The sequence below is a fragment of the Streptomyces sp. NPDC002671 genome (assembly GCF_053592475.1).
This window is the reverse complement of record NZ_JBSFVU010000019.1, coordinates 1-57106: the sequence shown is the minus strand read 5'-3', so window position 1 is coordinate 57106 and position 57106 is coordinate 1. Positions and strand designations below refer to the sequence as shown.

The following is a 57106-nucleotide window of genomic DNA, read 5'->3' as shown; positions in this document are numbered from 1 at the left end:
TTATCGCTAATGCCCCGGACGGGCCGGCCACCGAGGAGCGCCTCCAGGCGCTGACCGTGGACCGCGTCGGCCAGCTGCTGGGCCTGGACGGGGTGCCCACCCGGCCCGGGCCGGTGTGCGTGATCTCCTCGCCCACCCACCGCTACGACATCGCTGTCGTCAGCGCGCTCGCGGACGGCCTCCTGTCGGACCGGGTTGAGGAGGGCCGAGCCAAGCTCGCCGAACAACCGACCGGTCGGGGCCGGCTCGTGGTCTACGGCGGGCCCCGGGTGCTCGGGCCGGAGCTGATCCGTGACACCTGCTACCTGCACGTCGAAGAGCTCGCCGAGATCCTCGCCGATGCGGAAGGCGATCCGGCCCTGCTGGCCCTGTTCGTCCTGGAGCTCACCGAGCATCCCGGCGTCGACGCCGTCTTCCACCATGAACCGCTCGACGCGTGGAGCGCCTGGTCGCGCGCGGGCACGCTGCTGCTCCCCGGCCCGCCGCGCAACGAAGTCGCCGTCGTTCCGGCGGCCGGGGTCGACCTCACCTGGCAACGGGCCGCAGCCTGGGCCCGCCTGGACGACGTCCTCGCCACTGCCGCACTTCCGCCGGCTCTGCACTGGCGCTTCGCCCACCTCGTTGATCCCGACCTCGGCGTGCCCGGCACCCACGCCGACCTTCTCCAACCGGGCCCCGGCGAACTGCTGGTGCGGGTCAGCACCGATCCGCCGATGGCCATCATCGCCCGGCCCGGCCGCGGCCACGACGCCGTGCTCGACCTGGCCGCGATGACGGGGCTCGCCGACAGCATCCGCACCACCGTCACCGGATGCCCCTTGGTCGCCGAGCACTTCACCCTGCCTGACGGCGCCCCCGTCGTGATGCAGCTGACCGGGACCGCCCGCTCCTACCAGCCCCCGGCCACCGGCCCCGGCCCCGGTGGGGATGGGCCGGACGCAGGGGAGTGGCTGCCACTGCACGCCGGCGCGGATCCCGACCGGGCCTGGATCGGCATCGACTTCGACCCGCCGCTGCTGGCCGCCTTCACCGGCGACGGCCACCAGGGCCACCGGGTGCTCGGCCGGCTCCTGCACCACCTGGTCGAGCAGCTCCGCCGCGGCCGCAGCGCCGGAGACGGCACCGACCCGGAGGCGTTCGCCGAAGCCTGGAACACCGCACACCCGGTACTCCGCCTCACCGGCACCGCCACCTTCTGGCCCGCGACCGCCCCCCACTACACCCTGCCGCGCTCGCGCCACCTCCACGCCCGGGCCCTGCGCGGCGCGGCCACCGCCGTCCGCCATGCAGGCGTGCCGGTCGGAGCCTGGCGCGGTGCCGACGCCTACGCCCGGGGCGGCCCCGCCGAGCAGCTACTGCGCGCCCTTGAAGACGAGCTCACCCGGCAGATCCGATCCCACCAGCCCGATCTGGTCGACGAGCTGGCGCGGCAGCTGAACGCGGCCTGGAGCACCCGCACCCGCGGCCACCACGAGGTGACCGTGAACCTCGCCGCACCCTGGGCACAGAACTGGGCCCCGGAAGCCGGCCGCCGCCAGGCGGATGCCGCCACCGCCACCTCCGCCCTGCAACTGCTCCTCCAACAGGCGGTCACCGCCCCGCCCACCGGCCGCCGGCCCGTCGACGTCCTGGCCGTCGCCGAACTGGTCGCCTTGGCCGAGCTCGTACTGCACTGCGGCACCACCGCGGTCGCCGCCGCCCGCCGACTGCACGACCTCCACCTCGAGATCCACGCCAACGGCGTGTTCACCCTCACCGACACCGACACCGACCAGGCCCGCACGGCCGACCCAGACGCCGAACTGCTCCACCTCGGCTTCGACGCACAGGCGTACCAGCACGCCCGGCAGCAGCACTTCATCACCCAAGCCGCCACCGCCGCACCCGAACACCTCGACTCGGCCGCCGTGTTCGCCACAGTAGGGACCCGGGTCCGCGTCGACTTCACCGCGCCGCGCCTACCCGCTGGCAGCCAGCTCGCGGCGGCCGACCAGCTCCTCCAGCAGCACTGGGGCTTCGGATTCGCGGCGCTGGGGGCCGTGCTGGCAACCGCCGCCGACTGGCCGACCGGAACGGACGGCATCGCCGCCGTCACCACCGAGGACCTGGTCCACGAGACCGCCACTTGGGCGGCGCTGCCCGAACGCGAGCTGGCAGCCGCTGTTGACCGGCTGCGCCTGCACTCGGCCAATGCCGCACCTGCCGGAGCGCACGCCTACACCGAGGTCGAGCGCCGCATCCGGCCCGCCACCCATCCGCTGATCGAACACGGCGGCCGCCTGCTCCTGCTGCCCTGGCTCCTCCACACCTCCCAAGAGCTCTACGCCGCATACCTCCACGAGGGCCGCCTCCCGCACCCCGACCTGCCCCGGCCTGTCAGGGACTCCCTTCGTCGCCACCGACAGCAGCTCGACGAACGCCTGGAAGCCGACATCAGGGCCGTCGCTCGCGCAGCCGGCCTGCCCCACCGCTTCCGCCTCCTGGAGAAGACAGCCGCTCAACTCGGCATCCCCGGCCTCATCGGGGAGATCGACCTGCTCGTCGCCGACCCGGCCACCCGGCGCCTGTGGGTGATCGAGGCGAAGAACCCCGAAGGTGCGGTCGCCTCGCACGCCCTGCTCCAGCACGTGCAGCGCTTCACGGCCCGCTACCGTGACAAGCTCCTCGCCAAGGCCGCCACCATCACCACCCATGCCGCCGAGGCCGCCCTCGCCTGCCAGGCGCCCGGCGACCTGGACTGGGACGTCATCCCGCTGATGGTCACCCGCACCATCGAACCGGCCGGCTTTGTCGCCGACCCGAAGGTCGCCTTCACCACCGCCGACCACCTCGCCCAGGTCCTGACTTCTCCGGCGAGCCCACGTCCGGGGTGGAACAGCCCCGACGAAGGGAAAAGCTGATGCCAACCGCACTGGAGCGTGTCGACGTGGCCTACGCCCTGATCACCGACTCCACGGCCCAGCGGGTGCTCCTTGCCAGAGACCGTCGAAGCGGAAAGTGGGGACTGCCCGGCGGCCGGCGGAAGGATGGTGAGACCCTGCCCGAAGCCGCTGCCCGCGAGGCCTTGGAGGAAGCCGGTGTGATCGTGAACGTCGGCCCCCTCGTCCACGTCGGCGAACGGATCGCCGACGTCCACGACCTCTTCGCGGTCTTCCGCGCGAGGTCTCCTCCGCCACAGCTGTCGCCTGGCAGTTCTCCGCCCGCGACCACGCCGTCCGCGAAGCCCGCGAACAGCGCACCCTGCGGATCATCGCCGTCTCGTTCTTCGCGCTCGCGGCCTACGTGAGCGTCGACTCCGTCCGAGCCCTGACCGGCACCGGCGAAGCCGACCACTCGATCCCCGGCATCGTCCTCGCCGCGCTCTCCCTGGCGATCATGCCGTTCCTCTCCGCGGCCCAGCGCAAGGCCGGCCGCGAACTCGGCTCCGCCTCCGCCGTCGCCGACTCGAAGCAGACCCTGCTGTGCACCTACCTCTCCGCCGTGCTCCTGGTCGGCCTGCTGGCCAACCTGCTGCTCGGCTGGTCCTGGGCCGACCCGATCGCCGCCCTCGTCATCGCCGCCATCGCCGTGAAGGAAGGCCGCGACGCCTGGCAGGGCAAGGGATGCTGCGCGCCTACCGTTCATGCCCCTGCCGCGACGACCGAAGGAACTTGCGGTTGTGCAGAGGGCTGCAGCTGCTGCTGACGACCGTCCCCGAGGTCGGCCCGGATGCTTCGGGCCGACCTCGGCGCGTCTATTGCGCAACTTCTGATAGCCGGAACTACCAGCATGCTCGGTGGTCACCGGGTCCTCCATCAGATCGAGGGGCGGGGTCAGGGGCGCAAGGCGTAGCAGCGCAGGACGTCGAGGTCGGAGGTATGGACGGCGGACCAGCGCGCGGTGAGGAGTTCTGCCTGGACGGGGGTGATGCCGAGGTCCTGCAAGGGGTCGGTGGCGGGGCGGCGGCCGGCGATCTCGGCGACGACCCAGAAGATGCCGCCCGGGGCGAGGAGGCGGCGCACGCGGTTGAGGAAGGCGGCCTTGTCGTCGATCCACCGATAGACGAGCCGGCAGGTGATGGCCGCGTACGTCGGCTCCGGCAGGGTCCCGAGGTCGCCGGTCGTGAAGTCCATGCACTGCCAGACCGGAACGATGCCGGGCCCGGGGTCCTGGGCGGCGGCGAGCGCAATGGCGCTGGGGGAACAGTCGATGCCGGTCGTGCGGTAGCCGAGCTGGGCGAGGCGTCGGGCAAGAGCGCCGTCGCCGCAGCCGATGTCGAGGGCCGGGCGGGCGCGGCCAGGACCGAGGTGGTCCTCCAGCAGCTGGTTCTCGGTGTCGTCGAGCTGCCGGTAGCGGCGGCCTTCGGACCAGAGCGGTTCCCAGTAGGTCGCGGCTGCCGTGGACGTGGTGGTCATCAGGCTCCTTCGCGGGCGGGCGGCACGGCCGCGCGGGCGGGGATCTCCCGCAGCGCGCGGATGGGGGAGGCGAGCAACAGGACGACGGGTACGACCTGGAGGAGCGCGCCGACGGCGAGGGTGGCCCGGACATCGAGGAAGAGGACCAGGCCGCCGGCGGTGGCGGCGGCGAGCGGGCGGGCCCCGGCGGTGAGCGTGGTGCTGGCGGACTGCATCCGGCCTTGGAAGGCGGGGTCGCAGATGGCCTGGCGCAGGGAGCGCTGGCTGGTCCCTGACGCTGTCGCCCAGAACAACTGGCCGGCCAGCGTGGCGGCCAGGACGATCTGCCACCGCAGGCCGGGCCCGGCGCACAGCAGGGGCACCTGGGCGAGGGGGCTGACCGCGAACCCCACGATGATCGTGGGACCGATGCCGATCCGGGCGGCGATCCAGGGCGCGAGCAGCGCACCGGCCAATCCTCCGGCACCGCCGACGCCCATGATCACGCCGAACGCGGACGGGGACGCTCCAAGCCGGTCCAGCAGGTAGTACGCCCAGTAGGTGTTCATCACCGCCAGGCCGAAGGAGAGGGTCGACAGGGCGGCGATCACCGTGCGGATCGTGGGCTGCCGGGCCACGTAGCGCACGCCCTCGGCGATGTCCCGGGCCAGGCTCGTACGGGCGCGCGGCGCGGTGGCGGCCTCGGGGACGCTCATGCGCCAGATGAGCAGTGCGGAGACGACGAACGACAGGGCGTCGGCAAGGACAGAGCGGGCTGGACCGACGACCCCGACCAGGACGGCACCGGCGTTCGTGCCGGCGCTGTCGGCCACCGAGGACGCCGCGCCGATCTTCGAGTTCGCGTCGTGGAGCTGGCCCGGATCGACGAGGGCCGGCAGAAGGCTGATCGCCGCGGCGTCGCGCAGCACCTTGGCCGCCCCGAGCACGACCGCGACCGCGCACAGCTGTCCGACGGTGAGCGCGCCGGCGAGGGTGGCGGCCGGGATGGTCACCAGCGCGCCGGCCGCCGCCAGGTCCGAGGCGATCATCTGGGGTCGCTTGGGGTGCCTGTCGGACAGGGCCCCGGCCCACAGCGCGACCGCGTTCGGGAGCTGTCCGAAGAACGCGAGCACGGCGACCTCGGTGGTGGACGCGCGCAGCTCCAGCACGGCCAGCGCGGGTAGGGCGACGGTGCTCACCGCCGACCCGGACAGGGTCACGGCCTCACTGCCGAGCAGGAACCGGAAAGCGGGACTCGACCACGCGGTGGCTTTCGCGGCCCGGGCGGTGACCGTCACGGCGACTCACCGCCGCTGGTCAGCTCCGGGGCGACGACGTTGGCGTACCGAACTCCGGCGGCGAAGTGGCGCAGGACCTCATGGGTGAAGGGGTGGCAGTCGTCGGGTGGGCTGGCGGGATCGGCCCAGACCAGCTCGCTGTGGGTGTTCGGCTCCCGGTTGTACGGCTCGCCCTCCCACTCGCGCGCCAGGAACACCACACCGGTGACCCGTTCCCCGTCCGCGGCGTGCAGGTGGACGAGCTGGCAGAACTCGAGCCGGGCCGGAGTGATGAGGATGCCGGTCTCCTCGGCGAGTTCGCGTGCGGCGCCCTCGTCGAAGAACTCGCCGGCTTCGAGCCTGCCGCCGACGACGGTGAGCAGCCCGGGGGAGTGCCACGACCGCGGCTGGTGCCGGACGGTGAGAACCCGGCCGTCGGCTGGATGCTGGAGCAGGACCATGACGTGCGTGATGCTGCGGTGGACGTCGCTCACGGCCGGTCCTCCTTCATGAGCCGGTCCAGGGTGCGCCGGCCTCGGGCAGTGACCTCGGGATGGTCGTTGTCCGGGCCCCAGGCCAGGCAGTTGACCGCGTCCAGCGCGGTCAGGCAGCGCAGCGCGTGCCGTTCGGCGCCGGTGAGTTCTCGCCCGTACGACTGGAGGAATGCCTGCTGGCGGTCGGGGTGGTCGAGCCACTCGGTGACGGCGAGGATGACCAGGTCCTGCACGCGGGCGGCCGGTCGGGTTCGCTCGAAGTCGACGAGCGCGAGCCCCGCCTCGGACCACAGCCAGTTCCTCGGCTGGTTGTCGCCGTGGATGTAGCCGAGCGGCACCGGTCCGACGCGGCAGAGCTGGGCTGCGTAGTCGCGGACCAGCTGCTGCTCGTCCCCGGTGAGCCGGTCCCCGGCCCGGCCCAGGTACTTCTCCGCACCGTCGGCCGTGGCCACCAACGACGCCGCGGCCTCCGCCCGGTCGCGGGCGTCGAGTGCACCGGCTTCGTGGAGCCGGGCGCACAGCATGCCGGCCTGCGCGTGCACGGCCCGCCACGCGGCGGAGGTCAGGCCCATACCCGGCGCCGGAGCACCGGGCGCCACGGTGAGCAGCAACGCCAAGTCGTCGGTGCGGCTGTCGAGGAGATGGGGCGCCCGGTTGTGCCCGAGCGCGGGAACGACGCTTCGGTGGGCTCTGGTCTCACGGGTGAAGAACTTCACCGAGGGCGAGACCTTCACGTACCAGCGGGCCTCTCCCTCGCCGGTCAGCTCCCATACCCGGGAACGGTGCCAGTCGTGCGAGGCGTCGCGTACGGCCACGACCGGACCGGTTCGCTGCTCGGCCCAGCGTTGCACGGCGGTGGGCAGGGGTTTCGTCTGCCTCACGCCGTGCACCTCGCACTCGGGTGCGCAGGGTACGAGGAGCGGGAGGCGAAGGCGTCGGCAGCGGCGAGGGTTGGTGGCACGAGTGCTCCTTGACGGGGCCCGCCCGTCCCGCCGGGGCGGGGGGCGGGACGGAGGGGGCGAGGTGACGGCGGTCAGCGGTCCTGCGACAGTTCCAGGAGTTCGGCGAAGGTCCCGCCGGCGTGGACAAGGTCGTCGTACCGGCCCTGCTCGGTGATCCGACCGTGCTCCATCACGATGATGTGGTCGGCGATCTTCGTGTTCTCCAGGCGGTGCGTGACCACGATCGTGATGCGGTCGGCGGCGATGGCCTTGATCTGCTCGAAGATCTGGTGCTCGCCGCGCGGGTCCATCTGGGAGGTGGGCTCGTCCAGGATCAGCAGCCCCGGGCGCCGGTACAGGGCCCTCGAACACGCCACGCGCTGCCACTGGCCGCCGGAGAGCTCCGAGCCACCGAAGACGTCCCGGGCCAGGAGGGTGTCCAGGCCCGCGGGGAGGTCCTCAACGGCCTCGCGCAGACCGACCGCGTCGACGGCTTCCCACGCAGGGGCGTCGTCGTGAGTGCGGGGCTGGCCGAGGGTGACGTTCTCGCGGACCCGCAGCGGCCACTGTGCGAAGATCTGCGGCACCAGGCCGGTGTTTGCCCACACTGTGGCGGGGTCCACCTCGGCGAGGTCGGTGCCGTTCCAGGTGACCTTGCCCTTGTCGGGCAGGTAGATCCCGGTCAGCAGCCGGGTGAGGGTGGACTTTCCCGAGCCGTTCGCGCCGACGATCGCGAGGATCTGGCCGCGTCGCAGCGTCAGGGAGACGCCGTCCACGGCGGGCTTGTCCTTGCCGGGGTACTGGTAGACGACCTCGTCGAGCCGGATCTCCTCCGTCGGCGCGGCGTGCGCGTGCGAGCCGCGCTTGGGGGCGCGGGCGGCGGCGTCGTCGAGGAATGCCTGCATGTCGCTCAGGTACAGGCTGGTGTGGAAGACCGCGGCGCCGTTGATGACCACCTGGGACAGCGCGGCGAGCGTGGTCTGCACGGCGATGACCGCCGTCGCCGCGACCGCGAGCTCGACCCGGCCGGAGACCGCCAGCCACGCCAGCGCGCCCCAGGTCGCGACGAGGAAGACACCGCCGGCCAGCGCGGAGAGCAGGGCGATCCGCAGGGTCCGCGGCGCGGCGGCCAGGGTGCGCCGGTCGCACCGGTCGGACAGAGCCCGGTACCAGAAGATGAGGTAGTCCGTCATCGAGTTGGCGCGGACCTCGTCGCCGTACTTCGACTCGGTCGCCCACCAGCGCATCATGCCGCGCACGTTGCGGTCGGCGATGTTGGCGTAGTGGATCTCGTAGTCGACCCGGGCGGTCAGCACCGCGCCGACGCCGGCCGGCAGCACCGCGAGCAGGAGCGGCGGCAACATCCACGGGTTCAGCACCGACAGCACGCCGCCGGCGGTGACCATGCGGATCAGCGCGGACAGGAACCGCTGAGCGTCGGTGACCATGACGTGCGTACGGACCACCCCCATCTCGGCCGCCTCATGCCGGTCCGAGAAGCCGTCCTCCGCGTAGGCCGAGGCCTCCACGCGGCACACCGCCTCGACCAGCGCGGTGTCCGTCTCCGTGGTCAGCCGCGGAGTGATCCGCCGCTCGGCGTACGCGGCGACCGCTCCCGCCGCGCGTGCCAGCGCGGCGGCGAGCGCCACCACCAGCAGCGGCGGCAGGGCGCCGCGCAGCCGCTCGCCGGCGGTGCCGTCCCCGAGGACCGGTGCCATGGCGCGGGCCGTGGCGGCCAGCAGTACGGCGGCAGAGACGCCTGTGACCACCTGGCAGCCGAGCAGGAGCTGCACGGCCCGCCGGTCGGTCCGCCACGAAAGTCGCACGATCCGGCCCAGAACGGCCGGGATCTGGGCGCACATCCGCCGGAAGGAGACCTCGGCGAGCGGATTGACGGAGTACTGCCCGCTGTACGTGATTTCCGCTGGCAGGGGCGGCGGAGGCACGGTCTTCTGCTGTTCGTTCGTTGCGGCCGAGGTCAAGGCGGGTCCCCCTAAACGGTCGTCTGGCGTGGTCGTGAGGCTCAACGACCACGCCGAGATATCGAACTGGTGTATTTGAGTCGCTTCGGATTTCCCGAGATAGAGCGGCTGGGGCCGTATGGAGAATGCACGGACCCAATCCCCGCAACAGGTCTGTGAAGCAGTGCAGTTGGCCGAATCGCCGACAGTGGTGTCCCCACGTGCCCGTGGGCGACGTCCACGACGCGCGTCGACGCCGTGGTCGACGATCACGCGGCCCGCTCCTTCCAGTCGCCGGTGACCCCGACCGCGGCCGCCGCGCAGCCGGCCGTCACCGTCGACGGTGGCTGGCCGCGCGGTGTCCGGGACGGCGGTGTTCTTGACCGTGTCGAACTGGGCGGTCTGCTGGGCGGGGGTGCAGGCCCGGTGCGGGACGCCGAGGCCGCCGGCCAGGGCCGGGCCTGCGGCTTGCGTGGCCATGAGGGTCATGAGGGTCATGAACTCAGCGAAGAGTGGCACGCAGGGCCTCCTCTAAGACAGGTAGCTGGTCCAGCAGCATCAGATCGGCCTCGTACCGCGCCCTGCCGTAGGACTCAAGTGCGGCGTCGACGATGTGCGGACGCTTCACTGGTGCCGAGAACGGAAACGTCGAGCAGAGCACGGCTGCACAGCCCACTCGGAGCGAGGACGCGAGGTCGTTCGCGGACGCCTTGGGGTTGGCGTCCCGGTAGGCCAGGGTGAGATCGGTGTATCCGGTGAGCCAGCCCTCCACACCGTTGGCCAGCACGCTGCTGGGGTCACAGCCCAGACGCGCGATTTCCCAGGCGAGGTACCAGGGTGTGGGCGGTCGGAAGTCCACGAACGCGGCGGCATCGTCGTCCTTCAACAAGACGTTGGGGCCGGACAGGTCGCCGTGCAGGATCTGGACCGTCAGCGGTGGAAGCGAAGCGAGGATGCGCTCGACGCCACCCAATAGAGCTTGCCGTTCACGCGTCGCCTGCAGCGACCATGCCTCGAACTCCCCAAGCCTGGGCTTGCTCTGGAACGCGAGAATCAGACTCTCATAGCGGTCTCGTGCGGTAGCCACGTCACACACCGCGGCGCCAGGTTTCAGGGTGGGTGCGGCGGCGGGGTGAGCGGCGAGCCGACTGTGGAGGCGGCCCATCGCTGTGCCGACGGCTGCCCACCGTGCACCCCTCAGGCCGCCTTCGGCGGTCGCGGTGTGCGGCACGTACGACCACAGGGACATCGGCAGGGGGCCGTGGGTCGCGATGAGTTCGTGCTCGCGCGTGCGGGTTGCCCGCGCGGTCGCGACACCTCCGTCGGCGCAGTACTCGGACAGTTCGACTGACGCCCGCTCCAGATCCAAGTGCTCTCGAGTGCGATAGACCTTGACGAAGTGCCGACGGCCCGTCTGGTCCACGATGGCGTAGTTGTCCGTCGAGGTGCCCTCCGGGATTCGCGTTATTTCTGCCGGGTGCAGTCCGTACGCGAGCACCAGCGTGTCGGCGACCGCCATGATCTGCTCCCTTTCCGCGGTGCGGCCGGGTGTGGAAGGCGCGGCGACAGGCTTGGTGGCGGGCTGGTGAGATGCGGTGGACATGGTCTCCTCGTCGAAGCGCACAGCGATAGTGGTCAGATGATGAGCGGGCGGCAGGTGGTCGGGTCGATCAGGACGCGGGCATGAACCGCGGCCGCCAGGTGCTCAGCGAGCTGCGGCGGGCCGCGCCGGGTGCAGCGGGGCCGCAAGATCGCCGACGGACAACGCTCCGTCAATTCGGTCATCTGATTGCGCCTCCCTCGTTCGGGTTGTGGCAGTACCCGAGCCCGACTCGGCACCACCACCAGCCGGCAGGGGACCGGCCGACCAAGCCGACACCGCGGCGCCCTGCCGCGTGAATCGGCTGATGGAGGCGGTGAACGCGGTAACCGACACCGGCTTTTCGTGGCGAGGGTGACCAGTTCGGCATCGCACAGGCGGGGCGTAGGGCCGGCCGGCGGGCGCCGCGGCACCAGGCAGGGATGCTCGTCGCATAGAGTGCGGGCGCGCGGGTGTCCACGTCATTCGCCGAAAGATGATCTTGGACACCTTCGTTCTCGATTCCGCAGGCATCCCTCGGGCCGCACCACCAGGAGGAACCAGTGTCATCCCCGCAAGTGATCACCCCCGTGGAGAAGCTCGCCGAGGCGAAGAAGCAGCTGAGTTTCCCGCGTATTGTTGTGATTTGCGGCTCCACTCGTTTCATGGCCGAGATGGCTGAGGCCGATCTGCGGGAGACCAAAGCCGGAAGGATTGTCGTCAAGCCGGGTTGCGATCTGAAGTCGCCGCACGAACTTTGGTCCGATCCTGTCGAGGCTGAGGCCCTGAAGGTTCGACTCGACGAACTGCACCGGTCGAAGATCTTGCTCGCTGATGAGGTGCTCGTAGTCGGCGACTACATCGGAGACAGCACCCGAGCCGAAATCGCCTACGCCCGGTCACTGGGCAGGCCCGTGCGGTTCACGCACCCCGAAGTCGACCCCGACGCCTGAGGGCCCACCGCCACACCCTCCGCAGGCGCCCCTTGGAATTGGTCATATAGCGGGTGGCTTGGCGGTGAAGGCGGGCTCAAGCAGCGGCGGAACGCATCGCGGCCGTTATGGCGGCAGCGAGCGGCCGCCGGTGGCTCATGACATAGAAGTGGTCGCCCTCGTACCTCTCGAGTCCGCGGAAGTGCGTGGTGAACGCCTGCCAGGAGAGCAGACGGTCCTCGCCGATCAGCCTGTCGCGGCGGCCCCCGAATACCGAGAGCGGAACGGGCAGCGGTTCGGGGTCGCGGGGAGGAGCCCAGGTGTCCAGGAGTTTGAAGTCGTTACGGAACACCGGGGCGAACTTGCGCCAGACGGCGTCGTTGTCGAGGAGCTGCGGTGGGCTGCCGCCCACGTTCCGCAGCCAGCCGCGCAGTTCGTCGTCGGACATCAGGTGAGGGCGGCCGTCGGCGCTGGCCTCGACTCGCGGGGCGCCGTAGGCGGACACCCCCAGCCAGTCCGGGAGCGGGCCTCCCTCGCGGAGAAGTTGGCGAGTGAGCTGGTAGGCGATGAGTGAGCCCATGCTGTGGCCGAAGAACCCGAAGGGCCGGTCGAGCAGTGGAGCGATGGCGCTGTGGAAGTAGTCGACCAGCCGATCGCAGTCGTCGATAAGCGGCAGTGCCTGCAGCCGGCCTCGGCCGGGGGCCTCCAGGAGGCAGAGTTCCCAGTCCTCGGGGAAGTGCTCGGCCCAGCCCCGGTAGAGCAGGTGTGAGCCGCCGGCGTGGTGGAACATGAACAGGCGCGCGGCTGGGTCGCTCAGCGGCCTCGGGCGGATGAGCGGGCAAGCCGACGTCTCGTCGGCGAGCTTGGAGGCGAGGAAGGCGTGCAGCTCAGCGAGGGTGGTGGCACCGCTGACGGCCACGGCGTTCTCCGGGACGCCGTACGCGTTCTCCACGCGGGTGGAGATCTCGAGCATCAGCAGCGAGTCGATCTCGAGTTCGTCGGCGAAGTGCGCCTGGTCGGTGACCTCCTCGGGTTCGATCTCCAGTGCTCCGGCTATCAGAACGCGGAGCTCCTCGATGTTCACGGACGCAGTGGTCATTGGTGTTCCCCTGGCTCCTACGTGGATGGACGACTGCGGTTAAGGGGTCAGCAGCAGAGCGGCTGCCGCGTCGTGGTGAGGGCCTCCAGCTGTGGCGAGCACGTTCCCGGTGGTGGCGTCGCTCTCCAGATGGGCAGCCGCGGCAGCGCACTGCAGGACGCCCAGTGCTCCGGACAGCGGGCCCAGCTGGGCCTCCAGGTCGATCCGGCGAGCGGCTGCGAGCAGCTGGCACGCGCCGGCACCCGCCTCGTCGACGAGCCACAGTCCGACGGACTTCTCCTCCGTCACACCGGCGGAGGCCAGCGCCGCAGCGAGGTCCCGGGCCCGTGCGTACCCGGCGATCGTGGCGCGCGGCCGCGTGCCACGGGAAGCGGCTACGTCCGCTGACTCGAGGACGATCGCGACCGCCGCGTCGGTGGACTGCTCGCCGAGCAGCCTCGTCACCACCTCGTTGGCCGGTTCTACTCCGACGACGACGGCTGCTTCGGCGCGCCCGGCCACGATGAGGTTGCGGGCCCAGGCGAGGGCGTCCAGACCGCTCGTGGTGCCGTTGCAGACGGTGAGGTTGGGGCCGCGCAGCCCGTAGCGGATGGCCACCCAGCCGGCGATGACGTTGCTTGAGGTCTGGGGCAGGCCCAACGGGCTGAGGCCCCTGACGCCTTCCCGGGTGATGGTGTCGGTGGCTTCGCAGATACTGTCCACATTGCCGAGGTTGGTGCTGACCACGACGGCGGTCGCATTGGCCACGCCCGTGAGCGTGGCGTCGGCATCGGTCAGACCCGCGTCGTGGAGGGCGAACTCGGCGACCCGCAGGGCGAGCCGGGACGCACGGTCCTTGTGGCGCAGCTCGCGTCCGCTGAGTCCAGTAGCCGGGTCGAAGCCTCCCTCGCCGGGCAGCGGTCCGAGGAGGTCGCCGTAGGTCGCGACACCGGGGAGCGCCAGCCCGATGCCCGTGACGACGACCTCCCGGACGCTCGGGTTACTCATGCGTGCGGTGCTCGTCGTACTCATCGGGCTGCCTCCACGATCGCGACGGCGTTGATCCCTCCGAAGCCGAAGGCATCGACCTGAGCGATGTTCAGGTCGCCGGATACGGGGGAGCCCTGCACCAGGCGCAGTCCCGTGGCCTCGGGGATTGGGTCGGTGAGTCCCAGGACCGGGGGTACCGTCCCTTCCTTCATGGCGAGCACCGCCATCAGGAGGCTGAGGAGTCCCGAACCGCCCAGGGTGTGGCCGGTCATCGCCTTGATGGCGGTCATCCGCGGACCGGTTCCGGCGCCCTGGAAGATATGGCTCAGGACGCTCGACTCCGTCGCGTCGTTGAGGGGGGTGCCGCTGCCGTGCAGCATCACCAGGTCGATGTCTTCCGCCCCTACCCCGGCTCTGCGGTAGGCGTCCTGGACCGCGCGGGTGATGCCGGCGGGGTCGGGCGCGGTGGCGTGGTGGGCGTCGCAGTTCATGGACACACCGCGCACCCGGGCGTGGACAAGCCCTCTCCTGGTGCCAGCGTGCTGGACGACGACGGCTGCCGCGCCCTCACCCATCAGCATGCCCTTGTGCGAAGCGTCGAAGGGGCGCAGCGCGTCGGGGATGTCGTTCTGGACCCGGTCGAGCGTGCCGAAGCCGCTCTCGGTCACGGCGTCGGTGCCGGCGACGACGACCGTGTCGGCCATGCCTGCCTCGATCATGTCGATGGCCAGGCCGAGCGCGTACAGCGAGGCCGAGCAGGCGTTGGCGAAGGTGTACGTGGCGGACGCCGCGAGTTCCGCCTGCAGGGCGGTACCGAAGTGCAGATCCTCAAGAGCGACGTCCGCGCCGTCGCGCCACCACAGTTCGAGGCTGCGCTGCTCGCGCATGGTCGTCCCGACCAGCACGGGCACCTGGGACAGGTCCTCGCCCAGGCCCGCGTCGGCGGCCGCCTGGCGGACGACCGTGGTGAGCCAGCGGGTGGCGCGACCTGGAAAGTCCCCGCCGCCCCCGGGCCGGTCGTCGATCTCGTAGGCGTACCCCGCCCGGTACTTGCCCGGGTCGAACGCCTTCAGGGGCTCGCGGCTCTCCTGGCCCGCGCACAACGCGGCGAATATCTCTTCGGGGCTGGCGCCGATGTTCGCGACGGCGGCCATGCCCGTGATGTCCCAGGTCACGACTGTGCCGCCGCCTTCCTCAGCTCGAAGGCGGCGAGCTTGCCGGTCGACGTGGTCGGGAGCGCTTCACGGAACTCCAGACGGGCGGGCCGCTTGTAGGCGGCAAGCCCGCCACGGATCGCGGCGATCACCGCGCGCCGCACCACGGCTTCGTCGGATCCCGGCCGGACCACCAGGTACGCCACGGCCTGCTCCAGGCCATCAGCATCCCGGCCGCCGACCACCGCGCAGTCCTGGACCCCCTCAGCGCCGCGGATGACGTTCTCGATCTCACCTGGCGCGACCTTGTAGCCGCCCAGATTGAGCAGGTCATCGAAGCGGCAGAGATGGGTGAACGTGCCGTCCGGCGCACGGCGCACCACGTCGCCGGTGTAGGCGCCGCTGTCGGCGAAGGTGGCCACTGCGGCCTCCGGGCGGCCGATGTAGCCGAGGGCGACGGTCGGGCCGGCGATGTGGAGTCGGCCCTCCTCCCCGTCGGCGACGGGCGTGCCGTCCGCAGCGCGGACGGTCGCGGTTATCCCGGGCACCGGCACCCCGAAGGTGCCCGGACGCTCTCGTCCCGGTGGGGTGCCCACGACTGTGTAGAGCACCTCGGTGGCGCCGAGACCGTTGAGCAGCTCAGCCTGGAAGGCGGTGCGGATCCGCTCGCTGAGCGGAGCGGGCAGATTCTCGCCCGCCGACACGCACAGCCGTACGGAGTCGACCGCCGCCGTCTCGGATGCGTTCAGCAGCGCGGCGTACAGCCGTGGGACGGAGAACAGGACGGTGGGTTGGTGGTGTTGCAGAGCGGCGGTGAGCGAGTGGACGTCGACCGTGCCGCGGATGAGTGCAACGCGGGCGCCGGCCGCCAGAGGGCACAGGACCGAATTGCCGAATCCGTAGCCGAAGGACAGCCGGGCGCTGGAGAGCACGGTGTCCTCGGGAGTCAGCGCCAGTACGGTGCCGATGCCGTCGGCCATGGCCGTGATCGCTTCCGCCGAGTGCCGGACTCCCTTGGGCATGCCGGTGCTTCCGGAGGTGTACTGCACGAGCGCCTCACGCCCTGCACTCCAGGCGGCCGGGGGCCCGGCGTCCTGCGGGCGGCGTGCGGGGCCGGGCTCGGCCGTGGCCAGCGCGGCGAGGACGTCCGCGCCGGCGAACTGGGTTGTCGTGCCGAACAACTCCTCCAAGGCGCGTTGCCGCGTGGGGGCTGCGTCGAGGTGCACCATCGCGGCGGCACAGTTCTCGGCGATGTAGCGGACTTCGTCGTCCGTGAGCATCGGGCTGATCACCACGGGGACGCAGCCGTGCCACCACAGGCCGAGGACGGCGACGACGGTCGCTACAGAGTCTTCGGCGACCAGGAGGCCGCGGGCCCCCTCAGGCACGCCTGCCGCCCTGAGGGCCCCCGCGTACCCACGTGCCGCCTGAAGGAGGGCGGCGTAGGTGATCGCCCCCGCCTGAGGGTCGAGGTAGCTGATCCTTTCGCCCCGGCCGGCGGAGACATGACCCGCCACCAGGTGGTCGAGCAGGTCGACCCTGCGGAGGCTTGCCGCGCGTTCGCTGAGCACGGACACCGCGGCGTCCAGGCTGGTGAGGGCTGCCGCTTCCTCAGCGTGCAGGGCTCCGAACTCGCGCTCGATCGCGACCGTGACCGCAACCTTCTCCAGGGAGCTCATCCCGAGTTCCTCATAGAACAGGGCACTGGACTTGATGCCCTTCTTCTCGACTTCGAGAACAGACGCCACGATCTCTCGCAGCCTGTCGAGGACTGTATCGATGGGTTCTTCATCACGCACCGGCTGGGGTCCTTTCCGTATCTTCGTAGCCGAGAAGGGAGACCTGATTAGACAGAGAGCGAGAGTGGGTCGGAGACCTGCTTTCCCGCCCCTGATTCTTTCGCCGGAACGCCGCTTGTTTCCGGTCAGGAATTGAAGAGCGGAATTGAGTGCCGCAGCACTCGGCAGGAATGTTCAGGATTCCAGGCCGACCTCACAGGGGAACAGCACAGAAACGCCCTGGGGCTCCTCCGTGAAGATGACCCTCTTGGAAAGCGCGGACATGAAGCCGAGCTCGAAGATCGTTCCCTTTCCAACGCGGCCGCCGGGGTTGCATACGACCACAGCGTCGGCCCGCCTGAACGCGTCCACGTGCATGTACTTGTGCCGCCACGTGTCGCGATCGTTCTTCAGACCATCCTGGTAGTCGAAGAGGATGAAATCGGTCCCCACGGTCTCCGGCTTGACCCTCGTGGAAGGAGGGCTCAGCACCGCGGTACCGCTCCCGCGCAGACGGACTATGACGTCCTCGATGTACCCCAGAGACTGCTGGAAGCTGCCGCAGACAACAGCATTCCGGAATTCCCTCCGGGTCAGGCCTTCCATCAGGTCGTTCGACCCGCACGCGGCCATGCCTGTTTCCAGGTAGAACTGCTCCAGCTCAGGCCTGACTACGTTGAAGTAGAGGCCGGTGTCGACATAGATGCTGTTGACCAGTGCGGCCGCTTCCGAGTGCGGGAGCTGCTGAAAGACCCCGGTGGCGTGCAGGCGCGTGGTCTTGTTGTCAACGACCTCGCTGAATTCCGTGAGCCCGACGCAGAACTCGCCCACCCTTTCTGCCAGTGCCTCGTGCGCACGACTGCCTTCGAACGCGAGCCGCTCCCTTTTGAGAAGTTTCAACTCGCCGCCCTGGAATCGGTGGACGCTCACGCGTTCCGAGTTGAAGTGGACTAGGAGCCTGCCTTCTGCCGCCAATGTACTGCTCTCCTTCTTCTCGTTCCAGCGCGCTCGGATCAGGGACTTTCGTCTATTCAGCTGAGAGGTGGGCGCATTCCGGATAACGCAACGACTAATCACCCTGTCTACGGAAGGCGTCGAGATACTTCTCGACAAACTCTTCCTTCCTGTCCCCGTTGTATTGGGTGATGAAACGCGGGTGCTCCAGAGGAACGATCTCCCGGAAAAAGCGCTGACCCTCGTTCACCTTCGACAAGTACGCGAAGTTCTCACCAACGCCGATGCAGTAGCACACCGAGGTGTCAATTCCGAATGCCAGCTGGCGTTTCAGGGCGTTCACCATGAAAGACCCCAGAAGTTCCAGCAGCTTCTTGTTCTCGTAGTAGTTGCAGTTGACCTCTTTCCCCTTGGAGTTCGTTCTCACCACACCAAGAGGACACACAAAACTCATGACGAAGTCGGCATAGAACTTGCCGCGGCCCCCGTAGCGGCTGATGACGTCGTGCAGAAAGTCGGCGGAACGCCGGCTCACCGCGTAGCCGTCTACATCGACTCCCGTTTCGTCCTCGAGGAGCTTGGCATCTTCGAACGGGACCCCGGTCACCGCCGTTCCGCGTCGGGCCGGCGAGCTCCCCAGTACCAGACGGCGCGGCCTATCGTCGTCGTAGTACTTGTTGTAGAACGCAGCCGTCACATCCCGCACGCGCTCCTTCTGGGGGCCGGTGAACGGGTTGATGACCGCGAATCCGGGAGGAAGTTCAAGCGTTGTTTCCGCAAGCTTCTCGTTGAACCGCAGGATCCGACCGGCAACAGTCGCTCGCCCGTTCATTACAGAAGTCCTTCCTTTACGCTGGTCACTCTGAACAGTCAGGTCACGCCTGGCCGTCTGCGATTTAGTGCTCCCACAGAAATGGGGGGACGTCGTGAACGTGGCCGGCCGGAGTGAAAACACTAGGCGGAGATGGCCGACAGGTAGATCTCGGTACCTGTCGGGAACACTCGGATGTTCTTGAATCCGGCACAGTCGAGCTCCTCGCCAATCAGATTGGCTGTGTCCATCCCGCGATAGAGGTCGACGAACTCAGTGCCGGGGATGATCAGTCCTGGCACGACGCAGCCCCGCTGAGTATACAGAAATCCGTTGGCTACGGAGACGATAATCACCGCGCCCGGCTTCAGTACTCTGTGCGCCTCTAAGGCCGCTGCGGACGTATCGAAGAACGACGAGTTGTACGTTCTCAAGGAGACATACAGGTCGTAACTGTCTTTCGGTAGGGCAGACAGGTCTTCGGCGCTAGAGACGACAATTCTCGACGAGGGAATGCGTCCGCTTATATTCGCAAGGCCACGTTCCGCGATATCGACAAAGGTGATCTGCGGGCAATCTGAAAACAAGGCTACTGCTTCGTGGCCTGCTCCGACGCCGACGTTGAGGATGTTGACGGTAGACAGAGACCTTGTGGACGACCTCCTGTATACCGACATGAAGTCGTCGGTCCACCTCAAGTTGGCGACACGAGCGTCGTACGCGTAGTCATAGGTGCCGTACTTCGCGTCAAACGCTTCGGACAGTGCGTTGTTTACGGCGCGATCAGCCTCTTTGTGCTCGATCCCATATCTCTGGCAGATTAGAGAAGCGAGCGCAAACCTCCCCCTGTTCGCAATGACATCACTCCTGGAAAGCGCGAACCCCCTCGACCTCAGCCTGGTGGAGACGACTTCACTGATGCGATGTGTGGAGTAGTGGGGGTTGCACTCGATATTTTGCTCGCTCGCTGCGTAGAAATCCCGGTTCTGCTCGAGGATCTCGCGCTGCAAATCGTCGGGGAAGCGGTGTACATGACCTCGTGCAGTGACGGGATCGTCATCGAGGTAACTCGTCAGCGCGGGGTCTGGCAGACCGATAAAAACCCTGTCGATGCGCACTTCCTTCAAGAGCTCGGCGAGCTCAAACGACCAGGCCGCTGACAGGGTGTTGATCGTCAGATATACGCTGTGCGCGCTGGATGTTCCGAGTTTTTGAATCCTGTACCGCAGAGTGCGATACCAGGATGCGCCGCGTACTTCGCCCTCGAAAGCGGAGCAAATCAACTCGTCGTGTTCAGAAACGAGCGCAACGCCGACCCGCCGACCTGATTGCGGCGCCCTTTGTGCTATGCCAATGGCGTAGTTCATCCAATAGGTGCTGTTCGGGCTCATCTGGGCCTCCATGTCTCACCTTGCGCGGCACGCACGGGGGGTGCCCCTGTTCCTCGGGGACGTGGGCAGGCGGGCGCAGTCCGGGGATTCATGGCACGGACGTCCCTTGAGCGGAGCTGGCCGAGCTCTACCAGCTCGGCTCGCAGGGCCGGTGGCCGGCCTCGAAGCCGAACTTCTTGCCGATGGTGAAGGCCCCGGACGGCAGCGGAACGGAACTGAGATTCATGAGCTTCCTTCGCGCGTTGGGGATGAGGCGGCTTCGGCCGCCGGAGGAGTTCACACAGCGGTCGGCCATCGGGTCTGAGCCCTGGTGGGCCGTACGCTCACACCACGCACCTGACCGCTGAGATGATCGAGTGTCGATCAACTGTGTGTCTTGCAAAAGGAGTTGGGGGTCATCCTGCGGTAATCCCGGCCGTCGCGCAGCTACGCTCAGCGCAGGCACGCTTGATTGGATGACGACGTGGCCGAGAAGAAGCACCCGCTGGCACGGGCGCGGATCGTGCGCGGGATGACAGGGGTTGATCTCGCCCGAGAGATCCGTAGCGCGGCCAACCGCCGCGGGTTGAGATCGGGCGCGACTAAACAACGCGTCTACAAATGGGAAACAGAGGGCGTCACACCCGATGCCGACTCGCAGTCCTACATCGCCGAGGCGCTGGGGGTTCCTGCCGAGGTGGTGGACCCTCACTCGTGGCCGAACTGGCTGCCGGGCGTCGGCGGCATGGTGATCCCGCTCGGTCCTGCCAGCCCGGTTCCGGCCCTCCGAGAGGCATTGCGAACAACCATGGAACGCTCCACCCGCCGTACCTTCCTGACCGCCATCTCCGGTAGCGCCTTGGTCACGCTGGCCAGCACCTGGGCATCGACCGATACCTGGGCCCTGACGGCCGACTCGGCGCAAGGCTCCAAACCGGTCGGGGCGGAACTGGTCGCCCTGCTCGAAGAAACCAGCGCCCGCCTGACCGCCCAGGCAACCGAACAGCGCCAGCACACCGCACCTCTGGTTGACGCGCTCCTGACCACGGTCACGGACATCATCGAAGGCAGCCGGTACAACCGGCCGGTCAAACTGCGCCTCCACGCACTCGCCGCGAGCCTGAGCCAGACGGTGGGCTGGCACCGCTTCGACTACGGATGGCACGCCGAGGCGAGCCAATACTGGATCGCCGGCCTGCACAGCGCCCACACCGCAGGCGACCGCGACATGGGCGCGGCTCTGCTCGGCGACCTCGCCTACCAGGCCTCTTGGCGGGACGATCCACGTACGGCCGCCGGCATTCTCGAACGGGCCCTGTCCGGGATCCGGCACCCGGCCGCGCGGTCCCTGCTCCAGCTCCGGCTCGCCCGCGCCCTGGCAGCACAAGGAGAGCGCCGAGCTACCCTGCGGGCCCTCACGGCAGCCGAGCGCCTTCTCGATGCCTCGTCCGGGGAGCCGATGCCGGCGTGGTGCGCGTGGATGTCCAATGCCGATCTGGCCGTGGACTCGGGCCAGGCACTGCTCGACCTGGGAGACACCTGCCGCGCCCACCAGCTCATCCGCGAAGGCCAGAAGCTGCTGCCGCCCAGCCGCGACAAAACCCGTGGAGTCTTCCTCACCTACCAGGCGCGTAGCCACCTCCGCCTGCGAGAACCCGAACGCGCGGCCGAAGCCGCCCTGCAGGCACTCCAAGTTGCTCAGCGCATCGGTGCCCCTCGGTGCGTCAACCTGGTACGTGAGCTTGTACCGAGCTTCAAGACGTACCCGGGAGCCCAGGGTGTTCGTGAGCTCCTGGACCAGGTTGCTGCCTAACCGGACCCAGGAGGTTCCGCAGCCTCGGGCGGCGTGCAGGGCCGGCTTTCCCCCCACCCAGATCCGAGAGCGGTCGCTGTCCGCGGTAGACACGCACCGTACGGTCCGCGAGGCGTGCATCCCGATGTTTGCGGCGACCGAGCCCGTGACGTGGGACCGGTTCTGCCAGCTGTGGATCGCCCGAACCGCGGAGCCGCGGCAACGACCCCTGATCCACGAACGGGTACCTGGGCAGACGACCTGCACGGCAGTGCAGCCGAGGGTGTTGGCTTCGGCGTACAGTTCGCGTCGGCCGTCCTCCCCGGCGCCGCGGCCAGTCCTGCCTTGGCCTGCTGGACGGCGTGCCGCACCGCTTCGGCGAGCGGCGTGCGCGGGGTAACCGTCTCCGGCTCGGGACCGACGAGGGAGATCCGTTCGCGCGGCGGGCACTGTCCGCCCAGCACGGCGGCCCGCCACTGCGGGGCAGTTGTTACAGGGCCTTGAGCAGGACTTCAGCGCTCTCCCCGTGCGGGAGCCGACCTGGCGAGCCCGGCGACCACAGCGACCCATTTCCGCAGCGTCACGGGCCAGTTCGCCCGCGAGGTACGCTCTCATCGTCCGTACTGAGTCCGCGCGGCACACCAGCCTGTACACCGCGGCACAGTCGTGGTCCGCAAGCGCGGCCCAGATGTGCCAGGCACGCAGCTCGTCCCAGGTCAGCAGCGCGGCATCGTCGACGGCCACGAGGATCGTCGGCGCGTCGTGGTGGCCGAAGGTGGCCAGCACCGTTGGTGCGACGGCGATCCGCTCCACCGGCGTCGGATCCTCATGCAAGGCGTCTCGTTGGGCGTAGGAACAGGTCGCGGGATGGCCCGAGAACAGGCTGCACGACGCGTTCACGTCCCCACCCTTTCGGTCGCAGTCGTCGTGTGCGCAGCAACGCGGCTCCTCCGCAGTGGCCCAGACGGCCCACACCGCTCCGCCCCGGGGGCCGGCGAGCTCCCGGACGATCCCCTGGTGCCGCTCGCGTTCGTATTCCGCCAGCGCGCACACGACGGAGCCTCGCACCATCCCGGGAGCGTCGCGTCGTTCGACATGGGCCTGGTTGCGCAGCTCCTCGGTGACGCGCACCCGCGCCCCGCAGGTTCGTGGGCGGCTCGCTGCTACCACGGGAAGAGGTTCCTTTCGCTCGTATGGTGGCGAGGGGCGGTCAGGCGGCGCGCGGCGGGGGCACATCGTCACGGGTGAGGACTCCGTAGGCGTGGCCGAGGCGAATCAGGTGCGCCTCGTTGTCCGCGCCTGCCTTCGACACGAGCCGGGCGGTGGCGCCCTCAAGGTCGAACTGTTCGATGCCGGCATGCTTGGCGATGTCGGCCGCGGTTGAGTGCAGCGCGTGGGCCTGCCACAGCAGACACTCCTTCGCGTCGAACGAGGCCGGCGCCGCCACGGTCTCGGGCAGGGGCAGCTGTCCGCTGACGAGGCCCATCTGCACCTTGACCGGAGGCGTCTTGACCTGGAGCTTGTGGCCGATCTGCGCCGAGTGCCGGTTGAAGGTGGAGCGCGCCATGTTCAGATTGGCCGCACCGACGCCCGGATCCTGCCCGAGGGAGATCTGTTCGAGAACCAGACGCTCCGTGATGGTCAGGGGGGTAACGATGATGTTGGTGCCGGGAAGGCGGGTCATCTCTATCTCCGGTAGTTGATGGTCAGCGGTGCGCGCCGTGCGCGCGGTAGCGGGACAGCCCGGATAAAGGTCTGGTCAGAAAGCGAGCCGATCGGATCCGCCGTCGGCTTTGTCATTACGGCGCCCCGGGTCGGTGCGCGCCATACACCGGACTACGCGGCGGAGGTGAGGTTGTCCCACCCTGGGGGCCTGGTCCGGGTGCGTTCCAACATGCGGATAACGTTGATGGAGAGAGCTGCGCTGGCGAGGGTGCCGAGCGCGATGCGGCGCACCGCGTCGCCCCACTCTGTTCACGGCTGATTCCCTGGGGTGGAGGTGAGGCAGACACCGGCGTCGTGAAGCTGCTGGGCGTTAACTGCGGAAAGCTTCCCCTTCCGGTATCGGTAGAGGCACGAATTGAGCCACTGGCCCAAGCGGAGTTTGGCGGGCGGTTGGGTTACGTACTTGTTCGGCACGCGCAGGCTCCCGTGTTCGGTTCTGAAGTCCTTGAGTGCCTGAATGTGGAGGTCGAAGCGGAACCGTTGCAAGTCCCAGGCGAAGCCAAGATTATCGAGTTCTCTTCGCTGATCCTTGGTCAGTTTCTCTGACTCGTAACGGACACGCACGACCTGGGTGCCCAAGTTCCGGTCCTGGACGGTGTATTCCTGCCGCACATCGAGGTGGCCATACTTGTGTCTGAAATGGGTCAGGTCGGCGATGAATTGACCCCACCAGTCAGGGGTGTTGTCCCACACGAACCCCTCGGCGTCCAGGGCCTTCACCTTGGCGGCGTCGACCTCACCGCGGCCGTGAGCGACTCGAAGTCTCGCGGCGATGGTGCCGAGATTGAAGGTGGTGCCGTCGTCGTGCTGGGCGACATAGTCCTTGTGAATGTGCAGATGACCGTGCTTCTTTTTATAGGCGCGTAGTTGATGGATTAGCAGCTGGAATCTGTGCTCTGCGTATGACCAGACCATGCCCAGCGCTTCCATCTGCTGTATCTGGCTTTGGGTGAGGGCGTCCTCGCGGTAGCGGCGGCGCAGGTCGGATATCCAGATGCCCAGCTTCAGCCCGGTAGAGGTGATGTGTCCCTGGGGGACAAGGAGGTTGCCGTACTTCGCAAGGTAGAGCTCGGCGGCGCGGAGGTTTTCAGACCAGGAGGAGGTCGTCATCCGGACGGTGCGTACGCTGACTGCCTGGGCGAATCTTTCGGGCACAGGGATCCCGCTGAAGGAGAGCCAGTCCGGCAGCATGTCGGCCGGGCGGCGCCCGACGTCGGGCTCTGCCAGCGTGCGCCGGGTGGTCTCCAGCTCCAGCGACAGCTCCTCATCGTGCGAGGCAAGCGCCCGCACGGTTTGCCAGACAGGACCGAAAACAGAGGAGGACAGTGCGGTTTCGGGGTCCTGACCGGCATCAAGGACGACCGGGACGATGATCGATGCGGTCTTTGGTCTGCTGCGGTCACCACGGCGCAGGGCACGCCCGGTGGCCTGGATGGTGTCGATCGTGCCCCGGGCGTTGAGGAAGCACACCGCGTCGACTGCCGGCACGTCGACGCCCTCGGACAGCACCCGCGCGTTCGAGATTACGGTGAGGCCCTCGTCGTCTCCCGCAAGCCGGCCCAGGGCGCGACGCCGTTCGTGCGGATTTTGGTTGCCGTGGACGAAGTCGGCCCACAGGGATGTGGGCCGCTCGTGGGGGGCGAGCAGGGCATAGGCGTGCGGGAGCAGGACGGAGAACCACTTCGCGTCCTGGACGCTGCGATGAAAAGTGATCATGCGGCGGATCCCGTGCTCGTGTGCCGCACGGAGCACGGCCAGCTGCGTGGCGAGCATGGATGCGGCGACACCTGCCTTGCCGACCTTCAGGTAGGCGTCGGCCGTCCCCAACAAGGCTCTTACCTGCTTACCCGTGACGACGGGCACCACGAGGCGGTAATCCGCCAGCAGCCCGAGCTGGATGGCTGTGGCGAAAGACAGCCGATAGGCGACAGGCCCGTACAGGCGCTCGTCGGCCATGCTGATCACCTCGTCGTGATCTCCGGTCACCACCCGCGGCGTCGCGGTCAGATAGAGCCGGCGCCTCACCGCGAGGACGTCGTCATAGTGGATGGCTGCCCAGGACTTTCCCGCGGCCCCGGCAGTTCGATGGGCCTCGTCGATGACCGCGACGTCCGGCGCGGCAAGACCGTGGAGGGCCTGGGCCTCCGTCAGGACGCCGAGGCTCGCGTAGGTACTGGCGATCGTGACCGGCCCGGGCATCGAGGCAAGTTGTGCCAAGTGGCCCGCGTCGACGGTCACCGCGGTGTCCGCGGCCTGTGCCTCCTGGCCACAGCGGCGCGCGCCCAGGATCTCCTTGTCGGAGCACACTGCGACGATCCGGCCCAGCGCCGGCCGCCCGAGATGATCCGCCCACTCCCGCATCGTCTGGTGGACCAGCTCCAACGTCGGGACGACGACCAGTCGCTGCCCCTGGCCGGCCGCGGCGACGCGATGCGCCACCTCGGCCCCTACGCGGGTTTTCCCCGTGCCGCAGGGCAGTACCCCGGTGGCGCGGCTGGTGGCGGACAGAACCTTGCAGGCCGCGTCCGCGGCCTCGCTCTGGTGCGGGAACAGCGCACGCTCGGATGCCTTCAGCATCGGTGATTCTCTGTTGCTTTCTGTATGAGGGGAGGCGGGCACTGTCGTGTCGGCGCGCGCCCGCGCTGACAACGGGACCGCTACCCGCCGGATGGGGGCTGGTCAGGCGGCCGGATCGACGCGTTCGCGGTAGATCTCGATGACCGCGTCGAGGTTGTACGTCACGGCCACGGTGTGGTCCTCGGGCAGGCCCCGCCTGTCGACGACTTCGACATGCACGACGGCCGACGGCGTGAAGCCGCTGGCTTCGGTGCGCCGTACCAGGCCGGTCACCCCGTACTCCGCCGCGCTCACCAATTTCTGCGAGTCGATATGCGTGGTTACCAGCACGGTCCTGGGAGAGCTGGTGCGCCGGATGTGCCGCAGCAGGCGCAGGACGTCTTGGTCGAACGTGTCGAAGACGAGCATGACGACCTCGGCGACGCTGAAAGCGGCATACGGCATGGAGCGTCTGCGAGGCGGCATCCTCGCTGCGGCCGCCTCGCGCATGGCACGGGCGCGTCATATGAGGCCCTGCCGCATCGCGTACGCCACCGCGTGCGACCGGTTGCGTAGTTCGAGACGCGACATGACAGCGTGCATGACGCTCTTGATGGTGCGCTCGGAGTAGGAAAGCTTCGCCGCGATGTCGGCGGTGTCGAACCCCTCCGCCACTAGTCGCAGTACCTCGATCTCGCGATCCTGCAGACCGGCGAAGCTGAGCCCACGCGGGGCCAGGACCTGGTTCTCGAGCCGTCCGATACTCTCCAGGAGCCGCCCTACCAGGTCGGGGGGCAGGTGCCCGTCACCGTTGACGGCTGTGCCGATGACGTGGATCAGGTGATCGGGCGTGGCCTCGGCCCGCCGAACCACCCCGGAAACCCCGCACTCCGCGGCACTCACCAGCTGCTGCTCGTCGATGTCGGTGGTCACCAGCACCGTGCGCGCCGTGCTGGTGCGCCGGATGTGCCGCAGCTGCCGCAGCACGTCCGCGTCAATGGTGTGCACGACGAGCACCACGACCTCAGGCGCCGGATCGGCGGTCTCGCTCAAATCGGTCAACGTAACCTCGGGGCGGACGCGCAACTGGCTGGTTATCCCGGCCTGCGAGATCGGGTCCTGGGCGCGCAGTGCCACTACAGTCCGTCGCACGATCACACCCCCTCGTCCCTAGCGATCGGATCACTGCTCACCGCAGACTCCCCTTACCGGCGCCACGGTCGTTTGCCATGAGACGTGTATCGGACCAACTCGCGAGCGCGAGATCCTTGGGGTCGGTGCGGGTCCGGCTGCGGCGGATTGGCTTGGGACGGGGCTTCCTCGATCAGCGTCGTCTCTGTTGAGGCGTCGTCAGGGTGCGAGGAAGCAGCAGCCTGGAGGCGGGGAGGTGTCATGCCGCACCTGCCAACGTGTTCAAGACGTCGCCGGAGGCGTCGGCAGAGCCTGGCAAGCCGACGAGTCGCTCGCGCAGTGCGGCCAGCGCGATGTCGGCGGGAGGCAGGCCGAGAACGGCGCGGCGGGTATCGAGATCGGCCGCATCGCGTACGGGGTACGGCTCCGCCAGTCCGCCAGGGCCAACGCGGTACTGGGTGCCGAACTCCTGCGGTTGCCGGCTGTTGGCCAGGGCCCGGTCGTGCAGATGGGCCCACTGGTGTGCGGGGGCGTCGTGGGCCATGACGGCTTGGCGCAACAGGTGGGCGGCGGTCCGCTGGAAGTCGGGGTCGTCGTCGGCGTGCAGCGCGATCAGCCACGCGGCGCGTGCGGCGGCCGAGCCGAGGAGTCGGTGGCCGGGCCATCCTGCGTGCTCGGCGACGATCCTCCGTAGTACCCGAGCGTTTGCGTGATCATCGTGCCGACCCCGGCCGAGCTGGACACCGTCGAGCTGGTTGCGGACGTGGCGGGCCCAGCGGTCGGTCGATCGCTCGGCACGCGCCAGTAACTCGCGGGCGAGGGCGGGGCGGAGCGGTTCGGCGCTCGTCATGAGGGTGAACCTGTCGGGACGGGGACGGTGGAGTCGATGACGTTGGCGAGGGCGGGGCGATGCTCCGCAGCCAGTTGTAGACGGGCGATTCGCTCACCGCCGACCGAGGTCCCCGTCCCGACGTGGCTCCAGCCCAGGTCGCTGACATAGGCGATGAGGTGGGAGACAGGGTCCGCAGGGAGGTCGGACCGGGCCAGTAGGGCTTCCGTACGCACCCAGGACCGGCCGCGCCGAGCGGCGACATCCGACGCCCAGAGCGTCAGCACCCGGGCGACACTGATCCCTGCGAGGCCGGGCAGCGTGTAGACGTGCCTGAGGAAGACGCTCGAAGCGTCCGTGATACCCCAGTGCCTCAGATTCGGATCCAAGTCGAGTATCAGGCAACAGACCAGGACGCCGTCCTCGAACAGGCCCACGCTCTCGGTCCGCACGTCACGGAAGAGGGCGGGGACGTCCACACGGCTGGGGACCGGCAGGCCCTTACGAGTGAGCCAATCAAGCCGGTCGACGACGAGGGCCGCGGCCTCCGCGTGCTCGGCACTGGTGCGCAGGGGACACATCTGGTAGGCGGCGTACGGTCGGTCGGGGGCGTCAGGCAGCTGCCGATCCTGCACGGTCCGGGATCCCTGACGACTCACCGGCTTGCTCCTGCGGTCGACGCGTGCTGGCCCGTACGGTCGAGCAGGTTCCACGCGCGGGCGAAGACGACGAGCTGGGTGGTGGCATCTGCTCCGGTCTTGTCGAGCAGCGCTGCGAGCGTGGAGTGGTAGTCGCGTGAAGCGATGCCAGCGGCTCGTGCGATGTCGTAGGGCCTGGTGCGCTCCGTGATGGCGTGCAGCAGCCGCAGTTCCTGCTCGTCCAAGTCCGGCACGGTCGTGGTGGTGTCGGGTGGGCTGACGAGTTCCCACTGGAACAGGCGGTCTACAAGGACCGCGGTGGAGCAGCGGAAGGGGCAGGCGAGCTTCTTGCGGATCTTGGTCTTGAAGACGCTGACCGTCCCGCACGTGATGCCGAGCTTGTCGGAGATCTCGTGGTCCTTGAGCCCGTGGGCGAGGAGGGTTGCGATCCGGAGCTCTCCCTGGGTGAGGGCGGAGGGCGCGGTTGTGGTGGTCATCGGGATATACCTGGTGTTTCGGGTTTAAGGGCGTGGGTGTGATTGGGGGCCTGTCGCCGATCCCCGACGGGGGCGGGGACCGGCGACAGGGGTTGGGCCCGTGCACGGCGGTGTGTCAGGAAGGGACCGCCGCGCACGGGGGCTCAGGCGGGGGCGGGGTCGCGGTGGGCCCAGGGCCTCTCGACCGCCAGGCGCTCGGACCAGCTGATGACGCCCTCGTCCAGGGCTGCGTCGGCGAGGCGGATGCGCTGGACCTCGCCGGTCCCGGCAGGCGCGTAGGTGTAGGGGATGTCGCGGTACAGGCGCTGGAGGACGGGGGCGGCGAATGCGTGCGCGCCGTGCAACTCCATGGCGTCCTGAGCGGACCGGGCAGCCAACTTGTGCCCTTGGTACTTGGCGTTGATCAGTTCCGGGTCGCAGCTCTGACCGTGGTCGAGCAGGTGGACGGCCTGATAGGCCAGGTCCCGGGCCGTACGGAGACGGGCTTGCATCTCGCCGAGGCGGTCGCGTACGACGGGGTGGTCGCAGAGGCGTTGGCCGTAGCGAGGCCGGCCTTCGAGGAAGCGCGTGGTGGTCTCCACGAGAGCCTCGTGGATGCCGAGGCTGACGGCGGCGATGTTGGGCCGGCCGTAGAGGATGCTGCTGCTCTGGCCCACCGCCAGGCCCTGGCCGACCTCGCCGATCACGTGCTCCTCAGGCACACGGACGCGGTCGAGAATGAGTCGGCCGGCGGAGAAGCCGTGCAGTCCGAGCCCGGGCCGGTGACGGGCGAGAGTGAGTCCCTTGCGGTCGGACTCGACGAGGAACGCGGTCAGCGCGCGGCTTGCGGTGATTCCTGGTTCAGCCGTGCGGGCGAGGACGATGTGCGCGCCGGCGAGGTGGCTATTGCCGACATGAGCTTTGCGGCCGGTGATCACCCACTCTCGGCCGTTGCGTTCGGCAGTGGTCTCGATGCCGCCGATGTGGCCGCCGGCGTCCGGTTCGGTGGAGGCGATCGAGACAAGCATCGAGCCGTCTGCGACCCTCGGGAGCCAGCGGGTCTGCTGCTCGAGTGTGCCGAAGTGCTGCAGTGCACCGACCGGGATCAGGGTGGCCTGGAGGATGGCTGCGACCGCCGCCGAGACCCGAGCAACCCGGTTGATCAGTACAGTTTTGGCGACGTGCCCAGCGGCGAGGCCACCGAACTTCCGGGGGATGGTGATGGCGAACCATCGACGCTGGGCCATGAGTTCGGCGACCGCGCGCTCCACACTGCCTGGAGATGCCTCCATGCACCCGACGCGCTGGGCGACGTGCTCGGCCGCGAAGCCGTCGGCCTCCCGCCACAGCTGCTCATGCTGGCCGGTGAGGTAGGGGCGGAGCGCTGGTGGGACGGTCATGGTCGTCTTCCTTCTCCCTGGGTGAAGGTCGCACGGTGGTCTGCGGCCGGATCTGCCGCGGCGGACGTCCGGGTGGGGGTGGCACAGCACGGTTGATGCGCGGCTGCGTCGATGACGTGATACGTCGCCTGCCTGCTCGGCGCCGAACACGGCGGCGAGCAGCCAGCGGGCACTGGAAGGGCCCTCAGTTATCGCTGCAACTGCTGGTTGATGACGTCGAGTGTCTCTTCCCCGAAGCCCTTGATCAGGTCGACCCCGGCACGGCCCCACTTGTTCTCGACGGTGCTGACAGCGCAGATGGTGCCGAGGCTGATGCCCGTGGGGCGGTGGATGAGCGGCGTTCCGAGGTAGGACTTGACGCGGAGCTTGCTGATGGCGGTGTTGCCGGACCATCGCGGCATGTCGAGGACGTTGTCCAGGGGAAGGGAGCTGCGCCGTTGCAGGGTGTGCACGCACCATCCCTCGCTGAGGGGCATCGTTCGCAGGTTGGTGGTGGGGGGCGTGCTGGCCTGGCTTGCGCCGCTCGTCGCGGGGGGCAGGTAGAGCCCGACGAAGTACTGGTCATCCTGGATGATGTTGACCATGGTGCCGATTTCCTGGTGGCCGACCAGTTCCGATGTCGCCTCGGCGAGCCTCCGAGCGAGGGCGTCGAGCTCCGGAATGGGCCGGTCCTCCCCCAGCCCGAGATGCGGCAAAAGAAGCTTCCGTTGTGCGAGTTCGGGATCGGTGGGTGTGTCGTGGAGGCCGCTGGTGGGGTTAAAGGTGGGCATCAGGCTTCCTGGGATTCACGAGTCGGAGCGGAGGAGGCGTGGGCGAGGGCCCGCTCGCGGGCGTGCCGGACGAGGGTGATCAGCACCTGTCGCGCGGAGGCTCGAAGACGTGCGTCGCACGAGATCAGCGGGACGTGCTCGCTCAGCTGGATGGCATCGCGTATCTGCTGCTCCGTGTAGCGGTGGGCGCCGTCGAACTCGTTGACGGCGACGATGAACGGCTGGCCACGCTGTTCGTAGAACTCCACAGCGGCGAAGCAGTCCCCGAGACGCCTGGTGTCAGCGAGGACGATCGCGCCGATGGAGCCGCGGGCGAGGTCGTCCCACATGAACCAGAAGCGGTCCTGACCGGGAGTGCCGAACAGCTGCAACTGGACGCGGATCGGCGGCAAGGGCAGCGTGATCCGGCCGAAGTCCAGAGCCACCGTGGTGGCGGTCTTCTGTTCGACACCACGGAGATGGTCGGTGCCGACACCCGCCTGGGTGAGGTCTTCTTCCGTGCGCACCGGAGGAATCTCGCTGACGGCACCGACGAAGGTTGTCTTCCCGGCCCCGAAGCCGCCGCTGATGACGACCTTGAGGGGAAGGACAGCGGTGTCGGTGTCAGATGTGGTGTAGGGCCGCAAGGACTCTCTCCAGAATGTTTACGTCGCATTCGGCGTTGCGGATGCCGACGGGCATGGCGTAGACCACGTAGCCGTCGTCGATGAGATCGGACAGCAGGATCCTGACGACCTGCAGCGGCAGGCCGGCGCGGCCGGCGACTTCGGTCACGGACCGCGGTCCCTCCTGGCCGCACACGTCCAGGACCTGGGCGTGGTGTGGCTGCAGCAGCATGGCGGGCGGGTCCGCGCTGGCCTGCAGCAGCGCATGCCGGGCGAGTTCATGGGTCGGAGTGACACGTCCGCGCACCAGGGCGTAGGGGCGCACCGCACCCAGTGCTTCGTTGCGCCACGCGCTGCCCTCGGTGGTCATGTCACTGCTCCGGCCAGCCCGCGCCTGCCGCCGGTACGCGCGGGGCGACGGTCAGGTTCTGGGGGAAGCGTGTGATCAGCATGGACGCCTCGAATCCGATCATTCCGGGGTCGGCCTCGTTGGTCGCGAGCACGGTGAGCAGGGCTCCGCTGCCGGCGGCCATGATGTAGAGCTGGCCGCCCTCGACGTCCATGAGGATCTGGTTGACACCGGTGGCGCCGTTGAGGAGTTCGGCGGCTCCCTTGGTGAGGGAGTGCACGCCGCTGGTGATGGCGCTCAGCCTGCTTGCGGTGGCGTCGTTGTCATCTGCGAGATTGTGATGGGCGATCGTCAGACCGTCGGTAGAGGTCAGCAGCGCGGCGCGGGCACCGGTGGTGTGAGCGACGAAGTCGTTGAGCAGCCAGTCGATCTCAGGGGCCTTGGCTTCCATGGTCGGTCTCCAGGATTGGGGGGCATTGGTTGGTGGGGGTTTATTCGGTGTCCTGCGCTGTACCGGAAGCCTTCTCTCGACCGGCGTTGAACCGCGCGAACACCCAGGGGTCGGCTGCCTTGCGCTCGGGCGCCGGGGTCTGCGGGCGGTCCTGCAGCTCCGGGACGAGGTAGGACTGTGAGAGGTCACGGGTGGGCAGAGGGGGCGCTTGTGAAGGTCGGCCGGCCGCAGGAACAGCGGGGACATGGGTACTGCCCGGGCTGAAGGACGCAAGATCCGGGGGGCGCCTGGGCAACGGCGGCGATGGCGCTGTGCCACGCTCAGGTGCGGGGGACGTCCCCGCCGCCGCGCTGGGCCGGCGGGCGACGGACATCTGCAGCGTGGCGGAGGTGAGTCCGGGATCCGGGACCTCGGCCGAAGCGGGGTACGTGGAAGTACCCGGCTGTCCGCCGGCTTGTGCCTCCGGCGACTGGTCCCCGGGGAGGAGAAGCCGGTTTGGAATCAGGACAAGGGCCTGGTTGGACCCGTAGATGTTGGCCTGAAGCCGGACCGTCAAGCCGAGCTTGTGGGCGTGCTCGGCCACCACGCGCATCCCGATGCGGCCGTCACGGGCGAACTCACCCCCGAGCTGTCGTGGGTCGCTGGCCAGGAGTCGATTGAGGCGCTGCACGGTGGTGTCAGGCATGCGTTTGCCACGGTCGTCTATCTCGATGACCACCCCGGCCGGCACTCGCTCGGTACGGACCACCACCGGTGTGTCGGGGGACGAGAAGTTGGTGGCGTTTTCGATCAGTTCGGCTAGGAGGTGGACCAGACGTACGGTGGCTTCTCCGACCACGAGATCGTCGATCACCGTCACCTGCTGCACTCGCCGGTAGTGCTCTACCTCGGAGATGGCGTGCTGGATCACCGCGGGAAGCAGAAGTGGCTGCGCTGACCGGCGTGGGACGGCCCCTCCGACCAGTGCGAAGCTGTCGGTCAGGCGGCGGATGCGCGTGACGCCATGGTCCAGTCGGAAGACCAGGGGGAGGACCTCGGGATCCTCGATATTTTCTTCGAGCCGGTCGAACCCGGCCAGCACCTGATTGACCAGGCTCTGCATCCTGCGACTGATGGTCAGCAGTGCCGCCTGCTCCAGAGATGCCGAGCTCTCGGCCACGCACCGCTGCACATCGCCGACGAACTCATCGAGGTGACGTTCCAACTGGGCGGCAGGATCTTCTCCCACGGGCGCCGCGTGGGGCCGGCGAGTCTGGGGCGACTCTCCCTTCTGTACCTGGTTGACGGTTGCACGCACATCGCTCAGGGCCTCGGGCAGAATGGCGCGCAGCCGCGCGAAGAACTGTGCCACTTGCTGGTCGTGTGCGTTCCTCTCCTTCTGCGCCTCCACCACGGCGGCGGCGCCCACCCGCCAGGCAACGGAGGCAGATATGACGCTTCCGGTCGTGACCGCGATCCACACCGGCCACACCTGCGCAGACAGCTCTGATGTCGTCCTGAGTGAGTAGGCGGCTAACAGTAGGAGGGTCACGGCCACCGGCAGCAGAACGATCAGCCGGATTCGATGGCGCAGCCCGAACCGGGTTGCCCGCTGGTTTGCCGGCGCCGCGCGATGCCGCTTGACCGGACGGGTGGGGGACGCGCGGTCCGACATGGAAATCCTCAAGGAGTAGGTGATTTTTTTTGGGGGGGAGTGTCGTCAGGCAGCGGACGCACGCAGTGACAGTGAAGCGATGTTCAGCGTGGCTCCCGCAAGGGCCGCCGGTTCGACATCGGCGGAGTCGGAAACCGGCGAGAGCTGGTGCAGGAGCAGGGAACTCCTGACCAGGCCGGCGTGGGTGAACGCCAGCGGAAAGTTCCCGAGCTGACGCCCCTGGACCGGGTCGTACTCCTCGGCCAGCAGGCCAAGGTCGCTGCGCAGGACCAGAAGCCGCTCGAACAGCGCGTGGGCATCGCTCACGCGGCCGATCAGGGCGAGCGCGTCCACCAACCAGAACGAGCAGAGCAGGAAAGCACCCTCGTCGCCGGTCAGGCCGTCCACCCCGGCGTCCGAGCCGGTGGTCGGGTAACGCCGCACCAGGCCGTCCGCCGTGGCCAGCTCGCGCTGGACCGCCTCGACCGTGCCGACGACGCGCGGGTCATCGGCCGGCAGGAAGCCCATGCGGGGGATCAGGAGCAGCGCGGCGTCCAGCTCGGCCGAGCCGTAGGACTGGGTGAACGTGTTGCGCACTGGGTCGAAGCCTTCGGTGCAGACCTCGAGGTGGATCGCGTCACGGACCTCTGTCAGCTTGAACAAGTCCACGTTGAGAACCCCGGCTTCGGCCAGGTGGATCGACAGGTCCAGCGCCGCCCAGGCCATCACCTTGGAGTGCACGAACTGCCGGCGCTCGCCTCGGATCTCCCATATCCCCTCGTCCGGCTCTTGCCATCGCTCGACCAGCTGCCGGATCAGCCGCTGGTGCAGGACAGCCGTGTCCGCGCACGGGGCGACCCCGCTGCTGTGTGCGAGGCTCAACATCTCGATCAGCTCGCCGTACACGTCGAGCTGCAGCTGCTCCGCGGCGCCGTTGCCGACCCGGACCGGCGCCGAACCCTCATACCCCGGCAGCCAGTCCAGCACCCGCTCGGGAAGCTCCCGTCTTCCAGTGATGCCGTACATGATCTGCAGGTTCTCCGGATCACCGGCCACCGCCCGCAGCAGCCACCGCCGCCACGCCTCCGCCTCCTGCCGGTAGCCGGTGCCCAGGAGCGCGGCGAGCGTCGTGGCGGAGTCGCGCAACCAGCCGTAGCGGTAGTCCCAGTTCCGACGGCCGCCGATCTCCTCGGGCAGCGACGTGGTCGGTGCCGCAACGATCGCGCCACTCGGCGCGTAGGTCAGCGCCTTCAGCGTGATCAGGGACCGGACCACGGCTTCCCGGTACGGGCCGTCGTAGGTGCACTGCTCCGTCCACGACTGCCAGAAGGCGAGCGTCGACTCGAGGGCTGACTCTGGATCAGACACCTCCGGCGCAGCCGCGTGGGACGGAAACCAGCTGAGGACGAACGCCACGCTCTCCCCGGCGCCCACCGTGAAGGAGCTGACGATGACGCCGTCCTTCTCGGCCTGCTCGACCGGGGAATCGAGCCAGAGTGCGTCCGCGCCGGCTTCGGCGACCACGCGCCCGCCCTCTTCGTGAATCCACGGAGTGGTCCGGCCGTAACCGAGCCGCGGCCGCAGACGCGAGACCATGGGCACCTCGCCGGCCACGCCCTCGACGATCCTGATCACCTGCGGCGCCGGGGAGTTCAGCGGCATGAAGTCGATCACGCGGACCGTGCCGGTGCCCCTGAACCACTCAGATTCCAGGACGAGAGAGTCCCCCCGGTACCGCCTTGTCATCGCCGTCGGCTGGTCGGCGGCGACGTCGTAAGGGGTCGGGGCGAGCATCCACGAGCCCTGGTCAGACCGACCAAGCAGCGCGGCGAAGCACGCGTCCGAATCGAACCTGGGCAGGCACAGCCAGTCGATCGAGCCGTTGTCAGCGACATGCGCACTGGTCCGCATATCGCCGACCAAGCCGTACTGCTCGATACGGGGGGTCACGCCGTCAGACATGGATTCCTCAACAGTGAGATTCCGGCAGGGGGTGGGGAGTACAGGGCCACTCGCTGGGCTACAGTCCTGCGCCGCTGGGCTCGGCTGTCACATGCAAGGCCTGAGTCAGGGGAAGCATCAGGTCTTTGCTAGTGGCCCGACTTGGTATCCCGAGTCGATCATGGTGTCGAGCGCCGCCATGTCCAGCCCCATGCTGACGCGGACAACGTCGATCGTGCGCGGCAGCATGGACGGTGGCGGGGTCTCGCCGAAGTGCAGCCGCCAGGGGTGGCGAGCGCTCAGTAGGGGAGTTATCAGCTCACCGTCAGGACGGTGTATTTCCGTCGGGGTTTCATGGGAGCCGTCCTGGTGCCGCGCCGTAGGGGGGCAGTGCGGCACCAGGACGGGGACGTGACGTCGCGCGGCTTAGGGGAACTCTGTCGCTGCGACGGCTGGCACGGTCTCGCGGAAGGGCGAGATCGGTCTCGGCGGCTGCTCGGCTGCGGGAGGCCAGCATCCCGATTTCGAGCCGTACCCCCTGTGTCCGGCAGGCTGCCCGCGGAGTACAGCGCGGCACTGCCGAAGCCCGCCGGCGCCACCGGCTCGGCGCTCCCGCAGGCCTTCGGCAGGATGCGCCCCCGGAGATCGGGGTCCTGGTCGACCAGGAGGATCTCGTGAAGGGCGGTGCTCGCACGCAGCGCCGCCATGACGCCTGCGGGGCCAGCGCCGACAATCACGGTGCGGGGCTGCGGGATGGAAACCTTGGACCGGTGTCCGGGGCTGCGTGCCATCAGGTTCTCTCTTGAGGAAGTGGGCGAGACGGCGACCTGCGCGGGGACCCGTGGCGCAAGGCCCCCGCCAGCGCATGGCCGGTCCCGGGGGGAGTGGTCGGGGGAGGCCATGCGCTCGTCTTCCTCCACGATGACGGTGATCTCTGCGCACCGGTACGCCAAACCGTCGCCACTTTGTGGCCACTTGGGCGCGCTGGAGCGTTCGACCCGAGAGCGTTATGCGCTGAATTACCAGCTTCTCTGGTACCTGCTTCGGCGGTAGACGGCGAGAAGTGGCGAAGAAGTGGCGACGGTTTGGCGTATCGGTGCCACGCGCCTTCCGCCACGGTTGAACCAGGCCGCGATCGTGGCCACGCCCCAGGGCGTCTCGAACACGAGGAGACGAGGGTGCCCCCGACAACCGCCGAGCTGATCCGTGACCGGAGCCTCGGAGACCTGGTGAGCCACAGCGACGTCGTGCTCGCTGGCCTCGACGCCCCGCAGAGGGCGGCCCGCGCGGCTGTGCACGACGCGCTGGACGGCAAGGCGAACGACGACTGGATCCACGACCTTGACCTCGTCGCCAGCGAGGTCATCGCCAACGCCCTCCAACACACCCCCGGCGCAGTCCTGATGCGACTGGAGATCTACGAACGGGGCGCAGCCATGGGCGTGATCGACCGAGGCGATGACCTCAACGCCGTCCCCGTATGCCCGTCCAACCCGTCCACGGACGCGCCCACCGTGGCAACCAGCGGCCGCGGCCTGTTCATCGTCGGCAAACTCGCCCGAGAGCTGACGGTGGCACCAACCGACGACGGAAAGATCGTCACAGCCGTCCTCGAGCGTCCGGCAGGTGTGCGTTGACGGGCGCCCTCACGCTCACCCCGCGCCACCTCGGCAAGGGCCTCTGGGTTCATCCACTGGGAATCAGTACCGGATCCATTGGCCTGGCGGACCAGCCTGAACTCGGACCGGGCGAGTACGCCAAGGACGATGGGCGCTTTCTCGACGGGCTGCGCCGCGCGGTTGAGTTCGGCGCCAACCTCTTGGACACCTCGGACTCCTACGGCGCAGGCCGTGCGGAGCGGATGCTCGAGCGCATCCTGCGTGAGTATCGAAATGAAGGCCTGATCGTGAGCAGCAAGGTCGGACGGATTCGCGGGTCCGCGCCGCACGCCTACGCCGACCGCAACATCCATCGACAGTTCCAGCAGACCCGCGACAACCTGTACGTCGATGCGGTGGACATCTACACCCTCGACTCATGGGACTTCGGCCCGCAGGACCGGTACCTGGGTGGTGCCATCGACCAGCTGTGCACACTGCAACAACTGGGCGACATAAAGGCGATCGGTATGCGAGGCCCGTACGCCCACTACGGAGCGACGCCCGTCGAGCGCAACGCCTGCGCAGAGCGATTCCTCTACCTCTTCCGGCTGATCAAGCCAGACATCATCTGGACCCGATTCAATCCCCTCACGCCGGTGATCTCCCTGGAAGGCGAGGGCCTGTTTGATTTCACCGCGCGCCACGGCGTCGGTGTCATCCTCGCCGCCCCGCTGGCCCACGGACTGCTCACCGGCAAGGCGTTCCCCAGCGCGATGCCCCGCATCGGCCCCGACGACGGAGCGGCCAATACCTGGGCTTTCACTCCGGAGGCGCTCGAGACCATCGCAGCCGGCCTTCACGCACTACGCGAACACTTCGGGGACACAGCCGGCGTGTTGACCCGGCTGGCACTGCGGTCGTGCCTGCAGAAGGCCGACCACTGTGCGGCGGTCGTCGGCTACACCCACGAGACCCAAGTCACGGAGAACTTCCGCTGCCTCGGCCCGGCGCTCACCACTAACGAACTCGCTCTGATCGACGAGGTATACGCCCGGGTCCGCACCGGGATAGAGGAGCCGACCGAGCGCACGGGCGCACGAAAGGCCTGGGTGTGAACCCGCCACACACGAGAACCCGTCAGCACCCCCATGGAGACACGGATGACGACGACCACCGCAGAACAGACCCCGAACGGAACCTCCACCATCAGCAAGCGGTCCACCTTCGATGCCGCGCACCAGCTCACCAGCCTCGGGCCGGAGCACGCGTGCGCCAACGTCAAGACCGCGGCCGAGATCCCGTCAGGGTGCCATACCTGAGATGGTCGTGGCGGTCGACCCCAATGGTCGGACCCTTCACCGCCAAGGCCTCCATGACTGATCGCCTGGACGACATCGAGGGCCCTATCGCGGACTGGGACGGCACGGTCGTCGACAACAGCCGGCGCCGTCTTGACGCACCGCGTCAGGCGCTCGTGCCATACGGCCTCGTGGTCGAGGAGGATTGGTACACCGCGCACGCCGGACTGCCGGTACACGACTTGCTGCAGGCACTAGCCGGCGAGCGCGAGCTGCCGGTCGAGGAGGTCGTGCGCACCAGCCGGCAACGGCTGCTGAACGGACCCCGCCCGCAGCGATCACGGCCACATTGGACCTGCTCGAGCAGGCCCGTGCGCGGAGGATTCCCCGAGCGGTCGCGTCCAGTGCGGCCTCGGTCCTGGTACACAGCGGGATCGAGCGACTGGGCCTGGACAGGCTCCTTCCGGTCGTGGCCACCGGCGAGTCCGTGACGCGAGGCAAACCAGCTCCCAACGTCTACCTGGAAGCGGCACGACAGCTGTGCGTCGCGCCGTCACGCTGCCTGGCGGTGGATGACGCCCCCGACGGGATCGCCGCGGCCCGTTCCGCGAGCATGCGTTTGCTGACCGTGCGCGGCACCACTCTGGTTCCGGTTCCGCAGGGTTGAGACCCGGAGCCGATCCGCCCGGGCATGCCGCTAGGGGCGGCCGACCTGCCGCTACGCGGGGGAAAGACGGCGGTGCGGGGGTCTTCGGCAGGTGCCGAGATCCACACGCGTATGAACTCGCCAAGGCCTCTTCCGAGGCGGCGCGTGATCGTGGCGTGCACCCATCGCGCCAGGCCGAAACGGTCCTCGATCTTCACCTCAAGGTCGCTGCCGGAGGCGAGCCGATCGAGCTCGCGGTACTGCAGGTCGCGTTTCAGCTCAGCCACCACTGCGCGCAGCGGCATGGTCTGCTCGTCGGTCGCGGTGGTCACCGGGGCGCTGAACTCGACCGCGACGTCGTAGGGGTGACCGCGGTCGGGGGAGCAGGTGTGTCCGGGCAGATGGGGCCTGTCCGCGCAGTGGTACAGGTAGGCGGTGAAAACGTGCCCGCTGGTCAGCGTCCCCGCTTCGATATTGGATGCCTCGGCCGTCTGCTCCAAATTGTGGTGGCAAAAATGCAGGGCCGCCGGGTCCACATGGGACCCGGCGGCCCGGTACATCGCGAGGTCAGCCATGACGAACTGCGCCATCGTGAGCGCTTCGTGGCAGCTGCGGCAGCCCTCCACGCTTGTCGGCCGCACGTCAGGATGCTCGTCGACGAGGTGGTCATAGAAGGTGAACTCCTTTATCCGGAGCTTGCTCTTGTGATCGGCAAGGCGGTACTGCCACCACCTGTCCGCGATGTCACGGCACCGCGCACAGGCTGCTATCACTGGGTTGGGAGCCATAACGCCACATCCTGGGCAGCGACTTGGGGTGGCCAGGGACGTGTATCGCGCACCTCAAGTCAGCTGCCGCACGGCAGCGCACAAATGATCAATGTGCGCCTGACGCGGGCCTCTGGGGGCGGACCCTCGATGCCGGTTCCGTTGGGCGTAGCGGGAGCGTACGGATGGTCTCCCACCGGTAGGACCTGCCGTGGCGGCGGAGCTCGACCAGGTCCAGCGAGGAGACGTCGAGGACCACCGGGGCAAGCGAGCGCAGTTGCGACACCACGTCGATGACCGGCGCCGCCGCCCGCTCCGCGTTGTTGTAGGCGACCCCCAGGTGCGGCCGGAAGGTGCTTGTCGGCTTGCCGCCGGGCACACCAGCCTGTTCGCCGAGCGCGCTGAGCGCAGCGTGGAGGCCGACGAGCGGTCTCCAGGGGGAGAGGCTGAAGCGGACGGCCCCGCGCGAGCCGGCGAGAGGATGGGCCAGGATACGGAACTCAGTGACGGACAGGTGCTCCGCCAGGGCCACCAGATGCTGGAGTTGGGACTGTGACACCAGCTCTGCGGCACCGATCCGGAGCAAGGTGACGTGCAGCCCGTCGGCGGGTACAGGATCCAAGTTCAAGTGCTCGAGTGCGCCCTGGCAGTGCTCGGCGCGTCGCAACAGGTCGGGGGTGTCGACGAAGGTCAGCATCCAGTAGTAGGCGCGCTGCTGTTCCGACCATCCCGTGCGGTCCCAGTGGTTTTTCATGCGCTCGACGGCTTGGAAGGCCTGCCAGTCATGTTCGACGATCACGTGTGCGTCGTCGAGGTCAGCGGGGGGCACGCAGGGGAAGGCCCTAGTGTCGACGGCCAACTCGGGCGCCACGGATCTCCTTGGTGTTTCAGGGCGCGATCTGAGCGCGCGAGCTGACCACGATCATTCCGGCCTGCGGCTGCGACCGCCACGTCCGCAGCTCCTCGGCATAGTCCCCTACATCGGGTTCGTCATGCCACCGCTCGGCACATTGGTAGAGCTCATTCGCCCGTTCCCACACGGACCTGATGGGCGAAGTCGTGCCAGATCTGAGGGCCCGACGGCCCAAGACCATGGCCTGCTCGACCTCGGGAGATGGCTGCTGGAGCAGAGCCGTCGCCACGTCGAGGCCGACCAGAGCGCGGCTCCAATCGGAGTCGGAGTGCGCGATGAGCTCGTCGATCTGATCGGCGTGTGTCAGGACCTCGGCCGTGTCGCCGAGCGAGAGGCGTGTGGTGATGGCGTTGGCCAGGGTGCGGGCCATGGAGTAAGGCTCGAAGCTGATACACGAGGTCAGGCCGCCGGGCAGGGCGGGTTGCCGGTCGGATAGCTCGAAGGCCTGGCCGATCGCCTGCTCAGCGCCCCGACGGTCTCCGACGCGGGCGAGCGAGCGGGAGCGCCCGTTGACAAGCAGCCGGATCGCCTGGGGGTTGTCCGGGGCCAGAGCGATCCCGGCCAGGGCTGCGTCGTCGGCCTCCGCATACCGTTTCTGGTAATAGAGGCCCAGCGAGCGGGTCCCGCTCGCCCACATCTCCATGGAGATCTCGCCGACCTCGCGTGCCAGGCACTCTGCCTCCGAGCAGTACGCGTCGACCACGTCGTATTTCGCGCCGGCGTTGACGGCCATGTACCCCAGGAGCCCGGCAGCCTGAGAGGCGAGGCGGAAGAGTTCCGCTCGGACTCGCGGGGGCTGCTGGCCGCCCAGGACACCGTGCACCATCTCGCGGATGATCCGGGCCTCGCCCGCCAGCTGCTGCGGCCCCAGCGCCTCGTAGCGGCTGATGATGCTCGAGATGGACTGCTTTACCATGGCCAGGACGGGATCGTCCGCATTGGAGCTCGTCAGCTTATGGGTCTGGGCGACCACGGTCAGCGGGTCGTCGAAGCCGAGAGACGTCGCCGAGGCGTCGGCGATGTCAGCGCTGATGGCCCGAGGGGCGAGCGCACCCGGCCCCACGGGCTCGAAAAGCCGCTCGGGGGACATGTTGAACATGTAACGGAGCACGAGGTAGGCGTCCCGCCGGGGGGTGCCCTTGATCGAGCCGCGGCGGCCCATCCACCGGTCGAAGCTGCTGCGAGACACGTCGACGCGGGCGAGTCGAGGATCGTTCTCCTTCTCGGCGGCGCGCACAGCGGCCTTGGCGAAGTGGATACAGAACTTCTCGTACGAATCCCAGTGGTTCTCCTGGACCAGGAGCGCGAACCGCGTGGTGCTCGTGCTGGTCAACGGGCTCCCCCCTCGGGGTCGGCTTGGACGCTTCGCTGCTGTACCTCGTGTACTGGTGCGTAGCCCTGGTCCCAGGGCGGCGGCTGTCCGTTATGGAGGTAGCGCGGGACGTGCTCGCGCACCGCGATCAGAGCCTGCCCGGCTCGGCGCCGCTGACGGTCCCGGAGCAGGGCTAGCGCCTGCTCTTCCGGGAAGAAAGCGCACTCCGCAAGTTCCTCGTCGTGCGGCCGAAGCGCCGTGCACGCCTCCCAGGACAGATGCCCGGCATCGAAGACGAACGCCATGAGGTCGTCCCACGGTCCGTGGGGAGGTACCCAGTCGATGCACAAGAGCCCGTACAGCGTGATGTCGAGCCCGAGCTCTTCACACAGCTCCCGCCGCACGGCATCCGACGGGGCCTCATTGGGCTCCGCCATCCCGCCAGGTAGGTCCCAGCCCGGCTTGTAGGTGGGCTTGACCAGGAGCAGCCGGCCTTTGGGATCACGAAGTAGCGCGTCCGCAGCCACCCGCTTGCGGGCCTGCTTGGCGTTGCCCTCAGCGAGGTAGGCATCCCACTCGGGCGTCCCGGAAAGAGGCGGCTTCGTCATGGGCGCCTGCCCGTCGAGGGACTGGCATCGAAGCTGGCGAGCAGGGCCGACCGACGGCGGCTCACGTGGACCAGCTGCTCTAGAAAGTCCCGGACCTCGCGGACGTCACGGAAGGGCGTCAGGGCACGGTTGAGGGCGCGGAGGTGGTCGGTGACCCGCGACGAGCCGAGCGGCTCGCAGGCGGTCAGAAGCTGCGCGCCGGTGGCGCAGGCTGCTTCGAGGTCCCCGCTTTGGACGAGAAGACCGGCGAGCGCGGCCTGGCTGAAGGCCCGACTGCGTGCGCGGTCCACTCCGCGCAGCGCCACGGCGCGTTCGGCCTCGGCGGTTGCCGCGGTGAGCATCCCCAGATCCTGCAGGGCGAGCGACCTCTCGCTGGCGAGCGCGGCCTGATCGAAGGGGGCAACCCAATGCGGGGACGGCGCATCGGCAGCGTCCTCCAGAGCGGCCAGCGCGGCGTCCAGGGCTCGCTGGGTAGCCACCACGTCTCCAAGCCTGGCCTGAGCACGGCCCTCCATGGCATGCAGGCGGGCGGAGAGCACCGGGATGGGTTCGGCGTTCTTGATGCGGTCCTGACCGCGGCGGGCTAAGCCCAGCGCCTCGTCGACGTCGCCGAGCTGCAGCGCCAAGTGACTCGTGCTCCCCAGGATGTTTGCTCCGACAGATGTCTCGGGAGTCGCATGCGCGAGACCAAACGCCACGGTGAAGTGCTCGGCAGCCTCCGTATCGCGCCCCAAGTCGTGGGCCATCCAGCCCGCCATCTCCGTGAGCACGGCCGCGGCCAGGAACACATCGGTGCCGCGGCGCCAGCCCTTGGGCCCGAACAGATCAACTGCGATGGAGGTCTGCAAGTACTGCTGGAGAGACGGATAGACGTGTCCAGCACCGAGTTGACGGTCCGCGTGCCGGAACGACGCCACCGCCCCCAGATACGGAGACGGACCCGAGCTCCTGGCCGATGCGGTTCTCGGCAGCGTGAGCAAAGGCGACAAGACAGGGATGAGCGTCTCCGGCTCCGCGTCCCCGGCCGTCGGGCCATCGCCCGTGCCCGGGTTCTCGCCGGATGGCGCCGAGAACAGCACCTCGGCCGGCTCGCCGAACAGATGCTCCAGCACGCGGCAGGTGGCGGGCCAGGGCATCCTCTTGAGCTGCCCGGCCATCCATCGGTCGAAGCTGCGAGAGGAGACCGTGACCGCCGCTAGTCGTGGGTCGTCGTCGTTGCGGGCAACGTCACGGGCGGCACGCTGGAAATGGATACTGAAAGTGGCGAAAACCGTCCAGTGGCTTTCCTCGACCAGCTGCCGGAACCGCGTCACGCGCCGCATCCCCTCCTCCCCGGCTCAGTTCGTCTCGCCGAAGGTAAGCAAGGGGACGTCGTACAAATCCGGATCGCGCAGCCGGGCCACCGCCGGGGCGATCCACTCCTCGATGACGAGTTCGGTGATGAACTGCACGGTGCCACCCAGCAGATGGCTCGTTCGCCCGTCGGCGGAGGCCTCCTTGAGGCCGGCGGAGACGTGAATGTGAGGGGCGACCCGGCTGTTCACGGCGTCCCACGCGAGCGTGCCGCCTCCGAGAAGCTCCAGGGTCTCGACCTTGATCTCGTCCCACAGCGGGCGTTCCGGGTGCTCGAGGGGGCCGCACGAGCCCACAAGCCGGACGCTGCTGAAGCCCCCGATGAGGGTCGGAATGTGACCTGCCCGAATCCCGGTGTCACGGCAGAAGGCGTCCAGCGCGGTGAAGAAGTCCTCGCCGTCATCGAAAGCGACGGCGAACCTTCGGCCGGTGGTGATTTCGGTGGCGCGCATGTAGCTCCGAATCTTGTCGTAGGGAATCAGCGGCGACGGAGTTCGAATGCAGCCCTGATCTCGCGTAGCTCCGCGCCGGAGCGGAGGAGGGCCAGGAGCAGCAGCCGGGCCTTGCGGGGCGTCAGGCTGCCACCGTTGATGAGGCCTCGCTCGAGCAGGTCGGTGTCGGTGCCCGGACCGAAGTTGTATGTGTGGGTCAGGATGCTGCCTGCACCGGTGCGGGAGGTCAGTACGACCGGAGTCCGGGCTGCCAGGTCGCCCAGCGGCTCAGCCCACGTCTTGGGAGCATGCCCGGCGCCGAACGCTGCGACGACCAGTCCGGCAACCAGGCCGGCGGCGGCACCGAGAAGCGCGCCCGAACTGTCAGCAGCCGCCAGGCGGGGAGCTACCCCACTGTGCCCATCGCCCGGGGCAGACATGGCGATGGTGCCGCCGAGTGAGAGCACCAGGACCGAGGGGAGGGGTGCTCGGGAGGTTGAGACCACGACGGCTGCCTTTCGCTGAAGGAGATCATGCGGAGTACGGGGCAGCGGCAGTCCTCTCACCGGCCCGGGGCAAGGGCACCGAGGAACTGAAACACGTCGTCAAGGGCGTCCACGCTGAGGTGACGGCTGCGTGGCCGCACGATGCTCGCCGTGCCGCACTCGCTCAACTCGCGGCATCGGTCAACCAGCCACGGCCATGGGATGCCCATATACCCCGCCAGTGTCCGCAGGCGTGCTTCTGGGTCTGGGCCTGCTGTCACACTGTGCGCCTGGGCCTCGCTGAAGGCCTCGTGGTACCCACGAAGTGCGGGACGCTGAGTGACAGTGTCGGCTGACCAGATCGCTTCCGTCCGGACCCAGTTGGCCACGACGGCACGCTGCCCCGGGACCAGCGCGAAGCCGTCGACTTCGGAATACTGCGGGTCCGCGAGTACATCGACCTTTATGCCATGCAGTTCCATCATTGCGATGGCCAGAAGCAGCAGGATGCGCTCATACCGGTTGCTCCGGGTCACCTCGCCCTCCGGGATGCAGAAGACCCGGACCATGGGAGTTGCTGTGTCGGTGTACTGGGCGGCCAAGGCCTTGAGATAGTCGGCCTTGTGACGGAACCACAGCCACGGAGCTGCCTGCTCACCGGTCTGTTCGCGGGTCCAGAACACCGGGGGAGCTGTCACTCCGTCGAGGCGTCGCACGACGTGCCGGGCGCAGAACGCAGATCCGAGCCATTGCGCGCCGACCGTCGTGAGATCAGGCAGAGTCACCCGGCTTGGCGCCGAGCGTGGAAGCGAGAGGTAGGTGTCGAGCGCCTGCCGCTCCTCCGCGAGGGCGAAATCGTCGGCCAGGAGCCCGTCGTCGAACTGGACCAGGGACCACAGCAGACCGTATGTGAGGTCGTCCAGCAGGTGGGCGGCTGGCAGTGCGAGCGTGCCCCCCTCCGGGGACGCCGCCCGTGCTCGGCGGGCGTTTGCCGCGTCGACCACGTAGAGTTGGGGGGCATCCCCGTGTTCGGCAACTCCCACCAGCAGGCCGCGGCGAGCAGGACGTAAGAACTGCTGCAACGCGTCGGCGTCGGCGACTTCGAGATCGACGACGGGGCCCGAGACCGTGGCGGGACGGAAGCCCACGGCAGTGGTCGTGCCGTCCAGGACCTGTCGGCCGATCAACTCCCACGAGTCGGCGATGTCCTCGGAACTCGACATCAACACCCTGCTGGTGGGCCAGCGCTCGGTGATCGAGAGGGCGGCACGTATCCCCCCATGGCTGTGGTGCGAGGAACGCACCTGCATGACGGCCGGAGCGGGACTGAACAGGTCGGCGCAGGGGACCCCGAACAGGCGCTCCAGAATCACTGCCGTGTCAGGCCAGGGCTGTCCGCACCAGTTGCCCTTCGTCCAACGGTCAAAGGTGGACCGCGAAACCGAAACAGCCGCCAAATGCGGCGAGTTGGTCTCCCCAGCCAGCTCACGTGCGGTCCGCTCGAAGCGGGTGCAGAACACCGCCCATCGGTCCCAACGGCGCTCCTGAAGGAGAACGCGGAATAACGTGGGGCGGGCGGGCATCTCAGACCTTCCGGGGGCGAAGGCAGGGGAGCGTGCATCCGTGCTACGTGAGCTGGGTCACCACGCAACTATGCTCGCTACTCTCCGGCGTTGGCAAGCCTCACTCTGCAACCTGCATAGTTCGGGCTGCAGTCTGTTCGCCTCGCGGGTGCCGTGGCAAACTGCACCCAACGACCGCTGCTGGCCAATGAGGAGAGGGGAGCGACGTGAGTGAGTCGAAGTCGGCCCCGACCGTCCTGGCGATCGTCCTGGGCCGGCGCCTCGCCGCCCTGCGCGAGGCGGCGGGCTTCACCGCCGTGCAGGCAGCCAAGCAGCTGCGGATCGCGCAGACGACGGTCACCAGGATGGAAAAGGCCGAGACCTCCCTGAAGTACGCCACCGTTAAAACGCTTCTCGAGGTCTACTGCATTCCCCAGGCCGAGATCGAAGAGTTCCTTTCCTTGCTTGACAAGGCAAGCACGCCCGGCTGGTGGCAGAGTTTCCGCGACGTTCTTCCGGGCTGGTTCGGAGTGCATGTATCACTGGAGTCCAGCGCGACCGACATCCGCGGCTACGAGCCTGGAGTCATCCCTGGACTGCTGCAGACGGCCGACTACGCGCGCGCAGTCATGGAGCGAGGGCTGCCCCGTATATCGCCCGATGTCCTTGAGCGGCGTGTCGATCTGCGCAGCAAGCGCCAGGAGATCCTCACGCGCAAGGACCCGGCCCCTCCTCAACTCTGGGCCATCACAGACGAGACGAGTCTGCGGCGTCCTGTCGGCAGCCGGAACGTTATGCGGACGCAGATCGAACACCTCTTGGATCTGTATGAACTTCCGAACATAACACTACAAGTTTGCCCATTCGAGGCAGGACTTCACCCTGGCGCCTTCGGGCCGTTCACCATTTTCCGATTCGAGATTCCAGAGCTTCCCGACATCGTCTGCACCGACAGCCTGAGCCGCGCCGGATACAGCGAAGACAAGGAAGAAGTCGCCCTGTTCCGCGAAGCGCTGGGTCAGATGAGTGTCTACGCCTTCTCGAAGCAAGAGACCAAGAAATTTCTTGGTGATATTCGCAAGGAGCTGTACCTATGAGTCACGTCCTCCGCGCCGCCACAGAGCTTGGAGCGGAAGAGTGGGTGAAGCCTTGGAGCGGCAGCAACGGCGGCAACTGTGTGGAGGCGAAGCCTCTCGACGATGGGCGTATAGCGCTCCGCCAGTCGACCGACCCTGATGGGCCCGCGCTGATCTACAAGCAGGGAGTGATCGCAGCCTTCATCATCGGGGCCAAGGCCGGGGAAGCCGACTTCCTCCTCGCCTGAGGCCCGGCGACGCCCGCCAACCCAAAGCCGCAGTTCCGACACGAAGAGGACGCAGAAGAAAGATGACGTTAAAGCCCATTGACACCAGCCGACCCCACTCGGCCCGCATGTACGACTACTACCTCGGTGGCAAGGACAGTTACCCGGTCGATGAGGAAGCTGCCGAGAGAGTCATATCGTTCCTGCCGGCCATCAGGGTCGCCGCCCGAACCAATAGAAGCTTTATGAATCGAGCTTCCCGGCTCCTGGCTGACCGCGGTGTGCGACAGTTCCTCGACATCGGAACCGGTATCCCAACCGAGCCCAACCTCCACCAGGTCGTACAAGCGGCCAACCCGCGATCACGCGTGGTCTACGTCGACAATGACCCGGTCGTTCTCCGCCATGCAGAGGCTCTCCTGCGGAGTACGCCTGAGGGGGGCACGAAGTACATCGAGGCGGACGTCCGAGAGCCCGAGAAGATCATCGAAGGCGCCAAGGAGATCCTCAACTTCGATGAACCTGTGGCTCTTTCACTCGTTGCCCTTCTGCACTTCGTCTCCGACGAGTACGAACCCTACGATCTCGTGCGCGAGCTCTTGGCTCCCCTCCCCTCCGGTAGCTTCCTCATGCTCTCGCACGTGACGGGAGACTTCGATGCTGCCGGTTGGGACAAGGCTGTCGAGATCTACCGGAACAGTGGCGTGCCCGCGCAGGTGCGCTCACGAGACGAATTCGCCCGGTTCTTCACGGGACTTGATCTGATCGACCCGGGTGTTCAGGTCGTCACCAACTGGCACCCGGAGCCTGATCAGGAGTTCAACGACGAACAGGTGCCCCTCTACGTCGGCGTCGCGCAGAAGCCGTAGGGGCTCGCTCTGTGGAGTAACTGAGCCGAGCGGGCTGGAAACCATCGCGTACTGCAGCTCGTCGACGGAGAGATCGCTTCGACCACTGTGGTTACTCGTCCAAGAATCTGCCAAGCGGCATACGACAGTTGTCGAACAAGAGGCCGACCATGCTGGTCGCCGTCGACGACGGCGAGCGTCGCCAGGTCCTCAAGAACCGGGGAGCACGCCGATCTCGCAGCCTGCACACAGCGCCTGCCGGAGCAATGCCTGAGCGAGCTGGCCCGCGAGGCGCTCGCCTTCACCGGCGCCACCCGGCTGTGCGTGGCGGGCGGGGTCGGGCTGAACTGCTCCGCCAACGGCCGCCGGGGACTCCGGGTGCGCCATCTGAGCGGCCCTTGAGGTCGCGCTGCGCCGAGGCGACCTCACCCGGCCGGGCCCGGCCATGACGACCGGCGCTCTCTGCCCCTCCTTCGACGCGGGCGCCATCCGCACCGTCCTGGACGACTACGGCCTGGACTTCCAGGACCTGGACGACGACCTGCCGACCGCCGTGGCCAGGCACTTGGCGCTCGGGCGCACGGTCGGCTGGTTCCAGGGCCGCATGGAGGCGGGGCCCGCGCGCTCGGCCGCCGCAGCATCCTCGCCGACGCCCACCACACCGGTGCTCGCGACCACATCAACGACCGCATCAAGCACCGGGAGCCGTGGCGGCCCCTCGCCCAGGTCCTCCTAGCTGACGCTGCCCCGAACCTGATCGGCACGAGCACCCCGTTCCCGTTCTTGATCGTCGCCCGGCAGGCCACCGAGACCGCCCGGAAGGCGATCCCGGCCGCCGTGCACACCGACGGCACGCTGCGCCCGCAGACCGTCGCCCGCGAGGACACCGACCCCTACGCCGTGCTGCTGGCCTCGTTCGCCTAGCAGACCGGCCGGGCGCCCGCGCTGCTGAACACGTCCTTCAATCACGAGGCCGAGCCGATCGTGTGCACCCCGCGTGACGCGGTCGCCACCTTTGCCGCCAGTCCACTCGACGCGCTCGCCATCGGCCCGTTCCTCGTCCGCAAAGACCGCCCTTAGCTGACTGTCCGGCACCATCCATCCACAGTCGGTACGTTGAGACCGGCCCTGGCCATCATCCGCAGCAAGCGAAGGACCGATTCCCGCGATGACCAGCACGATCTCCCCCGACCTGAGCGCCGTCGAGCGGCTGCGCGCCGAGCACGGCCCGGCGCTCACCCTGGGCGACGATTGCGACCTGCCCGACGACGTCGCCATCGAGATCGACCCCGGCGCCCACCTGATCATTGGTGCCCGGGTCTCCATCCGCCGCGGCTCCACCATCCAGGTCCACCGCGGTGCCACCGTCGCCATCGGCGACGACGTCGCCATAGGAGAGCACACCTTCATCTCCGCCATGGCCGGCATCTCCATCGGTGACGGCGCGGCCCTGTCGAACATGGTCGACCTGCACGACCACAACCACCGCCCGCGCTCTGCCGTGAACGTGCCGGCCGGCGAGCTTGTGCCGTGGGCGAGCGGGTTCGAGGCCGCGCCGGTCATCATCGAGCCCGGCGCGGTCCTGTCCGACAAGGTCACCGTCACAGCCGGAGTCCGCATCGGGGCGAACACGCTGGTCGGCGCAAACGCGGTCGTCTCCCACAGCATCGCCCCCAGCGCCGTCGCCACGGGCGTCCCGGCCGGCGCCCGCCGCCATTTCGACGGAGCGCCCGCACCGCGTGTGAACCCCCGCACCCTGACCGTCGGCTTCTTCGGCACCTCGATCATGGAGCATCTGGAGGCGTACAACGCCCAGATGACCACGCAGGCCGACCTGCCCGTGGTCGGCTCCAACGTCACCGTCGAGGGATGGCACCAGCGAGGCTGGGTCCACCGCCTGAGCCTCTCCCTGCGCGCCGCGTTCCCGTACGTCACCTTCGACGTCCGCAATCACGGCGAAGGCGGCGCCACAAGCCGCGACGTCGCCGGCATTGTCGAGGGCGACCGGGCCACCACCGGCACCGACTACGACCTGGCCTTCCTCGGCTGCGGCATCAACGACGTCTGGCGCCGCTTCCAGAACCGGATGTCCGAGGCGGTCGACCTCGACGAGTACACCCGGCACCTCGACACGATGCTGAAGCAGCTCAGCGGCTACAGCCGCCGGATCGTCGTCGTCTCCGAGACGCCGTTCGGCCCCATCGAGGACCCCGGGACCGTGGCCGAGATGAACGCCGACCTCGCCCGCTACAACGAGGCCGCCGGCACGGCGGCCGCCACACGCGGCGCGCTGTTCCTCGACGTGTGGACTCCGTTCAACGCCGCCGCCTGGCAGCTGACCCCCGCGAACGACGGGGACGCCCCGGTCAGCCTGTGGAGCGACGGGGCACACCTGACCGAACTGGGCGACACCGTGCTACTCCAGCAGGCCGAGCGGATCCTCGCCGAGCATCGCATCGTCGAGAAGCTCCTCGATTACCCGCTCCTGGAGCGCGACGCCGCGCTCGCCGCGTACGGCCCGATGTTCACCCGGTACCGGCCGGCCAGCTCCTGAAGCCCCGGGGCGTTTGGCGCTGGTCGACCACCGCCGGACACCTCAGCCACCAACTCACCCTGCCCGCTTCGTTCCCAAGGGAGCTGCCCCGTGACCCCGCCGGGCCGCGCGCACATTCAGGCGCTCACTACCGCGTTACCCCGGCTCGACACCAGCCGCCTCCAGGAGTGGGGCCGACTTCTCGCCGAACGGCTGCCCGCGGGCGGCCGGCTGCTGGTCGCGGGCAATGGCGGCTCGGAGGCCGCTGCCAGCTTTACTACGCCCGCGAGGGCAAGATCACCCGTCGTCAGCCCGAGCAGCAGAACGAACAGGCGTGGTGCCTGACCGACGTGACGAATGCGGTCATCTGCTGTTATCTGGCACACCGAGTACATGGGCCTGGCCGTCGACCAGCTTTGCGAGGCCGGCCGCGAGGTGGACGCCGAGGTGCTGGCGCACTTCTCCCCGGCCCGCAGCTCTGCAGTCAACTACTACGGATCCATGACCGTCGACTACGAACGCGAACTCGCCCAACCCGACGAGAAGGGACACCGGCCACTGCGAACCGAGGCCGCCGACGACCCCGCAACCGGGTTGTAGGAGGCGATCGGCCCCGGCTGCCGCCCCCACAACGGGGCGGCAGCACGGGCTGGCGGGGAGTTCACCCGCCCCGAGCCGCGGTACGTGCGGGTACGTCGTGGCTGTGCGCGCTGGTCAGAGGGAGGTCGAGTGTGCGCAGGCGGGCGGTGAATTCGGCTGGTCCGGTGAACAGGTGGGCGTGCATTCCGACGGTTCGGGCGGCGTGGACGAAGGTGGGTTCGTCGTCGAAGTAGGCCAGGGCGCGGGTGGGGATGCCCATGCGTTTGGCGGCGTGGCGGTAGGCGTGTGGGGAGGGTTTGTCGATGCCGAGTTCCGCCGAGGGAAAGACGTGGTCGAAGGTGATGCCGTGGAGCTGGAGGTCGGTACGCAGGGCGTCGGTGCAGTTGGACAGGACGCCAACCGGCAGGTGCCGGCGAATCTCGGCGAGCAGGCCGACCATCGTTGTGTCGGGTTCGCCGCGATCGGCGCGCCAGGGGCCGAGGGCGTCGCGTACCGCCGAGGCCACACCAGCCGCCTTCATGCAGGGCCTGCCGCTCGTGCGGCCACGGCCGCACAGTCCCTCTGGAGCAGCTGCAGGGCCGCCGTGCCGGTTCTCCAGCTTCCGCCCGAGGTCGAGGCCAAGCTCAAGGCGGCTGCGGAGGCCCGTCGCTGACGGACATGGTCGGCGGCCCGGACCGGCTCAGCCGGCTCCGAGGGCTTCAAGCATGAGACGTTGTGCCCACTCCTCGATGGTGGCTCCGGCGCGCTGCTCACCCGCTCACGCGGGCGTGAGTCCCCAGCGCGCCGAAAGGTTCGGTACTAGCCACCTCAGCAACCGGCGCAGCGGGGCCGCGTCGCCCCTGATCCGTCGAGCGGCCCAAGTCCGGGATTCCGCCTACGCAGCCACGCGGCGTCTGTCCGCAGGATGACGCAGCGGTGGCGGAACACACTCCAGCAGTTCCCACAGCGGACGGCCGGAGGCCCACTGGCCGAGCAGGTCCCGGTCGACCAGGTGGACGCCGAGTCCACGGGCCGAGGGTGCGGTTTTGCTGGTGAACTTCCCGTTGGTCACGATCAGGGCGAACGTGGCCTTGTGTACCTCGCTGGCCGTGCCTTTCAGCTCCCGGACCACACGGACATGGACTGCGTCGCCACGCGCCCCTTTTCGCCTATGTTTGCACTGAACTGCCCAGATACGGCGGTCCAGATCGGCGGGGCGGACGTCGCACACCTCGTCGTTGGCTCCGCCGACGCGCTCGGCCGTGAAGCCGTCGCGCCTCAACAAGTCCCGTACGGCGAACTCGAACTCCTCGTGGCCTAGGGCATCGAGGTGGTCGAGCGACATCTCCAGCCGCGGCCGGTGCTTGTGGGCGGTGTCCCACTTGTCGCGTTCGACGCGCTGCTGAGCCCACGGTACGTACGTGAGGAGGACGGGCACGCCGACGATGTCGACCGTCGTCGGATGCGGCGAGGGCCACCAGCCTGTCCACCGGCCAGCAAGCAGGCCAAGCACGCACGCGGCCAGCGCGACCAGGCACCACCCCGAGCCCCGGTAGACCGCCCGCCGCACCATCATCCGGACGTGGCGGGTGCGATCGACCGTCCCGCGTTGCTTGACCGGGGCCTGGCGAGCCGAGCGGAGCCGCCCGCCGGATAACGCGCGGAGGTTGCTGGGCCAGTCGCGCGGGCGAGCGGGCCCGGTCCGTCGCCCATCTCGTCCGCCAGATCCATGTGCTCCTACGCGGCGTAGAGACCGCGCCAGGCCCCAGTTGCTGATGAGCTGCCTCATAGGCGATCCCCCTCCTGTCGCGGACAGCAGCGTCCGCAGCGGGTATGACAGCACGCAGCTCTGACACTGCGGCATTGAGGAACGGATCTGGGCAAGCTGATTCGGCCAGCAGTTGACGCTCTGGAGGGCCGTATCCTGCGTCCTTCGCCACGAACGATCAAGTTGAGCCGATCACGATGTCAACCGGCGTGACGCCCGCGAGCCGCTTCCCCAGCTCGTCCACGAGGGTCTGGCGCTCAGCCGAAGGAATGCTGCCCTGCGCGCAACCAGGCCGCGGCCGGTCGTTACGGAAGGAGGACCTGGCGGACGGGGATACCGGCAGCGCCACGCTGGGGAGACCGAAAAGACAGTCCCCCTGCGTAGCATGTCAAGGTGGCCGACGATGATTCCGAGCTTTTGAACATGCTGGTCCCGCCCGACGAGCGAGAACACTTCCAACGCTTCACCGTCGCGGTCAACAACACCACGCGCGTGATCGATGCGCTCTCCCAGTGGAGCGCCCTTTCCTTCGCCTCCGAAGGCGTGGACGACCCCGACCAGCAGATGCGCGCCCCGAACGTCCTCTGGCTCACCTCCAAAACCCAGCTCACCAAGGACATGGTGCTCTCCGCGCTGGCAGCACTGGTCGCCTGTAACACGGTCAGCGTCGTACGCGACGGCGTCTGGACGGTCAAAGCCCCCCGCGGCGAGAACGAAACCCAGGCTGCGCGCAATCGCCTCTGGACTCACCTGCGTTCAGCCACCCGCGACGGCGAACCGAACCCCGTCGGTGCGCCCTGGCTGCCCGAGCCCCCGGAGATCAAGGCAGACGGCGTCGGCTGGTGGTAGCCGGACCACAAACCCTGCGACCACCCCGAGCCTTGCCGAGGCCTCCATGTGCGGGCCGGTGCGGTCGGCGAGTTCGCCGGCGGACGGCTGCGCAGGCAGGTCCGGCCGAATAACGCCGACCGGCGGTACCGGCCGCTCGTCCGGGGCCTGCGCGCTCATCCAGCGCGGGCCGAGGATCAGCAGCAGTGGCGCGGCACCTGACGCGCCGAGAGCAAAGGTCGCGCGGCCGGGACGGTTGGGGGCCGCGTGCTGGCGGCTCACCGCGCACCGTCCTCGGTCGCCTCGCTGGCCTCGGTCTGCGCCCGGCGGCGGCGCTGGCCGGAGTCGATCGCTCGCGCGCTCCCCTCGCCGCGCTCGACCTAGCGCCGGTACTCGGCCCAGTCGCGAGGTGTCCAGCCGTCAAGGGCGCGCGGAAAGTCGTCGCCGGTACTCACGCGTCCACCTCGACGGCCGGGACGTCGTACATCCCCGCGCATGGGGTGCAGGCGTACAGGTCCGCGCGGTCCGTGCCCAGCCTGACGGGGAACCGGGGGTCGGGGGTGCCGCTGCACCAGCAGCAGGAACGGCCCTCGCGCTGCCGGTTGCCGGGGCGCAGCGGGAGGTCGGGGCGGATGCGGGAGCGGAGGATGAAGACGCGGCCTCGGGTGAACGTGACGCCCTCGATGGCGCCGTCCTTGTAGACCGGGTCGACCAGCTCGTCGTTCTCGTCACGGATCCCGATGAGGTTCTCCGCCCAATGGGAGCGGCGCCACGTGCCGTAGTCCCGGCCGGGGCCGGGTGCGTTCGACTGCTGGCCCACTGTCTGTGGGGCTTCGGGGGGGTGCCCGCGATTGCCATGTGGCCGAAGCCGTGGTCACTCAGGGAGACGCGGCAGCGATCGAATCCGTTACGCCAACCGGAGGCGGGCGCGGTCAGAGGCCGAGGATGGCGTCGGGGTTCGCTCCGGCTCCCCCACTCGACCAAGATCGTTCTTGCTCCGTCGCGCAAAGCTTCGATTCGGCGCCGACGCGCAGAGACCGACACGGCGTGCAGCCCGCTGCTATCTCTCTGTGATACAGCAAGGTCATCGCTACGCCTGGCCGGGGCCATCGGGAAGGGTGTGGCGGAGGCGATCCTGATCTTCTTCCGAGGGATAGGGTGGGGGCTTCCCACGACCGCCTTCGGAGGTGCCCGCCCGGTGGCTGACAGCTTTGTTCACCTGCACAATCACACCGAGTATTCGATGCTTGACGGCGCTCAGAAGCTGAAGCCGATGTTCGCTGAAGTCGATCGTCAGGGCATGCCGGCCGTGGCCATGAGTGATCACGGCAACATGTTCGGTGCGTACGAGTTCCACCAGGTGTCCAGGGGCTTCGACAACGTCAAGCCGATCATCGGGATCGAGGCGTACGTCGCCCCGTCCTCACGGCGCAACCGCAAGCAGGAGTTCTGGGGGCCGGGCGGGCAGCGCGCCATGTCGGATGACGGCGAGGGATCGAAGGACGTCTCGGGCGGAGGCCGCTTCACACACATGACGATGTGGGCCCAGAACGTCCAGGGCCTGCGCAACCTGTTCTACCTGTCCACTGAGGCCAGCTATACCGGGCAGTTCCCCGCTGGCAAGCCGCGCATGGACATGGAGTTGATCGGTGAGCACTCCGAGGGCATCATCGCGACGACTGGCTGCCCCTCAGGTGCGATCCAGACCCGTCTGCGACTGAACCAGTACGACGGGGCACGCGAGGTCGCCGCCGCCTACCAGGACATCTTCGGCCGGGAGAACTATTTCCTGGAGCTGATGGACCATGGCCTGTCCATCGAGCGGGACGTCCGGGACGGGTTGCTGCGCCTGGCCAAGGAGCTGAACATCCCGCTCCTGGCCACCAACGACGCGCACTACGTCCACGAGGACCAGGCGGACGCGCACGACAACCTTCTGTGCATCGGCGTCGGCAAGAACAAGGCCGACGAGAAGCGGTTCAGGTTCTCCGGCAGCGGCTACTACCTGAAGACCGCCAAGGAGATGCGTGCCCTGTTCTCGGAGCTGCCGGAGGCGTGCGACAACACGCTGCTGATCGCGGAGCGGATCGAGTCGTACGACTCCGTCTTCGAGAACGTCGATGAGATGCCGCAGTTCCCTGACGTGCCGGAGGGGGAGTCGCAGGAGTCCTGGCTGCGCAAGGAGTGTCTGAAGGGCCTCGCCATGCGCTATGGCAGCCCTATCCCTGCCGAGGTCATGGAACGCTTCGAGACCGAGATGTCGGTCATCGGCCCCATGGGCTT

The 57106-nt window shown here is 68.4% G+C and carries 54 protein-coding genes and 3 pseudogenes (1 of these 57 cut by a window edge); 19 read left to right on the top strand and 38 right to left on the bottom strand.

Annotation, left to right across the window (positions count from 1 at the left end; translation table 11 throughout):
• From ACWD35_RS27525 to ACWD35_RS27515, 3 genes and pseudogenes are all read left to right on the top strand, one after another.
• Positions 1-2900, top strand: partial view of a hypothetical protein gene (locus ACWD35_RS27525; RefSeq protein ID WP_451353987.1) — the 3' portion only. The gene continues 814 nt to the left of window position 1, outside the view; the window shows 2900 of its 3714 coding nt (coding positions 815-3714); its start codon lies beyond the left edge, outside the window; its stop codon occupies positions 2898-2900.
• A pseudogene (locus ACWD35_RS27520) lies at positions 2900-3127 on the top strand (NUDIX domain-containing protein); the annotation flags it as partial. The gene ACWD35_RS27525 and the pseudogene ACWD35_RS27520, both read left to right, overlap by 1 nt.
• Before the next feature lie 32 nt (positions 3128-3159).
• Positions 3160-3684: pseudogene (locus ACWD35_RS27515) on the top strand (cation transporter); the annotation flags it as partial.
• A 128-nt stretch (positions 3685-3812) separates the two neighbouring features.
• Here ACWD35_RS27515 and ACWD35_RS27510 read toward each other — a convergent pair.
• The 7 genes from ACWD35_RS27510 to ACWD35_RS27480 all read right to left on the bottom strand — a co-directional run bounded on the left by ACWD35_RS27510 (position 3813) and on the right by ACWD35_RS27480 (position 10831).
• Positions 3813-4394 (bottom strand): class I SAM-dependent methyltransferase, encoded by a 582-nt coding sequence (locus ACWD35_RS27510; RefSeq protein ID WP_451353986.1) that lies wholly within the window; start codon positions 4392-4394, stop codon positions 3813-3815.
• On the bottom strand, positions 4394-5671 hold the full coding sequence (locus ACWD35_RS27505) for an MFS transporter (RefSeq protein WP_451353985.1): 1278 nt from the start codon (positions 5669-5671) through the stop codon (positions 4394-4396). The genes ACWD35_RS27510 and ACWD35_RS27505 overlap by 1 nt, the downstream gene beginning before the upstream one ends.
• Positions 5668-6144, bottom strand: a complete 477-nt coding sequence (locus tag ACWD35_RS27500; RefSeq protein ID WP_451353984.1) for an NUDIX domain-containing protein — start codon at positions 6142-6144, stop codon at positions 5668-5670. The genes ACWD35_RS27505 and ACWD35_RS27500 overlap by 4 nt, the downstream gene beginning before the upstream one ends.
• Entirely contained in the window at positions 6141-7025 is an 885-nt protein-coding gene (locus ACWD35_RS27495; protein WP_451353983.1) for a phosphotransferase, read from the bottom strand. Before ACWD35_RS27495 ends, ACWD35_RS27500 begins: the two co-directional genes overlap by 4 nt.
• 152 nt (positions 7026-7177) lie before the next feature.
• A complete protein-coding gene (locus ACWD35_RS27490) occupies positions 7178-9067 on the bottom strand; it encodes an ATP-binding cassette domain-containing protein (RefSeq protein ID WP_451353982.1) in 1890 nt (629 codons plus the stop codon).
• 481 nt (positions 9068-9548) lie between these two features.
• Positions 9549-10670 carry a phosphotransferase enzyme family protein gene (locus ACWD35_RS27485; protein WP_451353981.1) on the bottom strand — a complete coding sequence of 374 codons (1122 nt, stop codon included), beginning with the start codon at positions 10668-10670 and terminating at the stop codon, positions 9549-9551.
• Positions 10671-10681: 11 nt separating this feature from the next.
• Positions 10682-10831: a hypothetical protein gene (locus ACWD35_RS27480; RefSeq protein WP_451353980.1), complete on the bottom strand. Its 150-nt coding sequence runs from the start codon at positions 10829-10831 to the stop codon at positions 10682-10684.
• A gap of 357 nt (positions 10832-11188) precedes the next feature.
• Between ACWD35_RS27480 and ACWD35_RS27475 the strand changes: the two genes are divergently transcribed.
• Positions 11189-11578 carry a hypothetical protein gene (locus ACWD35_RS27475; RefSeq protein ID WP_451353979.1) on the top strand — a complete coding sequence of 130 codons (390 nt, stop codon included), beginning with the start codon at positions 11189-11191 and terminating at the stop codon, positions 11576-11578.
• 76 nt (positions 11579-11654) lie between these two features.
• On the opposite strand, the gene ACWD35_RS27470 is transcribed toward ACWD35_RS27475, so the two are convergent.
• From ACWD35_RS27470 to ACWD35_RS27440, 7 genes are all read right to left on the bottom strand, one after another.
• Positions 11655-12656: a thioesterase domain-containing protein gene (locus ACWD35_RS27470; RefSeq protein ID WP_451353978.1), complete on the bottom strand. Its 1002-nt coding sequence runs from the start codon at positions 12654-12656 to the stop codon at positions 11655-11657.
• Positions 12657-12695: 39 nt separating this feature from the next.
• Positions 12696-13667, bottom strand: a complete 972-nt coding sequence (locus ACWD35_RS27465; RefSeq protein WP_451353977.1) for a beta-ketoacyl synthase N-terminal-like domain-containing protein — start codon at positions 13665-13667, stop codon at positions 12696-12698.
• A complete protein-coding gene (locus tag ACWD35_RS27460) occupies positions 13664-14800 on the bottom strand; it encodes a beta-ketoacyl synthase N-terminal-like domain-containing protein (protein ID WP_451353976.1) in 1137 nt (378 codons plus the stop codon). Before ACWD35_RS27460 ends, ACWD35_RS27465 begins: the two co-directional genes overlap by 4 nt.
• Complete coding sequence (locus tag ACWD35_RS27455; RefSeq protein WP_451353975.1) at positions 14797-16578, bottom strand: AMP-binding protein; 1782 nt, start codon at positions 16576-16578, stop codon at positions 14797-14799. The genes ACWD35_RS27460 and ACWD35_RS27455 overlap by 4 nt, the downstream gene beginning before the upstream one ends.
• 174 nt (positions 16579-16752) lie before the next feature.
• Entirely contained in the window at positions 16753-17532 is a 780-nt protein-coding gene (locus ACWD35_RS27450; RefSeq protein WP_451353974.1) for a hypothetical protein, read from the bottom strand.
• A gap of 94 nt (positions 17533-17626) precedes the next feature.
• Positions 17627-18343 (bottom strand): uracil-DNA glycosylase family protein, encoded by a 717-nt coding sequence (locus tag ACWD35_RS27445; protein WP_451353973.1) that lies wholly within the window; start codon positions 18341-18343, stop codon positions 17627-17629.
• Positions 18344-18465: 122 nt separating this feature from the next.
• Positions 18466-19725: a class I SAM-dependent methyltransferase gene (locus ACWD35_RS27440; protein WP_451353972.1), complete on the bottom strand. Its 1260-nt coding sequence runs from the start codon at positions 19723-19725 to the stop codon at positions 18466-18468.
• A 451-nt stretch (positions 19726-20176) separates the two neighbouring features.
• Between ACWD35_RS27440 and ACWD35_RS27435 the strand changes: the two genes are divergently transcribed.
• Positions 20177-21505, top strand: a complete 1329-nt coding sequence (locus ACWD35_RS27435) for an XRE family transcriptional regulator (RefSeq protein WP_451353971.1) — start codon at positions 20177-20179, stop codon at positions 21503-21505.
• A 1189-nt stretch (positions 21506-22694) separates the two neighbouring features.
• On the opposite strand, the gene ACWD35_RS27430 is transcribed toward ACWD35_RS27435, so the two are convergent.
• From ACWD35_RS27430 to ACWD35_RS27365, 14 genes are all read right to left on the bottom strand, one after another.
• A complete protein-coding gene (locus ACWD35_RS27430; protein WP_451353970.1) occupies positions 22695-23168 on the bottom strand; it encodes a hypothetical protein in 474 nt (157 codons plus the stop codon).
• A gap of 290 nt (positions 23169-23458) precedes the next feature.
• Complete coding sequence (locus ACWD35_RS27425) at positions 23459-25786, bottom strand: Helicase associated domain protein (RefSeq protein ID WP_451353969.1); 2328 nt, start codon at positions 25784-25786, stop codon at positions 23459-23461.
• A gap of 102 nt (positions 25787-25888) precedes the next feature.
• Positions 25889-26230, bottom strand: a complete 342-nt coding sequence (locus tag ACWD35_RS27420; RefSeq protein ID WP_451353968.1) for a hypothetical protein — start codon at positions 26228-26230, stop codon at positions 25889-25891.
• A gap of 57 nt (positions 26231-26287) precedes the next feature.
• On the bottom strand, positions 26288-26863 hold the full coding sequence (locus ACWD35_RS27415) for a response regulator transcription factor (RefSeq protein ID WP_451354113.1): 576 nt from the start codon (positions 26861-26863) through the stop codon (positions 26288-26290).
• A 292-nt stretch (positions 26864-27155) separates the two neighbouring features.
• On the bottom strand, positions 27156-27746 hold the full coding sequence (locus ACWD35_RS27410; RefSeq protein WP_451353967.1) for a DUF6624 domain-containing protein: 591 nt from the start codon (positions 27744-27746) through the stop codon (positions 27156-27158).
• Positions 27743-28360: a hypothetical protein gene (locus ACWD35_RS27405; protein WP_451353966.1), complete on the bottom strand. Its 618-nt coding sequence runs from the start codon at positions 28358-28360 to the stop codon at positions 27743-27745. The genes ACWD35_RS27410 and ACWD35_RS27405 overlap by 4 nt, the downstream gene beginning before the upstream one ends.
• Positions 28361-28380: 20 nt before the next feature.
• Positions 28381-28860, bottom strand: a complete 480-nt coding sequence (locus tag ACWD35_RS27400; protein WP_451353965.1) for a helix-turn-helix domain-containing protein — start codon at positions 28858-28860, stop codon at positions 28381-28383.
• Between the two features lie 143 nt (positions 28861-29003).
• Positions 29004-30239, bottom strand: coding sequence for an acyl-CoA dehydrogenase family protein (locus ACWD35_RS27395; RefSeq protein ID WP_451353964.1), 1236 nt, complete (start codon positions 30237-30239; stop codon positions 29004-29006).
• Between the two features lie 188 nt (positions 30240-30427).
• Positions 30428-31009: a GAF domain-containing protein gene (locus ACWD35_RS27390; protein ID WP_451353963.1), complete on the bottom strand. Its 582-nt coding sequence runs from the start codon at positions 31007-31009 to the stop codon at positions 30428-30430.
• Entirely contained in the window at positions 31009-31635 is a 627-nt protein-coding gene (locus tag ACWD35_RS27385; protein WP_451353962.1) for a GTP-binding protein, read from the bottom strand. Before ACWD35_RS27385 ends, ACWD35_RS27390 begins: the two co-directional genes overlap by 1 nt.
• Positions 31613-31984, bottom strand: a complete 372-nt coding sequence (locus ACWD35_RS27380) for a DUF742 domain-containing protein (protein WP_451353961.1) — start codon at positions 31982-31984, stop codon at positions 31613-31615. Before ACWD35_RS27380 ends, ACWD35_RS27385 begins: the two co-directional genes overlap by 23 nt.
• A 1-nt stretch (position 31985) precedes the next feature.
• On the bottom strand, positions 31986-32414 hold the full coding sequence (locus ACWD35_RS27375) for a roadblock/LC7 domain-containing protein (RefSeq protein ID WP_451353960.1): 429 nt from the start codon (positions 32412-32414) through the stop codon (positions 31986-31988).
• Between the two features lie 40 nt (positions 32415-32454).
• Positions 32455-34068: an ATP-binding protein gene (locus tag ACWD35_RS27370; protein WP_451353959.1), complete on the bottom strand. Its 1614-nt coding sequence runs from the start codon at positions 34066-34068 to the stop codon at positions 32455-32457.
• A gap of 45 nt (positions 34069-34113) precedes the next feature.
• Entirely contained in the window at positions 34114-36009 is a 1896-nt protein-coding gene (locus tag ACWD35_RS27365; RefSeq protein ID WP_451353958.1) for a glycoside hydrolase family 15 protein, read from the bottom strand.
• A gap of 1157 nt (positions 36010-37166) precedes the next feature.
• Between ACWD35_RS27365 and ACWD35_RS27360 the strand changes: the two genes are divergently transcribed.
• From ACWD35_RS27360 to ACWD35_RS27345, 4 genes are all read left to right on the top strand, one after another.
• Positions 37167-37625: an ATP-binding protein gene (locus ACWD35_RS27360; protein WP_451353957.1), complete on the top strand. Its 459-nt coding sequence runs from the start codon at positions 37167-37169 to the stop codon at positions 37623-37625.
• On the top strand, positions 37622-38704 hold the full coding sequence (locus ACWD35_RS27355) for an aldo/keto reductase (RefSeq protein ID WP_451353956.1): 1083 nt from the start codon (positions 37622-37624) through the stop codon (positions 38702-38704). The genes ACWD35_RS27360 and ACWD35_RS27355 overlap by 4 nt, the downstream gene beginning before the upstream one ends.
• A 45-nt stretch (positions 38705-38749) precedes the next feature.
• Complete coding sequence (locus ACWD35_RS27350) at positions 38750-38908, top strand: hypothetical protein (protein WP_451353955.1); 159 nt, start codon at positions 38750-38752, stop codon at positions 38906-38908.
• A 184-nt stretch (positions 38909-39092) separates the two neighbouring features.
• The gene (locus ACWD35_RS27345) at positions 39093-39554 is read left to right on the top strand and encodes an HAD family hydrolase (protein ID WP_451353954.1); all 462 of its coding nucleotides are present in this window, start codon (positions 39093-39095) and stop codon (positions 39552-39554) included.
• 855 nt (positions 39555-40409) lie between these two features.
• Here the strand turns inward: ACWD35_RS27345 and ACWD35_RS27340 are convergent.
• From ACWD35_RS27340 to ACWD35_RS27310, 7 genes are read right to left on the bottom strand one after another with little or no spacing between them, the layout of a single operon-like run.
• On the bottom strand, positions 40410-41171 hold the full coding sequence (locus tag ACWD35_RS27340; RefSeq protein ID WP_451353953.1) for a 2'-5' RNA ligase family protein: 762 nt from the start codon (positions 41169-41171) through the stop codon (positions 40410-40412).
• 16 nt (positions 41172-41187) lie between these two features.
• Positions 41188-42546 (bottom strand): hypothetical protein, encoded by a 1359-nt coding sequence (locus ACWD35_RS27335; RefSeq protein WP_451353952.1) that lies wholly within the window; start codon positions 42544-42546, stop codon positions 41188-41190.
• Positions 42543-43133 carry an NUDIX domain-containing protein gene (locus tag ACWD35_RS27330; protein ID WP_451353951.1) on the bottom strand — a complete coding sequence of 197 codons (591 nt, stop codon included), beginning with the start codon at positions 43131-43133 and terminating at the stop codon, positions 42543-42545. The genes ACWD35_RS27335 and ACWD35_RS27330 overlap by 4 nt, the downstream gene beginning before the upstream one ends.
• Entirely contained in the window at positions 43130-44455 is a 1326-nt protein-coding gene (locus tag ACWD35_RS27325) for a hypothetical protein (protein WP_451353950.1), read from the bottom strand. Before ACWD35_RS27325 ends, ACWD35_RS27330 begins: the two co-directional genes overlap by 4 nt.
• A 15-nt stretch (positions 44456-44470) precedes the next feature.
• On the bottom strand, positions 44471-44938 hold the full coding sequence (locus tag ACWD35_RS27320) for a PPC domain-containing DNA-binding protein (protein WP_451353949.1): 468 nt from the start codon (positions 44936-44938) through the stop codon (positions 44471-44473).
• A 26-nt stretch (positions 44939-44964) separates the two neighbouring features.
• Positions 44965-45423 (bottom strand): hypothetical protein, encoded by a 459-nt coding sequence (locus ACWD35_RS27315; RefSeq protein ID WP_451353948.1) that lies wholly within the window; start codon positions 45421-45423, stop codon positions 44965-44967.
• Positions 45424-45479: 56 nt separating this feature from the next.
• Positions 45480-46922: a transcriptional regulator, XRE family protein gene (locus ACWD35_RS27310; RefSeq protein WP_451353947.1), complete on the bottom strand. Its 1443-nt coding sequence runs from the start codon at positions 46920-46922 to the stop codon at positions 45480-45482.
• Positions 46923-47191: 269 nt separating this feature from the next.
• Here ACWD35_RS27310 and ACWD35_RS27305 point away from each other — a divergent pair, with 269 nt between their 5' ends.
• The 8 genes and pseudogenes from ACWD35_RS27305 to ACWD35_RS27270 all read left to right on the top strand — a co-directional run bounded on the left by ACWD35_RS27305 (position 47192) and on the right by ACWD35_RS27270 (position 52248).
• Positions 47192-48061 carry a helix-turn-helix domain-containing protein gene (locus ACWD35_RS27305; RefSeq protein WP_451353946.1) on the top strand — a complete coding sequence of 290 codons (870 nt, stop codon included), beginning with the start codon at positions 47192-47194 and terminating at the stop codon, positions 48059-48061.
• Positions 48058-48288 carry a DUF397 domain-containing protein gene (locus tag ACWD35_RS27300; RefSeq protein ID WP_451353945.1) on the top strand — a complete coding sequence of 77 codons (231 nt, stop codon included), beginning with the start codon at positions 48058-48060 and terminating at the stop codon, positions 48286-48288. Before ACWD35_RS27305 ends, ACWD35_RS27300 begins: the two co-directional genes overlap by 4 nt.
• A gap of 62 nt (positions 48289-48350) precedes the next feature.
• A complete protein-coding gene (locus tag ACWD35_RS27295) occupies positions 48351-49136 on the top strand; it encodes an SAM-dependent methyltransferase (RefSeq protein ID WP_451353944.1) in 786 nt (261 codons plus the stop codon).
• A gap of 87 nt (positions 49137-49223) precedes the next feature.
• Positions 49224-49517 carry a carbamoyltransferase N-terminal domain-containing protein gene (locus tag ACWD35_RS27290; RefSeq protein WP_451353943.1) on the top strand — a complete coding sequence of 98 codons (294 nt, stop codon included), beginning with the start codon at positions 49224-49226 and terminating at the stop codon, positions 49515-49517.
• Positions 49518-49560: 43 nt separating this feature from the next.
• Positions 49561-49851, top strand: a complete 291-nt coding sequence (locus ACWD35_RS27285) for a hypothetical protein (RefSeq protein WP_451353942.1) — start codon at positions 49561-49563, stop codon at positions 49849-49851.
• Positions 49755-50195 (top strand): annotated as a pseudogene (locus ACWD35_RS27280) (carbamoyltransferase C-terminal domain-containing protein). Before ACWD35_RS27285 ends, ACWD35_RS27280 begins: the two are co-directional and overlap by 97 nt.
• 88 nt (positions 50196-50283) lie before the next feature.
• Complete coding sequence (locus ACWD35_RS27275; RefSeq protein WP_451353941.1) at positions 50284-51669, top strand: GDSL-type esterase/lipase family protein; 1386 nt, start codon at positions 50284-50286, stop codon at positions 51667-51669.
• Positions 51670-52041: 372 nt separating this feature from the next.
• On the top strand, positions 52042-52248 hold the full coding sequence (locus tag ACWD35_RS27270; protein ID WP_451353940.1) for a hypothetical protein: 207 nt from the start codon (positions 52042-52044) through the stop codon (positions 52246-52248).
• Between the two features lie 61 nt (positions 52249-52309).
• Here ACWD35_RS27270 and ACWD35_RS27265 read toward each other — a convergent pair whose 3' ends face one another.
• Both ACWD35_RS27265 and ACWD35_RS27260 read right to left on the bottom strand, forming a co-directional pair.
• Positions 52310-52753: an HAD-IA family hydrolase gene (locus ACWD35_RS27265; protein ID WP_451353939.1), complete on the bottom strand. Its 444-nt coding sequence runs from the start codon at positions 52751-52753 to the stop codon at positions 52310-52312.
• Positions 52754-53122: 369 nt separating this feature from the next.
• Positions 53123-53803, bottom strand: a complete 681-nt coding sequence (locus tag ACWD35_RS27260; protein ID WP_451353938.1) for a restriction endonuclease — start codon at positions 53801-53803, stop codon at positions 53123-53125.
• A 585-nt stretch (positions 53804-54388) separates the two neighbouring features.
• Here ACWD35_RS27260 and ACWD35_RS27255 point away from each other — a divergent pair.
• Positions 54389-54844: a hypothetical protein gene (locus tag ACWD35_RS27255; RefSeq protein WP_451353937.1), complete on the top strand. Its 456-nt coding sequence runs from the start codon at positions 54389-54391 to the stop codon at positions 54842-54844.
• A 430-nt stretch (positions 54845-55274) separates the two neighbouring features.
• Here ACWD35_RS27255 and ACWD35_RS27250 read toward each other — a convergent pair whose 3' ends face one another.
• The gene (locus tag ACWD35_RS27250; RefSeq protein ID WP_451353936.1) at positions 55275-55643 is read right to left on the bottom strand and encodes a hypothetical protein; all 369 of its coding nucleotides are present in this window, start codon (positions 55641-55643) and stop codon (positions 55275-55277) included.
• A gap of 378 nt (positions 55644-56021) precedes the next feature.
• Here ACWD35_RS27250 and ACWD35_RS27245 point away from each other — a divergent pair.
• A partial coding sequence (locus tag ACWD35_RS27245; protein WP_451353935.1) for a PHP domain-containing protein occupies positions 56022-57106 on the top strand: 1085 nt, incomplete at its 3' end.

What these genes read in the sequence shown, in the direction of transcription:
- ACWD35_RS27510 (WP_451353986.1), bottom strand. Translation starts at nt 4,394, where the DNA reads ATGACCACCACGTCCACGGCAGCCGCGACCTACTGGGAACCGCTCTGG.
- ACWD35_RS27480 (WP_451353980.1), bottom strand. Translation starts at nt 10,831, where the DNA reads ATGACCGAATTGACGGAGCGTTGTCCGTCGGCGATCTTGCGGCCCCGC.
- ACWD35_RS27470 (WP_451353978.1), bottom strand. Translation starts at nt 12,656, where the DNA reads ATGACCACTGCGTCCGTGAACATCGAGGAGCTCCGCGTTCTGATAGCC.
- ACWD35_RS27465 (WP_451353977.1), bottom strand. Translation starts at nt 13,667, where the DNA reads ATGAGTACGACGAGCACCGCACGCATGAGTAACCCGAGCGTCCGGGAG.
- ACWD35_RS27445 (WP_451353973.1), bottom strand. Translation starts at nt 18,343, where the DNA reads ATGAACGGGCGAGCGACTGTTGCCGGTCGGATCCTGCGGTTCAACGAG.
- ACWD35_RS27440 (WP_451353972.1), bottom strand. Translation starts at nt 19,725, where the DNA reads ATGGAGGCCCAGATGAGCCCGAACAGCACCTATTGGATGAACTACGCC.
- ACWD35_RS27430 (WP_451353970.1), bottom strand. Translation starts at nt 23,168, where the DNA reads ATGACCCGCCTTCCCGGCACCAACATCATCGTTACCCCCCTGACCATC.
- ACWD35_RS27425 (WP_451353969.1), bottom strand. Translation starts at nt 25,786, where the DNA reads ATGCTGAAGGCATCCGAGCGTGCGCTGTTCCCGCACCAGAGCGAGGCC.
- ACWD35_RS27420 (WP_451353968.1), bottom strand. Translation starts at nt 26,230, where the DNA reads ATGCCGTATGCCGCTTTCAGCGTCGCCGAGGTCGTCATGCTCGTCTTC.
- ACWD35_RS27410 (WP_451353967.1), bottom strand. Translation starts at nt 27,746, where the DNA reads ATGACGAGCGCCGAACCGCTCCGCCCCGCCCTCGCCCGCGAGTTACTG.
- ACWD35_RS27400 (WP_451353965.1), bottom strand. Translation starts at nt 28,860, where the DNA reads ATGACCACCACAACCGCGCCCTCCGCCCTCACCCAGGGAGAGCTCCGG.
- ACWD35_RS27395 (WP_451353964.1), bottom strand. Translation starts at nt 30,239, where the DNA reads ATGACCGTCCCACCAGCGCTCCGCCCCTACCTCACCGGCCAGCATGAG.
- ACWD35_RS27390 (WP_451353963.1), bottom strand. Translation starts at nt 31,009, where the DNA reads ATGCCCACCTTTAACCCCACCAGCGGCCTCCACGACACACCCACCGAT.
- ACWD35_RS27380 (WP_451353961.1), bottom strand. Translation starts at nt 31,984, where the DNA reads ATGACCACCGAGGGCAGCGCGTGGCGCAACGAAGCACTGGGTGCGGTG.
- ACWD35_RS27375 (WP_451353960.1), bottom strand. Translation starts at nt 32,414, where the DNA reads ATGGAAGCCAAGGCCCCTGAGATCGACTGGCTGCTCAACGACTTCGTC.
- ACWD35_RS27370 (WP_451353959.1), bottom strand. Translation starts at nt 34,068, where the DNA reads ATGTCGGACCGCGCGTCCCCCACCCGTCCGGTCAAGCGGCATCGCGCG.
- ACWD35_RS27365 (WP_451353958.1), bottom strand. Translation starts at nt 36,009, where the DNA reads ATGTCTGACGGCGTGACCCCCCGTATCGAGCAGTACGGCTTGGTCGGC.
- ACWD35_RS27350 (WP_451353955.1), top strand. Translation starts at nt 38,750, where the DNA reads ATGACGACGACCACCGCAGAACAGACCCCGAACGGAACCTCCACCATC.
- ACWD35_RS27330 (WP_451353951.1), bottom strand. Translation starts at nt 43,133, where the DNA reads ATGACGAAGCCGCCTCTTTCCGGGACGCCCGAGTGGGATGCCTACCTC.
- ACWD35_RS27325 (WP_451353950.1), bottom strand. Translation starts at nt 44,455, where the DNA reads ATGCGGCGCGTGACGCGGTTCCGGCAGCTGGTCGAGGAAAGCCACTGG.
- ACWD35_RS27320 (WP_451353949.1), bottom strand. Translation starts at nt 44,938, where the DNA reads ATGCGCGCCACCGAAATCACCACCGGCCGAAGGTTCGCCGTCGCTTTC.
- ACWD35_RS27300 (WP_451353945.1), top strand. Translation starts at nt 48,058, where the DNA reads ATGAGTCACGTCCTCCGCGCCGCCACAGAGCTTGGAGCGGAAGAGTGG.
- ACWD35_RS27295 (WP_451353944.1), top strand. Translation starts at nt 48,351, where the DNA reads ATGACGTTAAAGCCCATTGACACCAGCCGACCCCACTCGGCCCGCATG.
- ACWD35_RS27285 (WP_451353942.1), top strand. Translation starts at nt 49,561, where the DNA reads ATGACGACCGGCGCTCTCTGCCCCTCCTTCGACGCGGGCGCCATCCGC.
- ACWD35_RS27275 (WP_451353941.1), top strand. Translation starts at nt 50,284, where the DNA reads ATGACCAGCACGATCTCCCCCGACCTGAGCGCCGTCGAGCGGCTGCGC.
- ACWD35_RS27270 (WP_451353940.1), top strand. Translation starts at nt 52,042, where the DNA reads ATGGGCCTGGCCGTCGACCAGCTTTGCGAGGCCGGCCGCGAGGTGGAC.
- ACWD35_RS27260 (WP_451353938.1), bottom strand. Translation starts at nt 53,803, where the DNA reads ATGATGGTGCGGCGGGCGGTCTACCGGGGCTCGGGGTGGTGCCTGGTC.